This is a genomic window from Streptomyces sp. NPDC001348, from assembly GCF_053597535.1.
In genome coordinates this window covers 165,911-221,254 of the sequence record NZ_JBSFIK010000009.1, presented here as the reverse complement: position 1 = coordinate 221,254, position 55,344 = coordinate 165,911, and the positions used below count along the sequence as shown (strand labels likewise).

At 70.8% G+C, this 55,344-nt stretch carries 52 protein-coding genes and 2 pseudogenes (2 of these 54 only partly in view); 27 read left to right on the top strand and 27 right to left on the bottom strand.

All coding sequences use genetic code 11. The features are described 5' to 3' along the window. On the bottom strand, nt 1-27 hold the 5' end (the start) of the coding sequence (locus tag ACWC21_RS13035) for a hypothetical protein (protein WP_450881086.1). The gene continues 150 nt to the left of window position 1, outside the view; the window shows 27 of its 177 coding nt (coding positions 1-27); its start codon is at nt 25-27; its stop codon lies beyond the left edge, outside the window. Between ACWC21_RS13035 and ACWC21_RS13030 the strand changes: the two genes are divergently transcribed. The 3 genes from ACWC21_RS13030 to ACWC21_RS13020 form a co-directional block, all read left to right on the top strand. Next, nucleotides 1-165: the 3' portion of a helix-turn-helix domain-containing protein gene (locus ACWC21_RS13030; protein ID WP_450881084.1), read on the top strand. Its footprint begins 15 nt before the window's first position; the window shows 165 of its 180 coding nt (coding positions 16-180); its start codon lies off the left edge, out of view; its stop codon occupies nt 163-165. The two genes, ACWC21_RS13035 and ACWC21_RS13030, sit on opposite strands and share 42 nt — an antisense overlap. A 221-nt stretch (nt 166-386) precedes the next feature. Next, a complete protein-coding gene (locus ACWC21_RS13025; protein WP_450881040.1) occupies nt 387-3,353 on the top strand; it encodes a hypothetical protein in 2,967 nt (988 codons plus the stop codon). 190 nt (nt 3,354-3,543) lie between these two features. Next, nucleotides 3,544-4,038, top strand: a complete 495-nt coding sequence (locus ACWC21_RS13020; RefSeq protein ID WP_450881038.1) for a hypothetical protein — start codon at nt 3,544-3,546, stop codon at nt 4,036-4,038. Nucleotides 4,039-4,101: 63 nt separating this feature from the next. Here the strand turns inward: ACWC21_RS13020 and ACWC21_RS13015 are convergent, their stop codons facing one another. Then, a complete protein-coding gene (locus tag ACWC21_RS13015) occupies nt 4,102-4,512 on the bottom strand; it encodes a type II toxin-antitoxin system VapC family toxin (protein WP_450881036.1) in 411 nt (136 codons plus the stop codon). Continuing rightward, nucleotides 4,505-4,765, bottom strand: coding sequence for a FitA-like ribbon-helix-helix domain-containing protein (locus ACWC21_RS13010; protein ID WP_450881034.1), 261 nt, complete (start codon nt 4,763-4,765; stop codon nt 4,505-4,507). Before ACWC21_RS13010 ends, ACWC21_RS13015 begins: the two co-directional genes overlap by 8 nt. Before the next feature lie 201 nt (nt 4,766-4,966). Between ACWC21_RS13010 and hemB the strand changes: the two genes are divergently transcribed. The 3 genes from hemB to ACWC21_RS12995 all read left to right on the top strand — a co-directional run bounded on the left by hemB (nt 4,967) and on the right by ACWC21_RS12995 (nt 8,296). Beyond that, nucleotides 4,967-5,971, top strand: a complete 1,005-nt coding sequence (gene hemB / locus ACWC21_RS13005; protein ID WP_450881032.1) for a porphobilinogen synthase — start codon at nt 4,967-4,969, stop codon at nt 5,969-5,971. Nucleotides 5,972-6,076: 105 nt separating this feature from the next. After that, nucleotides 6,077-6,979: an SAM-dependent methyltransferase gene (locus tag ACWC21_RS13000; protein ID WP_450881030.1), complete on the top strand. Its 903-nt coding sequence runs from the start codon at nt 6,077-6,079 to the stop codon at nt 6,977-6,979. A gap of 111 nt (nt 6,980-7,090) precedes the next feature. Continuing rightward, nucleotides 7,091-8,296, top strand: coding sequence for an aminotransferase-like domain-containing protein (locus ACWC21_RS12995; protein ID WP_450881028.1), 1,206 nt, complete (start codon nt 7,091-7,093; stop codon nt 8,294-8,296). 16 nt (nt 8,297-8,312) lie between these two features. On the opposite strand, the gene ACWC21_RS12990 is transcribed toward ACWC21_RS12995, so the two are convergent. Together ACWC21_RS12990 and ACWC21_RS12985 are read right to left on the bottom strand one after the other, a co-directional pair. Continuing rightward, nucleotides 8,313-9,032, bottom strand: a complete 720-nt coding sequence (locus tag ACWC21_RS12990; protein WP_450881026.1) for a DUF4253 domain-containing protein — start codon at nt 9,030-9,032, stop codon at nt 8,313-8,315. A gap of 148 nt (nt 9,033-9,180) precedes the next feature. Continuing rightward, entirely contained in the window at nt 9,181-9,897 is a 717-nt protein-coding gene (locus ACWC21_RS12985; RefSeq protein ID WP_450881024.1) for an SDR family oxidoreductase, read from the bottom strand. Between the two features lie 72 nt (nt 9,898-9,969). Between ACWC21_RS12985 and ACWC21_RS12980 the strand changes: the two genes are divergently transcribed. Beyond that, nucleotides 9,970-10,785, top strand: coding sequence for a helix-turn-helix transcriptional regulator (locus ACWC21_RS12980; protein WP_450881022.1), 816 nt, complete (start codon nt 9,970-9,972; stop codon nt 10,783-10,785). Nucleotides 10,786-11,066: 281 nt separating this feature from the next. On the opposite strand, the gene argS is transcribed toward ACWC21_RS12980, so the two are convergent. Then, a complete protein-coding gene (argS, locus tag ACWC21_RS12975; RefSeq protein ID WP_450881020.1) occupies nt 11,067-12,836 on the bottom strand; it encodes an arginine--tRNA ligase in 1,770 nt (589 codons plus the stop codon). 164 nt (nt 12,837-13,000) lie between these two features. On the opposite strand from argS, the gene lysS reads away from it, so the two are divergent. Beyond that, on the top strand, nt 13,001-14,746 hold the full coding sequence (gene lysS / locus ACWC21_RS12970; RefSeq protein WP_450881082.1) for a lysine--tRNA ligase: 1,746 nt from the start codon (nt 13,001-13,003) through the stop codon (nt 14,744-14,746). Nucleotides 14,747-14,812: 66 nt separating this feature from the next. Here the strand turns inward: lysS and ACWC21_RS12965 are convergent, their stop codons facing one another. From ACWC21_RS12965 to ACWC21_RS12955, 3 genes are all read right to left on the bottom strand, one after another. Continuing rightward, nucleotides 14,813-16,135 carry a DUF2637 domain-containing protein gene (locus ACWC21_RS12965; RefSeq protein ID WP_450881018.1) on the bottom strand — a complete coding sequence of 441 codons (1,323 nt, stop codon included), beginning with the start codon at nt 16,133-16,135 and terminating at the stop codon, nt 14,813-14,815. 73 nt (nt 16,136-16,208) lie between these two features. Further along, on the bottom strand, nt 16,209-17,120 hold the full coding sequence (locus ACWC21_RS12960) for a DUF3558 domain-containing protein (protein WP_450881016.1): 912 nt from the start codon (nt 17,118-17,120) through the stop codon (nt 16,209-16,211). 133 nt (nt 17,121-17,253) lie between these two features. Continuing rightward, entirely contained in the window at nt 17,254-18,123 is an 870-nt protein-coding gene (locus ACWC21_RS12955; RefSeq protein WP_450881014.1) for a DUF3558 domain-containing protein, read from the bottom strand. A 205-nt stretch (nt 18,124-18,328) separates the two neighbouring features. On the opposite strand from ACWC21_RS12955, the gene ACWC21_RS12950 reads away from it, so the two are divergent. Then, the gene (locus tag ACWC21_RS12950) at nt 18,329-19,522 is read left to right on the top strand and encodes an RtcB family protein (RefSeq protein WP_450881012.1); all 1,194 of its coding nucleotides are present in this window, start codon (nt 18,329-18,331) and stop codon (nt 19,520-19,522) included. 25 nt (nt 19,523-19,547) lie between these two features. On the opposite strand, the gene ACWC21_RS12945 is transcribed toward ACWC21_RS12950, so the two are convergent. From ACWC21_RS12945 to ACWC21_RS12930, 4 genes are all read right to left on the bottom strand, one after another. After that, nucleotides 19,548-20,285, bottom strand: a complete 738-nt coding sequence (locus ACWC21_RS12945; protein WP_450881010.1) for a dienelactone hydrolase family protein — start codon at nt 20,283-20,285, stop codon at nt 19,548-19,550. A gap of 102 nt (nt 20,286-20,387) precedes the next feature. Beyond that, nucleotides 20,388-20,540, bottom strand: a complete 153-nt coding sequence (locus ACWC21_RS12940; protein ID WP_450881008.1) for a hypothetical protein — start codon at nt 20,538-20,540, stop codon at nt 20,388-20,390. After that, complete coding sequence (locus ACWC21_RS12935) at nt 20,537-21,313, bottom strand: SDR family NAD(P)-dependent oxidoreductase (RefSeq protein ID WP_450881006.1); 777 nt, start codon at nt 21,311-21,313, stop codon at nt 20,537-20,539. The genes ACWC21_RS12940 and ACWC21_RS12935 overlap by 4 nt, the downstream gene beginning before the upstream one ends. A gap of 59 nt (nt 21,314-21,372) precedes the next feature. Next, entirely contained in the window at nt 21,373-21,711 is a 339-nt protein-coding gene (locus tag ACWC21_RS12930) for a YnfA family protein (RefSeq protein ID WP_389156665.1), read from the bottom strand. A gap of 101 nt (nt 21,712-21,812) precedes the next feature. On the opposite strand from ACWC21_RS12930, the gene ACWC21_RS12925 reads away from it, so the two are divergent. Both ACWC21_RS12925 and ACWC21_RS12920 read left to right on the top strand, forming a co-directional pair. After that, nucleotides 21,813-22,289 (top strand): hypothetical protein, encoded by a 477-nt coding sequence (locus ACWC21_RS12925; RefSeq protein WP_450881003.1) that lies wholly within the window; start codon nt 21,813-21,815, stop codon nt 22,287-22,289. 72 nt (nt 22,290-22,361) lie between these two features. Beyond that, nucleotides 22,362-22,883, top strand: a complete 522-nt coding sequence (locus ACWC21_RS12920; RefSeq protein WP_450881001.1) for a MarR family winged helix-turn-helix transcriptional regulator — start codon at nt 22,362-22,364, stop codon at nt 22,881-22,883. A gap of 21 nt (nt 22,884-22,904) precedes the next feature. Here the strand turns inward: ACWC21_RS12920 and ACWC21_RS12915 are convergent, their stop codons facing one another. Then, the gene (locus ACWC21_RS12915) at nt 22,905-23,312 is read right to left on the bottom strand and encodes a winged helix-turn-helix transcriptional regulator (RefSeq protein WP_450880999.1); all 408 of its coding nucleotides are present in this window, start codon (nt 23,310-23,312) and stop codon (nt 22,905-22,907) included. Between the two features lie 121 nt (nt 23,313-23,433). Between ACWC21_RS12915 and ACWC21_RS12910 the strand changes: the two genes are divergently transcribed. The 5 genes from ACWC21_RS12910 (at nt 23,434) to ACWC21_RS12890 (ending at nt 28,614) form a co-directional block, all read left to right on the top strand. Then, nucleotides 23,434-24,324 (top strand): NADP-dependent oxidoreductase, encoded by an 891-nt coding sequence (locus tag ACWC21_RS12910; RefSeq protein ID WP_450880997.1) that lies wholly within the window; start codon nt 23,434-23,436, stop codon nt 24,322-24,324. A gap of 145 nt (nt 24,325-24,469) precedes the next feature. Continuing rightward, nucleotides 24,470-25,606 carry an LLM class flavin-dependent oxidoreductase gene (locus ACWC21_RS12905; RefSeq protein WP_450880995.1) on the top strand — a complete coding sequence of 379 codons (1,137 nt, stop codon included), beginning with the start codon at nt 24,470-24,472 and terminating at the stop codon, nt 25,604-25,606. Continuing rightward, on the top strand, nt 25,603-26,193 hold the full coding sequence (locus tag ACWC21_RS12900) for an FMN reductase (protein WP_450880993.1): 591 nt from the start codon (nt 25,603-25,605) through the stop codon (nt 26,191-26,193). The genes ACWC21_RS12905 and ACWC21_RS12900 overlap by 4 nt, the downstream gene beginning before the upstream one ends. Nucleotides 26,194-26,433: 240 nt before the next feature. Next, nucleotides 26,434-27,171 carry a response regulator transcription factor gene (locus tag ACWC21_RS12895; protein ID WP_450881080.1) on the top strand — a complete coding sequence of 246 codons (738 nt, stop codon included), beginning with the start codon at nt 26,434-26,436 and terminating at the stop codon, nt 27,169-27,171. Then, nucleotides 27,172-28,614 (top strand): ATP-binding protein, encoded by a 1,443-nt coding sequence (locus ACWC21_RS12890; RefSeq protein ID WP_450880991.1) that lies wholly within the window; start codon nt 27,172-27,174, stop codon nt 28,612-28,614. Between the two features lie 7 nt (nt 28,615-28,621). Here ACWC21_RS12890 and ACWC21_RS12885 read toward each other — a convergent pair whose 3' ends face one another. Then, nucleotides 28,622-30,424: a phosphatidylglycerol lysyltransferase domain-containing protein gene (locus ACWC21_RS12885; RefSeq protein ID WP_450880989.1), complete on the bottom strand. Its 1,803-nt coding sequence runs from the start codon at nt 30,422-30,424 to the stop codon at nt 28,622-28,624. Between the two features lie 191 nt (nt 30,425-30,615). Beyond that, complete coding sequence (locus ACWC21_RS12880; RefSeq protein ID WP_450880987.1) at nt 30,616-30,867, bottom strand: hypothetical protein; 252 nt, start codon at nt 30,865-30,867, stop codon at nt 30,616-30,618. Nucleotides 30,868-31,074: 207 nt separating this feature from the next. On the opposite strand from ACWC21_RS12880, the pseudogene ACWC21_RS12875 reads away from it, so the two are divergent. Next, nucleotides 31,075-32,078, top strand: a pseudogene (locus ACWC21_RS12875) (M55 family metallopeptidase). 20 nt (nt 32,079-32,098) lie between these two features. Here the strand turns inward: ACWC21_RS12875 and ACWC21_RS12870 are convergent. After that, nucleotides 32,099-33,571 (bottom strand): APC family permease, encoded by a 1,473-nt coding sequence (locus ACWC21_RS12870; protein ID WP_450880985.1) that lies wholly within the window; start codon nt 33,569-33,571, stop codon nt 32,099-32,101. A 44-nt stretch (nt 33,572-33,615) separates the two neighbouring features. Then, complete coding sequence (locus ACWC21_RS12865; protein WP_450880983.1) at nt 33,616-34,314, bottom strand: FadR/GntR family transcriptional regulator; 699 nt, start codon at nt 34,312-34,314, stop codon at nt 33,616-33,618. 153 nt (nt 34,315-34,467) lie between these two features. Between ACWC21_RS12865 and ACWC21_RS12860 the strand changes: the two genes are divergently transcribed. Together ACWC21_RS12860 and ACWC21_RS12855 are read left to right on the top strand one after the other, a co-directional pair. After that, complete coding sequence (locus tag ACWC21_RS12860) at nt 34,468-35,919, top strand: amino acid permease (protein WP_450880981.1); 1,452 nt, start codon at nt 34,468-34,470, stop codon at nt 35,917-35,919. A gap of 227 nt (nt 35,920-36,146) precedes the next feature. Beyond that, nucleotides 36,147-37,816, top strand: a pseudogene (locus tag ACWC21_RS12855) (IS200/IS605 family accessory protein TnpB-related protein). Here ACWC21_RS12855 and ACWC21_RS12850 read toward each other — a convergent pair. The 3 genes from ACWC21_RS12850 to modA are packed head-to-tail and all read right to left on the bottom strand — an operon-like array spanning nt 37,813 to nt 40,681. Beyond that, nucleotides 37,813-39,021 carry an ABC transporter ATP-binding protein gene (locus ACWC21_RS12850; protein ID WP_450880979.1) on the bottom strand — a complete coding sequence of 403 codons (1,209 nt, stop codon included), beginning with the start codon at nt 39,019-39,021 and terminating at the stop codon, nt 37,813-37,815. The pseudogene ACWC21_RS12855 and the gene ACWC21_RS12850 sit on opposite strands and share 4 nt — an antisense overlap. Continuing rightward, nucleotides 39,018-39,872 carry a molybdate ABC transporter permease subunit gene (gene modB, locus ACWC21_RS12845; RefSeq protein ID WP_450880977.1) on the bottom strand — a complete coding sequence of 285 codons (855 nt, stop codon included), beginning with the start codon at nt 39,870-39,872 and terminating at the stop codon, nt 39,018-39,020. The genes ACWC21_RS12850 and modB overlap by 4 nt, the downstream gene beginning before the upstream one ends. Continuing rightward, entirely contained in the window at nt 39,869-40,681 is an 813-nt protein-coding gene (modA, locus tag ACWC21_RS12840) for a molybdate ABC transporter substrate-binding protein (RefSeq protein ID WP_450880975.1), read from the bottom strand. Before modA ends, modB begins: the two co-directional genes overlap by 4 nt. A gap of 298 nt (nt 40,682-40,979) precedes the next feature. Here modA and ACWC21_RS12835 point away from each other — a divergent pair, with 298 nt between their 5' ends. Next, nucleotides 40,980-41,471, top strand: coding sequence for a hypothetical protein (locus tag ACWC21_RS12835; protein WP_450880973.1), 492 nt, complete (start codon nt 40,980-40,982; stop codon nt 41,469-41,471). Nucleotides 41,472-41,497: 26 nt separating this feature from the next. Here the strand turns inward: ACWC21_RS12835 and ACWC21_RS12830 are convergent, their stop codons facing one another. The 4 genes from ACWC21_RS12830 to ACWC21_RS12815 form a co-directional block, all read right to left on the bottom strand. Beyond that, complete coding sequence (locus ACWC21_RS12830; protein ID WP_450880971.1) at nt 41,498-42,076, bottom strand: maltokinase N-terminal cap-like domain-containing protein; 579 nt, start codon at nt 42,074-42,076, stop codon at nt 41,498-41,500. Nucleotides 42,077-42,112: 36 nt separating this feature from the next. Then, entirely contained in the window at nt 42,113-43,294 is a 1,182-nt protein-coding gene (locus ACWC21_RS12825; protein WP_450880969.1) for a mannosyltransferase family protein, read from the bottom strand. Nucleotides 43,295-43,431: 137 nt separating this feature from the next. Continuing rightward, nucleotides 43,432-44,232 carry an SAM-dependent methyltransferase gene (locus ACWC21_RS12820; protein WP_450880967.1) on the bottom strand — a complete coding sequence of 267 codons (801 nt, stop codon included), beginning with the start codon at nt 44,230-44,232 and terminating at the stop codon, nt 43,432-43,434. 245 nt (nt 44,233-44,477) lie between these two features. After that, nucleotides 44,478-45,326, bottom strand: coding sequence for a LysR family transcriptional regulator (locus tag ACWC21_RS12815; RefSeq protein ID WP_450880965.1), 849 nt, complete (start codon nt 45,324-45,326; stop codon nt 44,478-44,480). A gap of 107 nt (nt 45,327-45,433) precedes the next feature. Here ACWC21_RS12815 and ACWC21_RS12810 point away from each other — a divergent pair, with 107 nt between their 5' ends. Then, nucleotides 45,434-46,432 (top strand): 4,5-dihydroxyphthalate decarboxylase, encoded by a 999-nt coding sequence (locus ACWC21_RS12810; RefSeq protein ID WP_450880963.1) that lies wholly within the window; start codon nt 45,434-45,436, stop codon nt 46,430-46,432. Nucleotides 46,433-46,449: 17 nt separating this feature from the next. Here the strand turns inward: ACWC21_RS12810 and ACWC21_RS12805 are convergent, their stop codons facing one another. Then, entirely contained in the window at nt 46,450-47,874 is a 1,425-nt protein-coding gene (locus ACWC21_RS12805) for an aspartate ammonia-lyase (RefSeq protein ID WP_450880961.1), read from the bottom strand. Nucleotides 47,875-48,007: 133 nt separating this feature from the next. Between ACWC21_RS12805 and ACWC21_RS12800 the strand changes: the two genes are divergently transcribed. Genes ACWC21_RS12800 through ACWC21_RS12790 form a run of 3 tightly spaced genes read left to right on the top strand, consistent with a single transcriptional unit; the run spans nt 48,008 to nt 50,806 of the window. Continuing rightward, nucleotides 48,008-49,351 carry a dicarboxylate/amino acid:cation symporter gene (locus ACWC21_RS12800; protein WP_450880959.1) on the top strand — a complete coding sequence of 448 codons (1,344 nt, stop codon included), beginning with the start codon at nt 48,008-48,010 and terminating at the stop codon, nt 49,349-49,351. Then, nucleotides 49,348-50,160 (top strand): aspartate/glutamate racemase family protein, encoded by an 813-nt coding sequence (locus ACWC21_RS12795; RefSeq protein ID WP_450880957.1) that lies wholly within the window; start codon nt 49,348-49,350, stop codon nt 50,158-50,160. The genes ACWC21_RS12800 and ACWC21_RS12795 overlap by 4 nt, the downstream gene beginning before the upstream one ends. Next, complete coding sequence (locus ACWC21_RS12790; protein ID WP_450880955.1) at nt 50,120-50,806, top strand: GntR family transcriptional regulator; 687 nt, start codon at nt 50,120-50,122, stop codon at nt 50,804-50,806. Before ACWC21_RS12795 ends, ACWC21_RS12790 begins: the two co-directional genes overlap by 41 nt. A 69-nt stretch (nt 50,807-50,875) precedes the next feature. On the opposite strand, the gene ACWC21_RS12785 is transcribed toward ACWC21_RS12790, so the two are convergent. After that, entirely contained in the window at nt 50,876-51,523 is a 648-nt protein-coding gene (locus ACWC21_RS12785) for a hypothetical protein (protein WP_450880953.1), read from the bottom strand. Nucleotides 51,524-51,792: 269 nt separating this feature from the next. Here ACWC21_RS12785 and hemL point away from each other — a divergent pair, with 269 nt between their 5' ends. From hemL to ACWC21_RS12770, 3 genes are all read left to right on the top strand, one after another. Then, on the top strand, nt 51,793-53,139 hold the full coding sequence (hemL, locus tag ACWC21_RS12780) for a glutamate-1-semialdehyde 2,1-aminomutase (RefSeq protein WP_450880951.1): 1,347 nt from the start codon (nt 51,793-51,795) through the stop codon (nt 53,137-53,139). Next, nucleotides 53,136-53,834 carry a histidine phosphatase family protein gene (locus tag ACWC21_RS12775; protein WP_450880949.1) on the top strand — a complete coding sequence of 233 codons (699 nt, stop codon included), beginning with the start codon at nt 53,136-53,138 and terminating at the stop codon, nt 53,832-53,834. The genes hemL and ACWC21_RS12775 overlap by 4 nt, the downstream gene beginning before the upstream one ends. Nucleotides 53,835-53,988: 154 nt before the next feature. After that, nucleotides 53,989-55,281, top strand: a complete 1,293-nt coding sequence (locus ACWC21_RS12770; protein ID WP_450880947.1) for a hypothetical protein — start codon at nt 53,989-53,991, stop codon at nt 55,279-55,281. Nucleotides 55,282-55,344 lie beyond the last annotated feature (63 nt).

Genomic DNA, 55,344 nt, shown 5'->3' with positions numbered 1-55,344 from the left:
CGCCAGAACCTCGGCTGGTCGGTACACGAGGTCGAGCAACGTACGTGCGCGAGTCGCTCAACGCTGTCCCGACTTGAGCGCGGCCGGACAGAACCGACGATTTCCGCGGTGGTCCGCCTGCCATGCATACGGCTCCCCGCCCTCACTGCTGCTGGTTGGTGCTGAAGCCAGCGCACGCAGAACCGCAGGCCGCCGATACCGAAAGCGCAGGGTCGTTAGCTCAAGCCGGAGTCTGGGCAAAATCCGACAGGCGGACGCGCGTGATTGCGCTCAGGGGCGTTCGGCGGGAATTTGTCAGGTGGTGTCGCTGCGCTCGTTGCGCAGTGGCTGGAGGCCTGGCCGGGGGGAGATGGTGGGTGCGTAGACGCGGGCTTGTGTTGAGTGTCGTGGTTGTTGTTGTGGTTGCGATCGTGGCGGGGCTCGTTCGGTGGGGGATATTCGGTGATTTCTGGCCGCCGGACGATCGTGAGGCGGCGGTGCCAACCACGCGGGTGCATGTGGGGGTGGATCTGGGGGACGCCACTGGGAAGGTGGCGACGCTGGCGCTAGGCAGCTCGGAATCGGACCTGCGCCGAGGGCCGTCCGGGGTGGCTGGTGAGGTCGACGCAGTGGATGGGGCCCCGGGGATCGTCATGGCGTATGACCGGGCGCGGAAGTTCCTCGGAGCGTCTCCGGTGTGGTCGTGGCCGGGGGTGCTGGAGACGGGAAAAGTGAAGGTGTCGTGCGCGTCGACGGCTTTCTCCCGACTTCTGATGGCGCCTGGGGTGGCGACGTCTGATCCTGCGCAGGTGGCGGTGTTGTACCAGTTGGCGCAGTCGCCTGCGGTGAAGGGTTCGTTGAGGGCGGCTGGTGTGGAGGTGTGCCGGTCGATCCAGTCGCGGTCTTCTGGGGTGCCGAGGCGTGGGGAGGCTGCGGCGATGCTGGCGTTCACGCGGGCGTTGGAGGCGCAGACGACTGCGGTGGCGAAGACGCTTCCATCGGCGGCGGAGAGCGTCGCTGCGATCCGCGCTGCGACGGGGACCAGCGGTGGGCCGTCGAAGGCTCTGGTGGGGTTGCCGAGGGTCGCGGTTGCGGGTAAGGCGGTATCGGCGGGCCTGCTGTCCGCGTCGGCGGCTGAGGCTGCTTCGGCGGAGACTGGGAAGAGCTGCGAGGATGGTGAAGCGCAGGTGGCGGAGGCGCGGGGAAGCAACCCGTCGGTGGTGTGGTGCCGCCAAGGCACTGGTGCAGCGTCCTCGGCCGGTGCAGGTCATGCGGTGGGTGAGGGCGGCTCTGACGTGCGGGCGGTGAATCAAGGGGGTGCATGGCTGCTGGCGTACGCCGCCGATGGCGGGTCGAGCGTCCCTGATCGGCCGCTGGTGGCGGTTCCTCCTCAGACCGCGGAGTTTCCCGGGATGGAGAAGATCACGACCGCGGTGCTGGCGGATGTGGTCACGGCTGTGAAGCGCGGCGGGTGCGCGGTGGCGTCGCTGGCCGGTCTGTGTCACGTGGGGAAAATGCCGAAGAGCAAGGTCGTGGAGGTCACGAAGGTCGTGGAGGACGGCGAAGCCGAAGCGGACCTGCGGGGGGATGCTAAGCGGGCGTTGTACGGAATCGCGCGAGGTAACGGGCGCGGGGACATGTCGTCGTTTCCTGCGCAGGAGCGCACGGCCGGGGTAGGCAGTGCTCTTTCACTCAGCACGTTCTACACAGTCATTTCGCAGCTGGTGGGTCCGGTGGTGTCGCTGGCGGCAGACATGCGTTTCGAGGTGCGTCCGTCTGAGCGGGAGGACGAGGCGAAGGCGCTCCTGAAGGCGTGGACGAGTGAGACGAACCTGATGTCGCGGCTGAACACGTCCCAGGGCTTTGTGGAGAGCGTGAAGCTCGTCGGTGAGGTGCTGAAGGACTTGATGCTGAAGCCGGACCACTTGGCGAAGTTGGTCGTCTGGCTCTATCCGGGACTGATGAAGAACGTGAAGAAGGCCGTAGAGAAGACCGTGAATCGTGTTGTGGCGGAGCTGTCGGCGCCGGCAGCCGGGTGGGTCGTGCTGGCCTACGACACTCTGGACAAAGGCGAGTCGCTGCTGACGGCGCTCGCGTCGGTTCACCAGTTCATCTCCTCAGGAGATCTCCCCAGCTACAGTTCTTGGGAGTCCGCCTCGGGCGGGTATCAGGATCTGCTGGACGTTCCTCCTCTAGCGCCGGACGCACACGGGAAGTTCACGCCGGCCGGTGGCCAGGCGCCCGGGCAACTCGCCGATAGGGATGGCAACTTCCGGTGCCGTGCCTCGCTGCGGCTGGAGACGGCCGGCATTCCGACTGAGGCGAACTGCATCTGGGTGGTGGCGCCCGATCTCGACGGAGACGGACGGCAGGACCGGATCGCGGTGTGGGGCCACCGGGCGTCCTCGGGCTATGTCACCTCCCGGGGCCTGATCGCGCAGATTGCCTCGACCGGACGTTACGAGCATCTGACTTCGGCGGAGGAGACGGTCGGGTTCAACCCGGACCCCGGGGCGAGTCCGGCGGACCGGGAACAGGCATCTATGCCCCTGCCCCTGTGGCTGGCCGACTTCCAGGGCAATGGACGGCAGGGCCTGTTTCTGAGGACGCTGGAGGGGGCGAACACCGACTGGGGACCAATTCTCCTGTACGGACCCAAGCCCGGACATGACGGTGATACCTTGACGGTCGCTCACCGTCCCGACGGGAAGCCAGCACCCCTTGCTTCCGGTGGCGGTTACGGTATGGGCGGTTCATTCGGGTGCGTCACGCTCCCGCAGGGCGGACGCGGAATTGCCGACGCCGGGTACGAGGCCGCAGGCCTCCTCGCACCCGATCAGCGGCAGTGGACGGACACGGTGTACCGCTGGGACGGCACCACGCTCAAGCCCTACGCGCAGTTTGGTGACCAGACCCCCGACGACGTGCGGCCTGCGTGGATGGAGAACTGCGACGAAGCTCCTCGGGTGCGCACCTACCCGCAGGCGAAGTCCCCGGAGTCGGCGGTCCGTGAACTGGTCAAGGCCGCCGCCGCACACTCGCGGACCCGGGGCAGGTTCTACGCCCTGCCCGCAGGCTTCACGACAGAGTACGGAACGCCTTTCGCCTACGACGATCTGGTCTCGGGAGAATCTGCGCAGTGGCTGGTGTCCTGGGGAGCGTCCCTAAACGACTACCTTGACGCTCCGGTCGTCTGCAGGGCAGCGAAGAACGGAGGAGCGCAGGAGCGGCGGTGCACGATGGGTGCGGGGGCTGGGAAGCCTGTGATCGAGTTCGAGGTTGCTCGGGGGGAGACGCAGTACTGGGCGGGGCAGGGTGCGACCTGGTGGTTCGTGACGGAGTCCCTGGTCCCTGAGAGCCCGGGTATTGACTGACCAGCTCCAAAGTGGAGTTCTAGCGAGTTCGGCAAGCCCCGTAGCGACCGCGTTGCCGTGAGTGCGCAGGTGAACGCGCTGCTTGGCACGGTTGGGCGACGGCCGTGAGTCTTCGCGCTATAGGCAGATTTCGCGAGCGGATCCAGCATCCTGCCCATCGCTGCGGGAATCCCGAAATCGCCGCCTGGCGGTGCCGGGCATCGGGAAGAGCGAGTTCCGGGAGGTCGAGCGACGGATCGAGGCCGTCGAGCGCACGGCGAACGCGGCTCTCGTCGGTGACGGTCCCGACCGTGGGGCCGTGGACGACAGTGCGGCCTGGGACGTGGTCCGGGACCTGGTCGCCGAATACGTGACGTGCGTCTGGAGCTGCGCGGCGGCCCGGCGCGGAACCATGGACCAGATCTTCGCCCGCCTGGTGCGCGCGACGCAGCGCGTACGCGACTTCGATGCCGGTGAGTTGCTGCGCTCCCAGGACGCCGGAATGCGCTTGGCGGCCTACGCGCGCCTCTACGGGATGCCCGAGCCGGAGGCGCTGGGCGCGCTGGTCGAGGCGGCGAAAGCCGCGACGGAGGACGTTCCGCTCAGCGTGGTCCGCCGCGTGGAGGAGTTCCGTTCCCGGGCGTCCCGCGCCAATGACCGGAGGGAGATCGTCGACCGTATGCTCGCGGGGATCGGCGGACACTGATGACCGGACGGGATGTCCAGGAACGCGGACAGGGGTTCGGCCGGAAAGCCCTTGAGTGTTCGATCACTCGCTGTCGGGAGAGATGATCTCCAGCTTCGGGAAATAGGAGCGGAAGTCCTTCCGGTTGCGGGTGAGGAGTCTGTAGCCGTTCACAGCCGCATGGGCTCCGATGTAGAAGTCAGGAAGGGGAGCGGTCTTGGCGCCTCCGCTCTGCCGGTACCGGACGAAGGCCTTGCCCGCGAGGAACGCCGCGCTCCACGGCAGCGGCTCGCGGTCCAGGTAGCCATGAAGGACAGCGTCCAGTTCTTCGATGCGTGCGTAGCGGATGGATACTTCGGCGTAGACGAGCGCGTTGATCACGGCGCCGTCGCCATCGATGGCCTCCTGGAGTCTGGCGGCTGACCATGGCTCCCAGACGGGATCCTGCTGGAGGACATCAAGCAGGACGGACGTGTCGACCAATGTCCTACTCACCGCGTAGCAGCTCCATCAGATCGTCGGTGCTCATGGTTGAAGTGGTGGGCTCGGTACCGGAACCCCGCAGGCGGCGCACGAACTGCTGTCCCTTGGTCTCACCCTCCTGCTGGGCGAGCGGTGCGGCCTTCTCGGCGTCGTGGGCGAGCAGGTCGAGGACGTATGTCTGAAGGGACTGGCCGGCCTGGGCGGCGTGCACCTTCACGGAGGTCAGGACGTGGTCCGGGACGTCCCGGATGGTGATGGCAGTCATGAGCCAACGATACCAGCAATGCATGCAATGCTGCTTATGCATGCATTCTGACCGTGTGGTGGGCGAGGTCGGCCCGGACCGTCGCGTACGGCACCGGCGTCCATTGGGCGGGTGACGAACGCTGACCGCACCGCCCACTGCCGGGCCGGGCCGACTGGGCGTCGGTAAAGGCACCGGAGTGGCGGGCGTAGCGTAGAGGGCATGACGAAGTACGGATCCTTCCCCGGTACGCGTCCCCGGCGGCTGCGGACCTCGCCCGTCATGCGGCGGATGGTCGCCGAGACGCGGCTGCACCCCGCCGACTTCATCCTCCCGGCGTTCATCCGGGAGGGCGTGAGCGAGCCGGTGCCGATCGCCGCCATGCCCGGTGTCGTGCAGCACACCCGGGACAGCCTGAAGAAGGCGGCGGCGGAAGCCGTGGCGGCCGGGATCTCGGGGATCATGCTCTTCGGCGTGCCGGAGGAGTCGAAGAAGGACGCGCTGGGCACTCCCGGCACCGACCCGGACGGCATCCTCCAGGTCGCCCTCCGCGACGTCCGCGCCGAGGTCGGCGACGACCTGCTGGTGATGTCCGACCTGTGCCTCGACGAGACCACCGACCACGGCCACTGCGGCGTCCTCGACGAGCAGGGGCGGGTCGACAACGACGCCACCCTCGAGCGGTACGCCGAGATGGCCCAGGTCCAGGCCGACGCGGGCGCCCACGTGGTAGGACCCAGCGGGATGATGGACGGTCAGATCGGCGTCGTCCGCGACGCGCTCGACCAGATCGGCCGCGAGGACGTCGCGATCCTCGCCTACACCGCCAAGTACTCCTCCGCCTTCTACGGCCCCTTCCGCGAGGCCGTCGCCTCCTCCCTCCAGGGCGACCGCAAGACCTACCAGCAGGACCCCGCGAACTGGCGCGAGTCCCTGCGGGAACTGGAGCTGGACCTCCAGGAGGGCGCCGACATGGTGATGGTCAAGCCCGCCGGCCCCTACCTCGACATCCTCGCCCGCGTCGCCGACGCCGTGGACGTGCCCGTCGCCGCCTACCAGATCTCCGGCGAGTACTCGATGGTCGAGGCCGCCGCCGAGAAGGGCTGGGTCGACCGGGACCGGGCGATCATGGAAACACTGACCGGCATCAAGCGGGCCGGTGCCCGGAACATCCTCACCTACTGGGCGACCGAGGCCGCGCAGAAGCTGGGGCAGGGCGACCGGTAGGCGACCCGGCCGCCGGGGGCGCTGTGGGAACCATCAAGTCTCCCCGGTAGTTGGCAGGTTGCTCAGTGGTTGTCCCTGACCGACCGACTCTCCGGGAGACGCCCCATGTCCGCCGACGCCCTCAGCCACGACCCCGCCGAGCTGAGAAGGAGGATCGACACCACCAGGGCCCACCCGGCCCGGGTCTACGACGTCTTCCTCGGCGGCAAGGACAACTACCCCGTCGACCGTGACGCGGCCGCCGCCGCACTCGCCGCCAACCCCCGCGGCTACCTGGACGTACGGCACAACCGCGACTTCATGCGCCGCGCGGTGACCACGCTGACCGAGCGGGACGGCATCCGCCAGTTCCTCGACATCGGCACCGGCCTGCCCACCGCCGAGAACGTCCACCAGATCGCCCAGCGGACCATCCCCGACGCACGGGTCGTCTACGTCGACAACGACCCCGTCGTCCTCACGCACGCCCGCGCCCTGCTCACCAGCGGCCCCGAGGGACGTACCGACTACATCGACGCCGATCTCAAGGACCCCGCGCGCATACTCGAACAGGCCGCGAAGACACTCGACTTCGACCAGCCGATCGCACTGTGCCTGGTGGCCATCCTGCACTTCGTCGAGGACGAGGAGGCCCACCCGATCGTGCGGCAGCTCGTCGACGCGCTGCCCGCCGGCAGCCGACTGGTCCTCAGCCACCTCACCGAGGACCTCAACCCCGACAACATCCGTGCGGTCCAGCGGACCTACACCGAACGCGGCTTCACCTTCGTGCTGCGCTCCAAGGCGGAGGTCGAGCGTTTCTTCGCGGACACCGGCCTGGAGCTCGCCGACCCGGGGGTCGTCCCGGCCCACCACTGGCGCCCGGACGGCGCCGCCCCCGTCCCCGAGCAGCCGGAGGCGAGCTACCTGGCGACCCTCGACGCCATCGACAAGGTCCGGTACGCCGACATCAACGACGTCACGGACGCCGACATCAACGTGTACGCGGCCGTCGGCACCAAGCCCTGAACCGGCTGAACGGCCGCCGTGTCCGCATCCCGGAAACCTGCCTGTAGACAGCACGTACATCCCTAGGCTGCGACCACGAGACGCCGCCGCAGCAGCCGAAGGAGCCGTGCCATGACGGTCACCGAGCCCGCGCCCACCCCCGCCCCCGTGCCGCCGCTCGCGGCCCGGGCCCGCTCGATCGGCGGCTCCCCCGTACGGGACATCCTCGCCGTCACCGCCCGCCCCGAGGTCGTCAACTTCGCGGGCGGGCTGCCGGCACCCGAGCTGTTCGACACGGCAGGGATCGCGCAGGCGTACCACGCGGTGCTCGCCGAGGCGCCCGCACAGGCCCTGCAGTACTCCACGACGGAAGGCGAGCCCGCGCTGCGGGCCGCGCTCGCCGCCCGTACGACCGCGCGCGGCCTGCCCACGGACGCCGACGACGTCCTCGTCACCACCGGCTCCCAGCAGGCCCTCTCCCTGCTCGCCACCGCCCTGCTCGAACCCGGCGACACCGTCCTCGTCGAAAACCCCTGCTACCTGGCCGCACTCCAGGTCTTCGGCTTCGCCGGCGCGAGGATCCTGCCCGTGCCGTCGGACGCCGACGGCGTCGACCCCGAGGCACTTCAGGAGCTGGTGGCACGCGAACGCCCCAAGCTGCTCTACACCGTCCCCACCTTCCAGAACCCCACCGGCCGCACCATGCCCGCCGCACGCCGGGCGGCGGTCGCGGCCGTCGCCGCCCGGCACGGCCTGTGGATCGTCGAGGACGACCCGTACGGCGAACTCCGCTTCGAGGGCCGGCAGGTGCCCTGGATCGCCTCGCTCCCCGGCGGCGAGGACCGTACGGCCCTTCTCGGCAGCTTCTCCAAGGTCATGGCACCCGGCATGCGCCTGGGCTGGCTGCGGGCGCCCGCCGAGCTGCGCCGGGCCTGCGCGGTCGCCAAGCAGGCGGCCGACCTGCACACCCCGACGGTCAACCAGCTCGCCGCGGCACGCTACCTGGCCGACAACGACCTGGACGCCCACGTCGCCCGGGTCGCCGCCGCCTACCGCGACCGCCGCGACGCCATGCTCACCGGCCTGCCCGACGCACTCCCCGAGGGCTCCACCTGGAACCGCCCCGAGGGCGGCATGTTCCTCTGGGCGCGCCTCCCGGACGCGTACGACACCACGGCCCTGCTCCCCCGCGTGGTCGAGCAGGCCGTGGCCTACGTCCCCGGCGCCCCCTTCCACGCCGGCGCCCCGGACCGTTCGACCCTCCGCCTGTGCTTCGTGACGCAGACTCCGGAGGAGATCCGGGAGGGGCTGCGGCGGTTGGGGCGGGGGCTCGCGTAGCGGCCGGGGCCCGGCGTCAGTCCCACCAGAAGGACCAGATCGGGCGGCCGATCAGGCCTTCGGCGTATTCGCGCAGGCCGACCGGGCTGTCCGGGCAGAACGCGAAGTGCTCCACGGCGACCGCCTCCGCCTCCTCCGGGGTGGCGGGCGGTGCCGCGACGGAGAGGAACAGACGGTCGAAGCCGAGCGCGACGACGCGTATGCCGAAGCGGTCCTCCCAGGAGCGGAGCACGGCACAGAGGCGCGCCACGTCGTTCTCGTGATTGGTGGGCCCGGCCCAGCCGATGGCGGCCGGGATGTCGGCGGAACGGCGGGCCGGGACCAGGGCCGGCCGTGGCTCCTTGAGCCGCAGGGCGTCGTCCAGAAGCAAGGTGACGATCTCGGCGGCACGCTCGTCGGGGTCGGCCTCGGGCGTCGGGGCGGGGGCGAGACCGGGCCACTCGTCCCAGGCCTCGGCCAGCACCTCCTCGGCGTCGTGATCCCCGGGGTACGACATCTCCTCCGGTATCAGCTCCCACTTCTCCGGCCCGCCCTCGCTGCCACCGACGTCGAGCAGGACGGGCAGCAGCCCGGCCCTGCGGGCAGACTGCAGCGCGCCCCAGCCGTCGGCGGACGTCGCGTGGTCCGCGCACCACAGAAGCTCGTCGACGAGCCGCCCGGGCGGGAGGTGGAGCCCGAGCGAGCGCCCGCTCGGGTCGGCCGCCAGCTTGGGCAGCGGATTGGGAAGAGTCGCCATGACAGCGACTGTAGGGCCAGGCACCGACAGTGGGCCCGGCCCGCGTTGGAGGTCGCGCGGACAGGCGGGGTGGTGGTTCCCCGGCAGCGAGACAGGCACAGGTCCTGGCGGTCATGGAGTTGCGACGCCGCCCATGACTGGTCACCCATCACCAGGGCACGGGCGTTCCGTCCCAGGAGAAGAAGCCACCGGTCGGACCGTCGTCCGGCAGCAGGGCCAGACGGAGGGCACCGTGGGCGGCCTCGGCCGGGTCGCCGCCGACAGCGGCGGCTCGGGGGTTGAGATCGGTGGCCCGCACGCCGGGGGCGAGCGCGTTGACCTTGAAGCCGTCCTCGGCCAGCGTCTGGGCGTAGAAGACGGTGAGGGCGTTGAGGGCGGCCTTGGACGACCGGTAGGCGGCACCGTTGCCGCTTCCCGGGGTGAATTGGGGGTTGGGGGTTGTGCTCCAGGTCAGCGACGCGGTGCCACTGGAGATGTTGACGATGCGGGGGTGCGGGGACCGGCGCAGGGCGGGCAGGAAGGCATTGGTCACCGCCATCACCCCGAACACGTTGGTCTCGTAGGTGCGCCGGTATTCCTCGACGAGGGTGTCGGCCGGCGAGGCGAGTGACGGTGAGATGCCGGCGTTGTTGACCAGCACGTCCAGGCGTTCCACCTGGGCCGCGGCTTGTGCGATGCCGTCGGGATCCGTCACGTCGAGGACCAGCAGCCGGGCGCCGGCACCGATCTCCCCGACGGCCCGCTGTCCGCGCCCGGGGTCGCGGGAGCCCACGTACACGGTGAGGCCCTCGGCCGCGAGCAGCCGGGCGATGTGCTTGCCGATGCCCTTGTTGGCACCGGTGACCAAAGCTGTGCGATCGTTCATGGGAACAACGGTCCCCTGGCCGTGGGCGCCCTGCCAGGGACAACCTGTACCAGGCAAGCGGCCGGAGGTGGCATGGCGCGGCAGGAGCTGGCCCGCTTTCTACGGGACCGCCGAGCGGGCCTGCGCCCGCACGAGATCGGCCTGTCGACGACGGGCACCGCCCGCCGTACACCGGGCCTGCGCCGCGAAGAGGTCGCGGACCTCGCCCACATGTCGGTCGACTACTACACGCGACTGGAGCAGGCCCGCGGACCGCGGCCGTCGCCCCGGATCCTGGACGCGCTGGCCCAGGCCCTGCGGCTCACGCCGGCCGAGCGCAGCCACCTCTTCCGCCTGGCGGGATCGAACCCGCCGCCCGCCGGCAACGCCGTGCGGCGGGTACGCCCGCACGTGGCCCGGATGCTGGAGCGGCTGCCGGAGACCGCTGCCATCGTCACTGACGCGGCGTACGGCGTCGTCGCCTGGAACCCCCTGGCCCAGGCGTTGCTCGGCGGCGACCTCGCGCGCGGGACGACGAACCTGGCCCGGCGCCGCTTCCTGGGCCAGGGACGGATGTATGAGAGCTCCAGCGCCGAGGAGTTCGGGCACATCGTGGTGGCGCGGCTTCGCCGGGCCGCCGACCGCTACCCGCACGACCCGCAGGTGACCGCCCTGCTGGCCGACTTGCACGTCGGCAGCGAGGAGTTCCGGCACATCTGGCAGACGCGTCCGGTCCACGCTCCCGGGCACCGCACCAAGACCCTGGACCACCCGGAAGTCGGCACGCTGCGGTTGAACTGCGACGTCCTGCTCGTGCCCGAGGACGACCAGGAAGTCGTCCTGATCACGGCCGACCCCGGATCACCTGCCGTGCTGGCCCTGCACAGCCTGGCCAGGCAGGCGACCTGAAACGAAAGACGCGGACAGGTCTCTCTCCAGCGGGCGGCCACGGACCGCCGCCCAGGTGGCGGCGGGTGCCGACGGTGCGGGACCTACATGTTCACCGGGGCCTGTGCCCACCTTGATGCCGAGGCTTTCCACGCCGCCTGTCCGCGCGAGCTCTTGCTTGCCGCCCCGGGCCGGGCCAGGACAAGCAGCCGCCCGCCCGAGGCCGCACAGAAGCAGAGCCCCGGCTCCCGGGCGATCCCGGGAGCCGGGGCTCTGTGCGGCTTGCCGGGCCTTTCCCGAGGTCAGAGCTTCTCGGGTGTCCTGATGCCCAGCAGGGTCATGCCCCGGTGCAGGGTGCGGGCCGTGAGGTCGACCAGGAACAGGCGGTTCTCCACCTGCTCCGGGGTCTCCGCCTTCAGGACCGGGCACTGGTCGTAGAAGGTCGTCAGGTGCGTCGCCAGCTGGTACAGGTACGCCGCCAGCTTGTGCGGCTCGTACGCCGCCGCCACCTCCAGGACCGTCTCCGCGAACCGGTCCAGGTGCAGGCCGAGCGCCCGCTCCGCCGGGGCCAGTGCCAGCTCCGGGTGGGCCGCCGGGCTCGCCTCGCCCGCCTTGCGCAGGATGGACTGGACACGGGCGTACGCGTACTGGAGGTAGACGGACGTGTCGCCGTTCAGGGAGACCATCTGGTCCAGGTCGAACTTGTAGTCCCGGACCGCCGAGGTGGACAGGTCGGCGTACTTCACCGCGCCGATGCCGACGTACCGGCCGTTCTCGGTGATCTCCTCCTCGGTCAGGCCCACCTTCTCGGCCTTCTCGCGGACCACGGCCGTGGCGCGGTCGACCGCCTCGTCGAGGAGGTCCTCGAGCTTGACCGTCTCGCCCTCACGCGTCTTGAACGGCTTGCCGTCCTTGCCGAGGACCGTGCCGAAGGCCAGCTGGTGCGCCTTGACGTCCTCACCCAGCCAGCCCGCCCGGCGCGCGGTCTCGAAGACCATCCGGAAGTGCAGGGACTGCCGGGCGTCCACCACGTACAGGAGCGTGCTCGCCTTCAGGTTGAAGACGCGGTCACGGATCGCGGAGAGGTCGGTGGCCGCGTAGCCGTAGCCGCCGTCGGACTTCTGGACGATCAGCGGGACCGGATTGCCGTCCGGGCCCTTGACGTCCTCGAAGAACACGCACAGGGCGCCCTCCGAGCGGACCGCCACTCCCGACTCCTCCAGGAGGCGGCAGGTCTCCGCCAGCATGTCGTTGTAGCCCGACTCGCCGACGATGTCCGGGTCCCGGATCTCCATGTCCAGCTTCTCGAAGACGGAGAAGAAGTAGATCTTCGACTCGTCCACGAACTTCTGCCACATGGCGAGGGTGTGCGGTTCGCCGGCCTGGAGGTCCACGACCCGGCGGCGGGCCCTGGTCTTGAACTCCTCGTCGGAGTCGAACAGCTTCCGCGCGGCCTTGTAGAGGCGGTCGAGGTTCGACATCGCCTCCTCGCCGGTCACCTGCGTCGCCTTGTGGTCCAGCTCGTGCGGGTGCTCGTCCAGGTACTGGATGAGCATGCCGAACTGGGTGCCCCAGTCGCCGATGTGGTGGCGGCGGACCACGTTCTCGCCGGTGAACTCCAGCAGCTGGACCACCGCGTCGCCGATCACGGCGGAGCGCAGGTGGCCGACGTGCATCTCCTTCGCCACGTTCGGCTGGGCGTAGTCGATGACCGTCGTGCCCGGCTGCTCGGCGTGCGGCACGCCGAGGCGGCCGGTGTCGTCCGCGTAGCGCGCGGCCAGGTTCTCCGTGATCGCCTTGTCGGCGATCGTGATGTTCAGGAAGCCGGGGCCGGAGACCCCGATGTCCTTGATCACGTCACCGGACTCGATCCGCGCGACGACCTGCGTCGCCAGCTCCCGCGGGTTCGCCTTCGCCTTCTTGGCGAGCGCCAGGATCCCGTTGGCCTGGAAGTCGGCCCGGTCGCTTCGTCGCAGCAGCGGGTCCGCTCCGGCGGCCTCCGGCAGAGTGGCCGTGAGGGCGGACGCGAGGTGCTGCTGGACGGAGTCGCTGAGGGACGTGACCGAGGCCATAGGAAGGGGTGCCGTTCTCCTCGTGGGGATGGATAGACCCAGCCAGTATCCCACGGTGGGTAAAGCGGTTTTCGTGGGCGTGAGTCGGTCTGGGAGAATGGTGCGGTCAGCCGTGCGACCGTACCGGCTGCTCCATGGAGAAGTACTCCCAGGAAAAAGAGGACGTGCCGATCGTGGCTCAGAGCACCGAGACCACCGACTGGGTCTCCCGTTTCGCGGATGAGGTCATCGAGGAGTCGGAGCGTCGGGCGCCCGGCAAACCGGTCGTCGTCGCGTCCGGGCTCTCGCCGTCCGGCCCGATCCACCTGGGCAACCTCCGCGAGGTCATGACCCCCCACCTCGTCGCCGACGAGATCCGGCGGCGCGGGTACCAGGTCCGGCACCTGATCTCCTGGGACGACTACGACCGCTACCGGAAGGTCCCCAAGGGCATCGCCGGGGTCGACGAGGAGGCCTGGAAGGAGCACGTCGGCAAGCCGCTGTCCTCCGTGCCCGCCCCCGAGGGGTCCGCACACCCGAACTGGGCCGAGCACTTCAAGGCCGCCATGGTCGAGTCGCTGGCCGAACTGGGCGTCGAGTTCGACGGCATCAGCCAGACCGCGCAGTACACCTCGGGTGTGTACCGCGACCAGGTCCTGCACGCCATGAAGCACCGCGGCGACATCGACGCGATCCTCGCCCAGTACCGCACCAAGCCCAAGGCCGCCGCCAAGCAGCAGCAGAAGCCCGTCGACGAGGCCGAACTGGAGGCCGCCGAGGGCTCCGGCGCGGCCGCCGAGGACGACGGCAGCTCCGGCTCCGCCGGGTACTTCCCGTACAAGCCGTACTGCGGCAACTGCGAGAAGGACCTGACGACGGTCACCTCGTACGACGACGACACCACCGAGCTCGCCTACACCTGCACCGTCTGCGGCTTCTCCGAGACCGTCCGGCTGAGCGAGTTCAACCGCGGCAAGCTGGTCTGGAAGGTGGACTGGCCGATGCGGTGGGCGTACGAGGGGGTCGTCTTCGAGCCCTCCGGTGTCGACCACACCTCGCCGGGGTCGAGCTTCCAGGTCGGCGGGCAGATCGTCGGGATCTTCGGTGGCAAGCAGCCGATCGGGCCGATGTACGCCTTCGTCGGCATCAGCGGCATGGCGAAGATGTCGTCGTCCCGCGGCGGGGTGCCCACCCCGGCCGACGCGCTGCAGATCATGGAGCCGCAGTTGCTGCGCTGGCTGTACGCCCGGCGCAGGCCCAACCAGTCCTTCAAGATCGCCTTCGACCAGGAGATCCAGCGGCTCTACGACGAGTGGGACAAGCTCGCGGGCAAGGTCGCCGACAGCTCCGCCCTTCCGGGGGACGTCGCCGCGTACACCCGGGCCGTGGGCACCGCCACCGGTGAACTGCCGAAGACGCCCCGCCCGCTGCCCTACCGCACCCTCGCCTCCGTCGCCGACATCACCGCCGGCCACCAGGACCAGGCCCTGCGCATCCTGTCCGAGCTCGACCCGGCCAACCCGCTCGGCTCCCTGGACGAGGCCCGGCCCCGGTACGACAAGGCCGAGGCGTGGATCAACACCCACGTCCCGGCCGACCAGCGCACCATCGTCCGCGACGAAGCGGACGCCGAACTGCTGAAGTCCCTCGACGAGCCCTCCCAGCAGTCGATCCGGCTGCTGCTCGACGGGCTCGCCGACAACTGGTCGCTCGACGGACTGACCCACCTCGTCTACGGCGTGCCCAAGGTCCAGGCCGGGTTCCCCGCCGACGCCACGCCCAAGGAGCTGCCGCCGGAGATCAAGACCGCCCAGCGGTCCTTCTTCGCCCTGCTCTACCACCTGCTCGTCGGCCGCGACACCGGCCCGCGCCTGCCCACGCTGCTGCTCGCGGTGGGACAGGAAAGGGTGCGGGCCCTGCTCGGGGAGTAGGCCCTTCCACGACGATGGGGGCGCCCGGTTCTCGCCGGGCGCCCCCATCGTCGTACGCGGTGGTCGTTATGCGATGTGGTCCTCTTCCAGTTCCGCGTTGAAACGGTTGGAGAAGCGATTCACCATGCGCTTGGCCTCCTGGTCCGGCAACGTGATCCCGTACGTGGCCTCGACCCCGTCCTGGAACTGGCGCGGCGTGGGCAGGCTGCCGTTTATCGACTGGCGGAACACCTGGTAGTACGCCTCCTCGTCCGGCTCCACGGGCGGGGTGCCGCCCCCCTCACCGAGCTGGCGAGTACGGCCCGGGCCGGACGGAATGGGGAAACTGCCGGTCTCCTCAGGGCCGGGCGGCTGCTGGAACTGCTCCGGCTCCTGCTCCTCGTACCACTCCTCGTACTGCTCCTCCGGCGCGTACTGGAGGTCGTACGGAGGGCCGAAAGAGGGGTCGGGGGCGGGCTCGTACGTGGGGTCGTAGCCACCCTGGTAGTCGACCTCCTTCGGAGCCTGGAACCACGGGCTCTGCTCGGGGTCCCCCGCGCTCTCCGGCTGCCCGGCGTTCCCGGGCTGCGCGGCGTTCCCCGGCCGAGCGGCGTCCTCCTGCCGCGCGGCGCTCTGCCCGGCCAGTTCGGGGCGCTGCCCCGGGGCGGGCGCAGCCGTCACGGCCGCGGTCGGCTGCGGCGCCGGAGGCAGCAGCACCGGCTCGATGCCCGCCGCCGCCAGCCCCGCCGGAGCCGTCTCCGCCAGCGGTACCCCGTACCGGGCCAGCCGCAACGGCATCAGCGACTCCACCGGAGCCTTCCGCCGCCACGCCCGGCCGAACCGGGAGTGCAGCCGCGCCCGGTAGACGAGACGTTCCTGCTCCAGCTTGATCACCTGCTCGTAGGAGCGCAGCTCCCACAGCTTCATACGGCGCCACAGCAGGAACGTCGGCACCGGCGAGAGCAGCCAGCGGGTGAGGCGCACACCCTCCATGTGCTTGTCGGCCGTGATGTCCGCGATCCGGCCGACCGCGTGCCGGGCCGCCTCGACCGCCACCACGAACAGCACCGGGATCACCGCGTGCATGCCCACGCCCAGCGGATCCGGCCACGCGGCGGCACCGTTGAAGGCGATCGTCGCCGCCGTCAGCAGCCACGCCGTCTGACGCAGCAACGGGAAGGGAATGCGGATCCAGGTCAGCAGCAGGTCCAGGGCCAGCAGGACGCAGATGCCCGCGTCGATGCCGATCGGGAACACATAGGAGAAGTTCCCGAAGCCCTTCTTGATGGCCAGCTCACGGACGGCCGCGTACGAACCGGCGAAGCCGATGCCGGCGATGATCACGGCGCCGGTCACGACCACGCCGATGAGAACGCGGTGCATCCGGGTCAGCTGCAGTGGCGCTGCCACGCGCTACTCCCCTCCCATTGCGTGTTCTTGCGCGCAACAGGGTGGCACACCTGTACGGCGAACGTGGTGCCGGTCAGTCCTTCTTGGCTGCCGACTTCGACGGAGAAGCGCTCGCGGACGCCCCCTTGGAAGCCGAGGGAGACGCCGACCCGGACGCCGACTTCGACGGCGAGGAGCTCGCCCCGCCCGAACCCGAGTCCGAACTGCCGCCCGAACCTTGCCCGTTGGCCGCCGACACCGCGGCCACCGTCTCCTTGGTCGCCTTCTCCGCCGACTTCACCAGGTCGTCCGCGCTCGGAGACTTCTCGCCGGCCAGACCCGCACCGTTGTAGTCCAGGGTGACGACGACGTTCTCCACCCGGGCGACCACCGTCTGCTGCTTGAAGCCGCCTTCCTTCTTCTTCAGGTCGTAGCGCACCACCGTCGCCTCGTTGCCCGTCCCGGCGACCGGCTCCGTCTTGACGTTCTTCGCATCCGAGACCGACTGCGCCGCCTTGACCTGGTCCGCGTAGTACGTCTGCGCCTGCTTCTCGCCCGAACCCCGGTTGGCGTCCGAGTCGAAGCGGAGCAGGGAGACGTTCAGCCAGCGGAACTGCGACCCCTTCACCCCGTTGTTGGCGAGGCTGCTCCAGGAGCAGCTGGACCGGGACGAGGTGTCACTCGAAGTGCCCTCCTTGCCCGACTTCGCACCCTTCGGGACGAGTTCGCCCAGAGTCTTCTTCGACAGCACCTTGCACGGCTCCGGCAGCTTCGCGTACGCGGCCGCATCCACGGTCGGGGAGGCGCTCGGGGAGGCACTGCCCGCGTCCGCGCCGGCCGCGGCGGTCTGCTGCGAACCCTGCGCGGCGCCCGCGGAGTCGGAGTCCGAGCCGGAGCAGCCGGCGGCCACCAGCATCACGGGGACCGCCGCCGCGCAGACAAGGAGGCGGGGAAGAAGCTGGACTCGCTGGGCACGCTGGTCGTCTCGCTGGGCTGCTCGATGCATGGTTCCTTCACTCATGACGCTCGTGGTTCCTGCGGTCGGATCGGGTCCGATGGGCCACGGTACGCGGTGAGCGAGCCGTGCCGCCTCCGTTCGCGGGCTTCGCACCCGCCCCCCGGCGACCGCCGCGGCACCCTCAGCCACCCAGCGCGTCGTCCAGCCGATCCGCCAGAGTACGGGCCCTGTCCTGCATTTCCTTGCTGTCCGGCACCGCGCCGACCGTCATCGGCTGCTCCGCGTACTCGATGGTCACGATCACATTGGACGTGCGGAACACCACAGTCACCGTCCGCTGCTGCGCCGTCGAACCGGAGCCTGTCAGCTGGTCGTCGAGATACGCCTCGTCACCGAGGTCGTCGAGCGTGCGGGGCTGCAGATCCGCCGCGGCGGCACCGGAGGAACCGGAGGAGGAGCCGGACGGCGAGGCGGTGGAAGAAGCCGTGGCGGAGGGCGCCACCGTGACCGCCGACTCCCCGCCGGCGGCCGAGGCGGACGACGAGGCGGAAGGAGCCCCGGAGGCGGACCCGGCCGAGGGCCCCGACGCGGAGGTCTCGGGCGCCGGAAGACCGGCCGAGGTCTGCATGCCCGCGAAGAGCTTCTCCGCCTGGCTGTCGTCGCTGACGGCGTTGTCGTACGACACCACCCGCTCGAAATCGATCAGGAGGTGATCGGTCGCATCAGTGGAATCGGCCTTCCAGCGACAGCCCACCTTGCGGTCCGTGTCGTACGTGAGTGTCGCCTCGCCCTGATAGGCCTTGTCCCGCTGGTCCTCGTCGGTCATCTGCTTGATGCCCGGCAGCAGCGAGTCGAGCGTGCCGTGACCGACCGCCCCGCAAGGCTCGGGAAGCGTGCGGTACTTGCCGGGCTGCGCCACCTCCGTCGCCGTGCCGGCGTCACCGGGGTTCGCGTCGTCCGTCGAGCCCTTGTCGCCCGACCCGCTCGTGCAGCCGGCCAGCAGCGCCGCGAGGAGGGCGGCGGTACCGGTTACGTACGCCTTCCGCTGCACGGTCAGGCTCCTCTCGACGGTCGGGTGCTCCAGTGTCCCCGCTGGTAATTCGCTTGCCGCGGCGGGGCGCCCACTGCAGACAATGTGTATCGCACGCACTGCTGTGGACGCCGGTCCGTTGTCCCTTTTCGTCGACCTTGGCGCCGCTTTTGCTTTCTGTGCATTTCAATACTTTTGCTGCACCTTTCGGGGGAACGAGGAAGACATGTCGTACGTGGAGATGCCCGGCGCGAAGGTTCCGATCCGTATGTGGACCGACCCCGCGACCGTCGAGGACGTGGCACTGCAGCAGCTCCGCAACGTCGCGACCCTGCCGTGGATCAAGGGCCTGGCGGTCATGCCGGACGTCCACTACGGCAAGGGCGCGACGGTCGGTTCCGTCATCGCCATGCAGGGCGCGGTGTGCCCGGCGGCGGTCGGGGTGGACATCGGCTGCGGGATGTCGGCGGTGAAGACGTCGCTGACGGCGAACGACCTGCCGGGGGACCTCTCGCGGCTGCGGTCGAAGATCGAGCAGGCGATTCCGGTGGGGCGGGGGATGCATGCGGATCCCGTCGACCCGGGGCGGCTGCACGGGTTCCCGACCGCGGGGTGGGGCGACTTCTGGGCGCGGTTCGACGGGGTCGCCGAATCGGTCAAATTCCGTCATGATCGGGCTGGAAAGCAGATGGGAACGCTCGGATCCGGAAACCACTTCGTCGAGGTGTGCACGGATTCGACCGGTTCTGTGTGGCTCATGCTCCACTCCGGCTCCCGCAACATCGGCAAGGAACTCGCCGAGCACCACATCGGTGTCGCCCAGAAGTTGCCGCACAACCAGGGCCTCGTCGACCGTGACCTCGCCGTGTTCGTGGCGGACACCCCGCAGATGGCGGAGTACCGGAACGACCTGTTCTGGGCGCAGGAGTACGCGAAGTACAACCGCACGATCATGATGGCGCTCCTGAAGGACGTGATCCGGAAGGAGTTCAAGAAGGCGAAGCCGACTTTCGAGCCGGAGATCTCCTGCCACCACAACTACGTGAGCGAGGAGCGCTACGAGGGAATGGACCTGCTCGTCACCCGCAAGGGCGCGATCCGCGCGGGCTCCGGCGAGTACGGAATCATCCCCGGCTCCATGGGCACGGGTTCGTACATCGTGAAGGGCCTCGGCAACGAGCTGTCCTTCAACTCGGCCTCGCACGGCGCGGGTCGGCGCATGAGCCGTAACGCGGCCAAGCGCCGCTTCTCGACCAAGGACCTCGAGGAGCAGACGCGGGGCGTGGAGTGCCGCAAGGACTCCGGCGTCGTCGACGAGATCCCGGGCGCCTACAAGTCGATCGACCAGGTCATCGACCAGCAGCGGGACTTGGTCGAGGTCGTGGCGAAGCTGAAGCAGGTCGTGTGTGTGAAGGGCTGAAATCCATTGTTCATGGTCGCCCGGGTCATGCCCCCAGGCCCTCCGTCACGGGCAGGCACTCGGCGAGCAGGTCGACGACGTCGCGCCAGGCTCGCTGCGCGTGCTGTGGGTGGTAGCCGACACCGGGGACCGTGGGGTGGTCGACCGGCGGGTGGTGGAAGGCGTGCAAGGCGCCGCCATAGACCGCGAGGCGCCAGTCTACGCCCGCGGCCTGCATCTCAGCGGTGAACGCGTTCCGTTGCGCGGGCGGCATGATCGGGTCTTCCGACCCGACCCCGGCCCACACCGGGCAGCGAATGCGCGCCGCCTCGCCCGGTCGGCCCGTGGTAGTCGCGTTGACCGTCCCGATCGCGCGCAGGCTGACGCCGCCGCGCCCGAGTTCCAGCGCGATGGCGCCCCCGGTGCCGTAGCCGATGGCGGCGATCCGGTCGGGGTCGGTCCGGGGCTCGGTGCGCAACACATCGAGCGCCGCACGGCCGATGCGCCGCATCCGCTCGGGATCGGCGAGCAGTGGCATGCAACGGCCCAGCATCTCCTCGGGGTCACCCAGATAGCGCCCGCCGTGCAGGTCGAAGGCCAGCGCCACGTATCCCAGCCCGGCGAGAGCATCGGCTCTGCGGCGCTCGACGTCGCTGAGCCCCATGCCCTCCGGCCCGAGCAGCACCGCGGGCCGGCGGTCGACACCGGCCGGGAGCGCGAGGTGCCCGATCATCGTCAAACCGTCGGCCGGGTACTCGACCGTACGCGTCGTAACCGTCGTCATGAGACCGGACCGTAGTGACCGTCGAGCCCGGTCCGGCCGGTGTTCTGCCGCCGGCAGAGCAGCGCCGGCGTCGCCGCGCGGGGGCAGCCCCCGTCAGGGGACTCAGTGCGCGTGCCGCACCGCGTAGATCATCACGAACGCCACGAAGTGGATGCCGAAGAGGAAGTAGGCGAGGAAGTACCAGACCTTGCGCTCGTCCTTCGTCTCCTGTGCCAGGCGGCGCTGCTCCAGGGCCTTGTCATCAGGGGGTGTCACTGTTCCCGGTGCACCTTCGTGTTGGAGGCCTGCGCGCGGGGGCGGAGGACCAGGAGGTCGACGTTGACGTGGCTGGGGCGGGTCACCGTCCAGGTGATGGTGTCGGCGACGTCCTCGGCGGTGAGGGGTTCTGCTACGCCCTCGTAGACCTTGGCCGCCTTTTCCCGGTCGCCGCCGAAGCGGGTGAGGGCGAACTCGTCGGTGCGGACCATGCCGGGGGCGATCTCGATGACGCGGACGGGCCGGCCGACGATCTCCAGGCGCAGGGTCTCGGCGAGGACGTGGGTGCCGTGCTTGGCGGCGACGTAGCCCGCGCCGCCCTCGTACGTGCCGTGGCCGGCGGTGGAGGAGACGACCACCACCGTGCCGTCGCCGCTGGCGTCGAGCTTCGGGAGGAGGGCCTGGGTGAGGTTGAGCGTGCCGATGACGTTCGTCTCGTACATCGTGCGCCAGTCCGCCGGGTCGCCGGTGGCGACGGGGTCGGCGCCGAGTGCGCCGCCGGCGTTGTTGACGAGGACGCCGACGGTCTGGAAGGCGGTGGCGAACTCGTCGACCGCCGCGCGGTCCGTCACGTCGAGCTGGTACGCCACGGCCGAGTGGCCGGCTGCCGTGAGTTCCTCCGCGAGGGCCTCGATGCGGTCCTTGCGGCGGGCGGTGAGGACGACGCGGTATCCGGCGGCGGCGAGCTTCCGGGCCGTGGCGGCGCCGATTCCGCTGCTCGCACCGGTGACGACGGCGATGCGGGAGGCGGCGGACGGGGCGGCGGTGGCCATGGGCTGCTCCTCGGGGGCGGGGCTCGGCGCGGGTCGGCTCCGCCCAGCGTAGGCGACCGTCAGCGGCCGTCCCTCGGCACCCACATGATCACGGCCATGCCCGCCAGGCAGATCAGCGCCCCGACGATGTCCCAGCGGTCGGGGCGGTAGCCGTCGGCGACCACGCCCCACAGCAGTGAACCGGCGACGAAGATCCCGCCGTACGCGGCGAGGATGCGGCCGAAGTGGGCGTCGGGCTGGAAGGTGGCGACGAATCCGTAGGCGCCGAGGGCGAGCACGCCGCCGGCCGCCCAGAGCCAGCCGCGGTGCTCGCGTACGCCCTGCCAGACGAGCCAGGCGCCGCCGATCTCGAAGAGGGCGGCGACGACGAACAGTGCGGCGGAGCGGAGGACGAGCATGCGGGCAGCTTCGCACGGCCGTGTCACCTGATGGACGGCGCCTGCCGTCCGCTCCTCGTGGCATACATCCCATACGTGCGTATATATGAGGAGTGGGTGCCATGCGAGGTACGCGAGGTCTGCGGAGTCTTGCGGTGGCCGGGGTCGCCGGGCTGGCCCTGGTCGCGGGCGGAGGGGCCGCCCGGGCGGGTGACGCCGATGCCGACGTGGTCTACCACGGTTCCGCGGTGCTGACCGGCGACCAGGTCGAGGTGCGGCTGACCCCGCGCAACAACGGCCCGTCCGCGGTCGTGGACGCGAGTGTGCGGCTGCGCTGGTCGGCGCCGCTCGCGGAGGAGCAGCGGCTTCCGGCGGGGTGTGTGCGTGAGGAGGAGCGGGCGGTGGTGTGCCGCACGGGTTCGCTGGCCGTGGACGGGGTGGGGGAGCGGATCGTGCTGTCGGTGCGGTTGAAGGAGCGGCCGCCGGAGCTGACGCTGGAGTTCGAGACGGCGTGGGGCGGTGACTCCGGGGACGCCGGGAAGGCGCACGACCGGCAGCGGGTGCTGGTGCTGGCCACGGGGGACACGTACGCGTTCTGACCCGTGGCGGCGGGGTCGGCCCGGTCCTGCGCCGTACGATCCCTGCGCGGTGCAGGCGAAAGGTGGCCGGGCATGTCCGGGAGCGGGACGGGAAGCGGTGCGGGAAGCGGCAGGTCGCGGCTGCTGGCGGAGCTGGCGACCGTCTCCCGCCGGTACATGGCCTCGTACGCCCTGTTCAACCAGGCCGTCGCCGACCACCTCGGTCTGCACCCGACCGATCTGCAGTGCCTGAACCTGCTCACGCTGGAGGCGGCGCCGGTCACCACCGGCCGGATCGGGCAGCTGACGGGGCTGACGACCGGGTCGGCGACACGGCTGGTGGACCGGCTGGAGAAGGCGGGGTACGTCGTCAGGCGGCGGGACGCGGTGGACCGGCGGCGGGTGCTGGTGGCGACCGTGCCGGAGAAGGTGGCGGAGTTCGGCCGTATGTGGGACAGCCTCGGCGGCACCTGGGAGGCGCTCTTCGGCGACCTGGACGACGCCGAACTGGCGGTGATCGTCCGCCATATGCGGCGGACGGTGGAGCTGAGCGGGGAGCGGATCGCCCGGTTGCGGGAGGGGCGGGTGCGGCCACCCACCGATCAGCCGCGTTAACAACGCTTCAGGTCAATACACCTAGCCCGCGGGGCTCTCCGCGTCGTAGCGCTCCCGTGCCGTCCGCACCTCGTCGAAGTGGGTCTCCGCCCAGTCCTTCACCGCGGTCAGCAGCACGGCGAGGCTGCGGCCCAGCGGGGTGAGTTCGTAGTCGACGCGGACCGGTACGGACGGGGTGACCGTGCGGCTGAGGATGCCGTCGCGCTCCAGGGTGCGCAGGGTCTGGGTCAGCATCTTGGGGCTCACGCCGGCGATCTTGCGGCCGAGGTCGCTGTAGCGCATGGGGCCGGTCGAGAGGGCGGCGACGACCAGGCTGACCCACTTGTCGCTGAGGCGGCCCAGGAGCTGGTTGGTGGGGCATTCGCGTATGAAGGCGTCGTACTCCACGCGGGCCTGCTCGCGTCGCTGTGCCGCCGTCATGGTCGCCATGGCTCTCCTCCGCGTCTCCTACGTACCTTCAGGTAACTACTTACCGATGGATAGTAACTCTTCCTAGGGTTGTCGCACGAGGTGGGAGACACCAACAAGCGACCGACCAGGGAGAGTTGACATGCGTGCTGCTGTGGTGAGGACCTTCGGCGGGCCCGAGGCCGTGGAGGTCGTGGAGGCGGAGGTGCCGGAGCCGAGGGCGCGGGAGGTGCGGATCAAGGTCGCGGCGAGTGCGCTGAACCCCGTGGACGCGGGCACGCGGTCCGGTGCCTTCGGCGGGGCGGGCAAGCAGGTCGGACTCGGCTGGGACGTCGCCGGGACGGTGGACGCGGTGGGTGTGGCCACCGCGTGGAACGTCGGCGACGAGGTGGTGGCGCTCGACTACGGCATGACGAAGCCGGTGGGCGCCCACGCCGAATACGTCGTCGTGCCCACGGACGCGGTGGCGCTGGCGCCCACGACGGCCGACGCGGTGCACGCCGCCACCCTGCCGCTGAACGCACTGACCGCCGCCCAGGGCCTCGACCTGCTGGATCTGGCCCCCGGCCGGTCGCTGCTGGTGACGGGCGCGGCGGGCGCGGTCGGCGGGTACGCCGTGCAGCTCGCCGTCCATCAGGGTGTCTCGGTGACCGCGCTGGCCAGGGAGGGTGACGAGGAGTTCGTGCGGTCCCTGGGGGCCGCGCACTTCGCCTCCGGTGGCATCGCGCCGGCGGGTTTCGATGCGGTGTTCGACGCGGCGGTGCTGGGTGAGCCGGCCCTGGAGTGGGTGCGGGACGGGGGTGCGTACGTCGGTGTCATCCCGCAGGCCCAGCCCGCGCCGGTGCGCGGGGTGCGGACGTCGGCCGTCGAGGTGGCCGCCGACGGGGTCCGGCTGGCCGAGCTGGTCCGGTTGGCGGACGCGGGTGTGCTGACGCTGCGGGTGGCCGAGACGTACTCCCTGGAGGAGGCGGTCAAGGCGCACGTCCGGCAGGCGGAGGGCGGGGTGCGGGGGCGGCTGGTGATCGTTCCGTGACGACGTGGGAGGGGCCGTCCGCGACGGGTGCGCCAGGGGGAGAAGTGTGCACTCGTGGATCAGGAAGGCCGGGCGGAATAGGCGGACACTGGAGCCTGTTGCAGAGCTATAGTTGAACGGTCAACAACTTGGAGGTTGAGCGACCATGCAGTTCGGGATCTTCAGCGTCGGCGACGTCACCCCGGACCCCACCACAGGCCGTACGCCGACCGAGCGCGAGCGCATCAAGGCCATGGTCGCCATCGCGCTGAAGGCGGAGGAGGTCGGTCTGGACGTCTTCGCGACCGGCGAGCACCACAACCCGCCGTTCGTGCCCTCGTCCCCGACCACGATGCTCGGCTACATAGCCGCGCGGACCGAGAAGCTCGTCCTCTCCACCTCCACCACCCTGATCACCACCAACGACCCGGTGAAGATCGCCGAGGACTTCGCGATGCTCCAGCACCTGGCCGACGGCCGGGTCGACCTGATGATGGGCCGTGGCAACACCGGCCCGGTCTACCCCTGGTTCGGCCAGGACATCCGCCAGGGCATCAACCTCGCCGTCGAGAACTACGCCCTGGTGCGCCGCCTGTGGCGCGAGGACGTCGTCGACTGGGAGGGCAAGTTCCGCACCCCACTGCAGGGCTTCACCTCCACCCCGCGTCCGATGGACGGCGTCCCGCCCTTCGTCTGGCACGGCTCCATCCGGTCCCCGGAGATCGCCGAGCAGGCCGCGTACTACGGCGACGGCTTCTTCCACAACAACATCTTCTGGCCGGCCGACCACACCAAGCGGATGGTCGAGCTGTACCGCGCCCGGTACGCCCACTACGGCCACGGCACGCCCGAGCAGGCGATCGTCGGGCTCGGCGGGCAGGTGTTCATGCGGAAGAACTCGCAGGACGCGGTGAACGAGTTCCGCCCCTACTTCGACAACGCCCCCGTCTACGGCCACGGCCCGTCCCTGGAGGACTTCACGGACCAGACCCCGCTGACCGTCGGCTCCCCGCAACAGGTGATCGAGAAGACCCTCTCCTTCCGCGAGTACGCCGGTGACTACCAGCGCCAGCTGTTCCTCATGGACCACGCCGGGCTGCCCCTGAAGACCGTGCTGGAGCAGCTCGACATGCTGGGCGAGGAGGTCGTGCCGGTACTGCGCGAGGAGTTCGCCAAGGGCCGTCCGGCCGACGTGCCGGACGCGCCGACCCACCAGTCGCTGCTCGCCGCCGCTTCGAAGGCCTCGGACGCTGCGAAGAACTCGGACGCTTCGAACGACCCGGAAGGGGTGACCGTCGCATGAGGCTCGTCGTCGTCTCGGCGGGACTGAGCGTCCCGTCCTCCACCCGGCTGCTGGCCGACCGGCTGGCGAAGGCGACCGCCGGACGGACCTCGGCCGAGGTCCGGGTGATCGAGCTGCGGGACCTCGCGGTGGAGATCGCGCACAACCTCACCAACGGGTTCCCCGGGCGGGCCCTCGCGGACGCGCTCGACGCGGTCGCGGCGGCCGACGGCCTGATCGTCGTCAGCCCCGTCTTCACCGCCTCCTACAGCGGCCTGTTCAAGTCCTTCTTCGACGTCCTCGACAAGGAGGCGCTGGCGGGCAAGCCGGTGCTGATCGCGGCGACGGGCGGTACGGCGCGGCACTCGCTCGTGCTGGAGCACGCGATGCGGCCGCTGTTCGCCTATCTGCGTGCGGTGGTCGTGCCGACGGCCGTGTACGCGGCTTCGGAGGACTGGGGGGCGCAGGGGCTCGCCGAACGGATCGAGCGGGCGGCGGGGGAGCTGGCCGCGCTGATGACGGGGCTGGCGGGGTCGGCTCCGGCCAAGGCCGAGGACGACCTCGCGGTGGTGCCGTTCGAGGAGCAGCTGGCGGCGCTGCGGGGGTGACCCGGGGTGCGGGCTGGGGCGGCTGCGGGGCTGCTCGGCTCCGGTCCGGATCACTCAGCCCGTCCGGCGATTGAGGACGAGGCCGTTCAGGCCGAAGCGGGGGTCTGGGGGCGGCAGCCCCCAGCAGGGCCCGGGGTTGCCTCCTCCACGGTGAGAGCCAGGTAAAAAGGGTGATCGTAGGCCCATTCGTCCCGGCCGAACCGCCGGAGGCCTTGGCAGACTGGGGACGTGCCCCAGACTGTGCTCCTCGCCGAAGACGACCGCGCCATCCGTCATGCCCTCGAGCGTGCCCTGAGCCTGGAGGGCTACGAGGTCACGGCGGTCGCCGACGGCGTCGAGGCGCTCGCGCAGGCCCACCGGACCCCGCCGGACGTCCTCGTCCTGGACGTCATGATGCCGGGCATCGACGGTCTGCAGGTCTGCCGGGTGCTGCGCGCCGAGGGCGACCGCACCCCCATCCTGATGCTCACCGCTCTGGTGGAGACCGCCGACCGCATCGCGGGCCTGGACGCCGGCGCCGACGACTACGTGGTCAAGCCGTTCGACGTGGAGGAGGTCTTCGCCCGGCTGCGCGCCCTGCTCCGCCGCACCAGCCCGGTCGCCCCGGTCGGCGGCCCCGGCGGCCCCGGCGGTTCGGAGGTGAGCGAGGCGAGCCGGGCGGACGTCCAGGTCTCCGACCGCCAGGTGGAGGCCGCGGGGCTGCGCATGGACCTCCAGGCCCGCCGGGCCTGGCGCGGCAGGCGCGAGCTGGAGCTGACCCGCACCGAGTTCGAACTGCTGGAGCTGCTCGTCCGCAACGCGGGCATCGTCCTCGACCACTCCACCATCTATGACCGGATCTGGGGCTACGACTTCGGCCCCGGCTCCAAGAACCTCGCCGTCTACGTCGGCTACCTGCGCCGCAAGCTCGACGAGCCGGGTGCGCCGCAGCTGATCCACACCGTCCGAGGCGTCGGTTACGTGCTGCGGGAGGACTGAGTGGGCCGCCTCGGGCGGCTGACGGCCAGGCGCCGGCCCAAGCTGGTGTCGTTGCGGACCACCTTCGCCGTGTCGTTCGCGGCCGTCACCGCCGCGGTCACGATCCTCGTCGGCATCCTCTCCTACGGTGCGGCGGCCCGCCTGGTCCGTGTCGACCAGCAGTCGGTGTTCACCGAGGTGGTGCAGGACGTGCGCGACGAGGTCCGGCAGCACGACATGGTGCCGGACGACTTCTCCTCCTCCCGCCCGGGGCACGACGTCGTACGGCCTGCCCGTACCGACGTGCAGGTGCTCGGCGCCGAGGGCGGGATCGTCGACCACGGCAGCCCGGTGCTGCCGGTCACCGCACGCGACCGGAGCACCGCCGGCGCGGTGGCGGCCGGGAGGCTGGTCGAGCACAAGGACGTCCGGGTCGGCGAGGACCTCTTCCGTATCGCGACCGTCTCGCTCGGCGACGGGCGGGGCGCGGTGCAGGTGGCGCAGGAGTTCAGCGACACCGAGGACCTGCTGCGGGCACTGCAGCAGCGGACGCTGGCACTGATGTCGGCGGTGGTGGTCGCCGCCGGGCTGTTCGGCTGGTGGCTGGCCCGCCGCATCACCCGCCGCCTGGTGATCCTGACCTCGGCCGCCGAGGACGTCGCCCGCACCCGGCAGCTGGGGATCCAGGTGCCGGTCGCCGGATACGACGAGGTGGGACGGCTGGGCCGGGCCTTCGACCGCATGCTGGGCCGGCTCGCCCAGTCGGAGGAGGACCAGCGCCGGCTGGTCCAGGACGCCGGCCACGAACTGCGTACGCCGCTGACCTCGCTGCGTACGAACATCTCGCTGCTGAGGCGGATCGACGAGCTGCCGCCCGCGACCCGTGAGGAACTGGTCGCCGACCTCGGCCAGGAGGCGCGTGAGCTGACCGACCTGGTCAACGAGCTCGTCGACCTCGCCGCCGGGCAGTCCGACACCGAGCCCCCGCAGCGGGTGGACCTCGCGGACATCGCGGAGGACGTGGTGGGCCTGGCCCGGCGCCGTACCGGCCGTGACATCGTCCTCCGGGCGAGCGGGGACACGATGACCGACGGCCGGCCCGGCATGCTGCAGCGTGCCGTCTCCAACCTGGTCGAGAACGCCGCCAAGTTCGACCGTGACGGCAAGGCGCCCATCGAGGTCGAGGTCACCGGCCAGGCCCGGCCGGGGCTGGTGCGGGTCGAGGTCCTCGACCGCGGACCCGGTATCGCCGACGGCGACCTCGTCCGTATCTTCGACCGTTTCTACCGTGCAGCCGACGCCCGTTCCCTGCCCGGCTCCGGTCTCGGCCTGTCCATCGTGCGGGAGGTGGCCGCGGCGCACGGGGGAGCGCCGTTCGCCCTGCGGCGTGAGGGCGGCGGCGCGGCGATCGGGTTCACCGTGGGCGGGGGCGGGCTGCCGGGCGGTCTGCGCGGGGGCGGCTGAGACCCCCTCAGGGGCAGGCGGGGGACTTGCGGCGTCCCGGCAGGCCCGGCAGGGCGGGGGCGGTGAGGAAGCCCTCGGCCCGTGCGCTCGCCAGTCCGATGCGGGGGATGTCGCTGCTCTTGGCGAACAGCAGGAAGCGGGGCTCCCAGACGGGCCGGTACTTGGCGTTGGCCCGGTACAGGGACTCGATCTGCCACCAGCGGGAGAAGAACGCGAGGACGGAGCGCCACAGCCGCAGGACCGGGCCGGCGCCCAGCCGGGAGCCGCGTTCGAACACCGACCGGAACATGGCGAAGTTCAGCGACACCCGGCTCACGCCCAGTTCCTCCGCCCGCGTCAGGAGCTCGACGACCATGTACTCCATCAGGCCGTTCTCGCAGTCCCGGTCGCGGCGCATCAGGTCGAGGGAGAGACCGTGCGTGCCCCACGGCACGAAGCTCAGCAGGGCGCGCGGCTCGCCCTCGGCGTCCCGGCACTCGAGCATCACGCAGCGGCCGTCGGCGGGGTCGCCCAGGCGGCCGAGGGCCATGGAGAAGCCGCGTTCGGTGGCGCCGTCGCGCCAGTGGTCGGCACGGTCGACGAGCAGGGCCATCTCGTCGTCCGGGATGTCCTCGTGGCGGCGGACGCGGACCGTGTAGCCGGCGCGGCGGACGCGGTTGTGGGCCTGGCGGACCACGCGCATCGCGCGGCCCTCGAGGGTGAAGTCGGCCAGGTCCACGATGGCCTCGTCGCCCAGTTCCAGGGCGTCCAGTCCGTGCCGGGCGTAGATGGTGCCGGCCTCCTCGCTCGCGCCCATCACCGCCGGCGTCCAGGCGTGCCGGCGGGCCTCGGCGAGCCAGGCGTCGATGGCGCCGGGCCAGGCCTCGGGATCGCCGATGGGATCGCCGGAGGCGAGGCTGACGCCGCCGACGACGCGGTAGGCGATGGCGGCCTTGCCGCTGGCGGAGAAGATGACGGCCTTGTCGCGGCGCAGGGCGAAGTAGCCGAGGGAGTCGCGCTCGCCGTGCCGGTCGAGCAGGTCCCGCAGGCGCCGCTCGTCGTCCTCGCCGAGGAGGGCCTGGCCGCGAGGCGCGCGGAAGCAGGCGTACAGGACGAGCAGGAAGGTCGCGGCGACCAGGGCGTTGATGATCACGTCGACCCAGCGGGGCGCGTCCACGGCGTCGAAGCGGTCGGCGAGCGGGCCGACACTGATGCCGCGCAGCAGTGTGTAGGCGATCTTGTCCTGGAGGGTGGCGCCGGGCACCTTGTTGGTCGCGTCCACGAGGAGCGTGCCGAGGGTGGCGCTGATCAGGGTGCCGCCGGCGCCGACGGCGAGGGCGAGCCGGGGGTTGGAGCGGTCGCCGATGGCGTCGAACTCCCGGCGGCCGATCAGCAGCGCGGCCACGAACAGGGCGGTGAGCAGCGCGGAGAGCCAGTTGAAGAGGTGCTCGCGGTAGGCGTCGCGGGTGAGGGCGACGACGTACAGGCCGAGGAGGGCGCCGGCGCACAGCAGGTTGAACAGCCAGGCGGCCCGCTTGCGGCGCCGCATCACCACGGCGAGGAAGGAGGCCAGGGCGGCCGAGACCAGGCCGGCGGTGGCCAGGTAGGGCGTGAAGTACTCACCGGCGTTGTGTTCGTGGACCTCCTCGCGGAAGGGGAGGGAGACGACCGCGGCGATGTTCAGCGCGGCGAGCAGCCGCAGGTACCAGACGGTGGCGGAGGCCGCGCGCGCCCGCAGCAGCGGGCCGGGCCGGACGGGGAAGCGGCGTGGGGAGTGCGGGGCGGTGCGCGGGGGGTGGGTGGTCGACTGCTGTGCGGGCAGTGGGGACATGGTGACCGGTCACCTTGAGGGGAGGGGTGGGGACGGGGATGGACGGGCGGTCGGCCGCGCGGTCGTCACGCGTCACCGACAGCGTAGACCCTACATTTTGTAGGGTAGTGCGGACAGGGGGTGTCCTTCCGGCATCGTCCCACGGGAGTCGGAGTGCGCGGGGGCGCGCACCGCGAGGAGCACGCCGGTGCTCAGCCGGCCTGGTCCTCCGTACGGCGCCGGTCCGCGGTCAGCAGCCACGCCAGGTTGCCCACCGCGGCACCGGCCGCCACCACGGCGACGATCACCCCGGCCGTGGTCAGCCCGTCGCTGAACAGGTGTGGCCGCCGGTCCAGGCTGTGCAGGCCGAAACCGCACAGCTCGTAGACCCCGGCGGCGGCGATCGTCAGGCTCGCCACCAGCAGGGTGACCGTCGGCGCCAGCGCCCGCACGGCCGGCGGCATGCCCGGCTGTGGTGGGCACGCTTCCTGTGTGTCCCGCATCATCTCCCCCGTCGAACAGGTGCCTGGTCACGGAAATACGTGTGACCGCTGCCTGCTGATCAATGCCCGCCGATCGGTCCCCGGTGATCCGTGTCTGCTGATCCGTCTGCCCGAAGGCGCCTCGAAACCTACAGTACGTAGGGTTCGGTCCGCCCTAGGCTGGCCACCGTGCGGATATACATCACAGCTGACATGGAGGGCGTCACCGGGCTCGTCGACGCCGACGACGTCCAGCCCGGCGGGCGGGACTACGAGCGCGGCCGGGCGATGATGGCCGAGGACGTGAACGCCGCCGTCCGCGGCGCGGTGGCGGCGGGGGCGAGCACCGTACTCGTCAACGACGCCCACGGCCCCATGCGCAACCTCCTCCCCGAAGCCCTGCACCCGGCGGCCCGCCTGGTCCGCGGCAAGCCCAAGCAGATGGGCATGCTCGAGGGGCTCACCGGTGAGTACGACGCCGTGGTCTGCGTCGGCTACCACTCCCGCGCCGGTGTCCACGGCGTACTGAGCCACAGCTTCATGGGGCACGAGATCGAGGACATGTGGCTGGACGGCCGCCCGGTCGGCGAGATCGGCCTGGCCCAGGCCACCGCGGCGGCGCTCGGCGTCCCCGTGGCCGCTCTCACCGGCGACGACACGGCCTGCAAGGAGGCGGCGGACTGGGACGGCGGCATCGTCACGGTCCCCGTGAAGTACGCCCGCGACCGCTTCGCCGCCGAACTGCGCCCCACCACCGAGGCCCGCCGGGAGATCGAGGAAGCGGTCACCCGGGCCCCAGGGCCTGTCTGACAATTCCCGCCTGCCGCGCGACGCCTGGCACGCACGCTCGCGGCGTTGCCGAACCACCCACGTGGCTCCGCCACGAGGGCGCTCCGGCGCCTTGCGATCGCACGCACCAGACGCCGCGCGGCCCGCCCTCCGGGCGGACGACGGGAATTGTCAGACAGGCCCTCGCCGCCGTCCCCGAGCCCCGCACCGTCCCCCGGGAGGCCGCCCTCGCCGTCCGCTGGCAGTCCTCCTCGGTCGCCGAAACCCTTCTGGGCATCCCCGGAGTGACCGCCACCGACACCCGGACCGTGCGGGCGAGCGGCGACCTGCCGGCCCTCTACCGCCAGTTCGGCGTGTGGATGCGCGTGGCGGCCTCGCTGACCAACCAGCCGCCGTACTGCTGACCTTTCCGGAAAGCCCCTGCTCACTCCGCGTCGGCGACGACGGACCCGACGCGCTCGGCCAGGCTCGGGTCGCGCCGGACCAGCAGGGTCGCGTAGCTGACGGCGCCCAGCAGGGTGACGAGGGCCGCGAGGGGGAACCAGCTGTACGGCGCGGGCTGGCCGGGCTTGGCGAGGTAGTAGAGCGGGATAAGGATGGCCAGGGTGCCGATCGCGGGCAGCACCAGGTGCCGTACCGTCCGGAACTCCTGTGGGCGGTACCGGCGGTAGTACAGCGGCAGGGCGATGTTGGACGCGAGGTAGACCAGCAGGATCAGGATGGCGCCCAGACTGGAGGACTCGGCGAAGAAGGTGACGGGGTTCATCGGCCCGCCGTCCGCCCCGAGCAGATGGCCCAGGCCCCAGCCGCCGATGATCAGCAGCGAGATGGCGGCGAAGGTGACGATCGCGTTGTTCGGCGTACGGCGCTTGGGGTGCACGTATCCGAAGAAGGACGGCAGCAGCCCCTCGCGGCCGGCGTTGAACACCAGCCGGGCCTGGGAGTTGATGCCGGCGATCAGCACGCCGAGGGTCGAGGTCAGGCCGCCGAGGTAGGCGACGAACGCCAGCCCGCCGAGGGTGTCCTGGGCGACGTCGACGAAGGGGATGCGGGCGGCGCCGAGCCGGGCGACGTCGTAGTCGAAGCCGGTCACCGTCGCGTAGGAGAACAGGACGTAGCTCACCGTCATGATCGCTACGGAGAGGAACACGGCGCGGCCCACGTTGCGCCGCGGGTTCTCCGTCTCCTCGGCCAGCGCCGCCGAGTTCTCCCAGCCGATGAACAGGTACACCGCCAGCGGGAAGCCCGCCGCCAGACCGTTCAGACCGTGGCTGATGTGGCCGGGCAGGAACGGGGCGGCGGAGAGGTGACCGCGGTGCTCGACGATCGCGGCGACCGAGACCACGACCAGCACCAGCATCTCCACGCCGAAGAAGTAGCCGGCCCACTTGGTGGACACCACCACGCCGCGCAGCATCAGTCCCACGGACAGCCCGGTCAGCAGCAGCGTCCAGATGATCCACGGCAGGTCGACGCCGGTGTAGTGGTGCAGGGTGATCTGGACGAACCCGCCGGAGATCGCGATGACGGAGGCCATCGCGATGATGTAGCCGAGCCCGGCCAGCAGGGCCGTGGTCACCGCGCTGACCGGCCCGAACGTCTTGCCGACGAACGTGGTGAAGCTGCCCGCGGAGGGGTGCGCCCGGGAGAACTCGGCGAGGGTGTTGCCGAGCAGCGCGACCGCCAGCCCCGCGGTGACGATGGTCAGCGGCGACGCGATGCCCGCGGTGGTGGCGAGGAAGGCGAAGCCGAAGTAGAAGCTCATGGCGGGGCCGACGTTGGCCATCGTGGCGGCGGCGATGTCCGCCATGCCGAGAACGCCGCCGCGCAGGCGCTGGGGCGTGCCGCCGGCGGGGCCCGATGTCGACGACGGGCCGACGGCTCCGAGGTCAGGCATGGCGGGGGCTCCTTCTGCGGTGGGGTGGTGCGGTCACTGCGGCGTCAGTCCGGCTGGGCGTGCCGGTGGGCCTTGACGGCGCGTACGGCCGGGCCGAGGGCGCCGCGGCCGAGTTCGGTGAGCAGGTCGGCGTGGCAGCGGTTGCGCTCCCGGACCACGTCGGGTGCCGGGGCGGGCCGCAGCAGGTACTGCCGGCCGAGCAGGTCGGCGGCGAACTCGCGGATCCCGGCGCCGCCGAGCGCTTCCGCGAGGTCGAGGTGGAAGCGGGTCTCCAGTTCGACCAGGTGCGCCGGGTCGGTCACCAGGTCCATCGCATCGACCAACGATCGCAGCCCGTCGAGGTGACCGGCCGGGACCTCGCCGGCCCCGTGGGCCACCAGCCCGCACTCCAGCAGCAGGTGGAAGCCGTCCAGCGCGGCCGCCTCGTCGGCGTCGTGCAGCAGGGCGACGACGGCGTCCCAGTCCGGTGCGACGAAGGTGCCGCCCGCGCGTCCGCGCCGTCGGTCGAGCAGGCCGTCCTGGCACATTCCCTCCAGCGCGCGGCGCACGGTGATCTCACTGATCCCCAGTTCCTCGGCGAGGACGCCGACGTCCGGCAGCCGGTCTCCGGGGGAGACGGCCTTCAGGCGCACCCGCAGGGCGATCCGGGACCGGACGAGTTCCGATCCCGTGGGCCCCCTGCCGGGCAGGAAGCGGGCGTCCGCGCCGCCGTAGGGTCCGAACTTGCCCGCTGCATTCACCACGGCGTCACCCTAACCGTCCTGCTGAGCGGGGATGCGTGAAAAATAGAGCACACTGAACACTTAAACAAGGTGAACAGCTCTTGTTTTTTTAGATCGCACTGAACTAATTTCCGGACGCATGTCCTCGTCCCCACTCCTCCCCTGGATGTCGAGATGACCACGCGTCCCCCGCTCCCCGACACGGACCCGCTCACCACCACCGCCGATAGCACCGGCCCGGACTCCGGTCTGAAGGCCGGACTGAAGAACCGCCACCTGTCGATGATCGCCATCGGCGGTGTCATCGGCGCCGGCCTGTTCGTCGGCTCCGGCTCCGGCATCGCCGCCGCCGGCCCCGGCATCCTCATCTCGTACGCCCTCGTCGGCGCCCTCGTCGTCCTCGTCATGCGGATGCTGGGCGAGATGGCGGCGGCCAACCCGACCTCCGGCTCGTTCTCCGCCTACGCCGACCGTGCGCTCGGCCGCTGGGCCGGATTCACCATCGGCTGGCTGTACTGGTTCTTCTGGGTCGTGGTGCTCGCGGTCGAGGCGACCGCCGGCGCGAAGATCCTGGCCGGCTGGGTACCGGCGGTACCGCAGTGGGGCTGGGCGCTGATCGTCATGCTCGTCCTCACCGCCAGCAACCTGGCCTCGGTCAGCTCCTACGGCGAGTTCGAGTTCTGGTTCGCGGGCATCAAGGTCGTCGCCATCGCCGCGTTCATCGTGCTCGGCGCCCTCGCGATCTTCGGCCTGCTGCCCGGCTCGGACCACCCGGCGTCCGGCTTCTCCAACCTGACCGCACACGGCGGCTTCCTGCCGCACGGACCCGGCGCCATCCTCACCGGCGTCCTGATGGTGGTCTTCTCCTTCATGGGCAGCGAGATCGTCACACTGGCCGCAGGCGAGTCCGCGGACCCGCGCGGTGCGGTCACCAAGGCCACCAACAGCGTGATCTGGCGGATCGCCGTCTTCTACCTGGGCTCGATCCTCATCGTGGTGTCACTGCTGCGCTGGGACGACCCGGCGATCCTCAAGGACGGCTCGTACGTCGCCGCCCTCAGCTCCATCGGCATCCCGCACGCCGCCGAGATCATGAACGCCATCGTGCTGACCTCCGTGCTGTCCTGCCTCAACTCGGGCCTGTACACCGCCTCCCGCATGGCCTTCTCCCTCGGCGGGCGCAGTGACGCCCCCGCCTCCTTCGGCCGCACCACGGACCGCGGCGTCCCCCGCACCGCCATCCTCGCCTCGGTGGTCTTCGGCTTCGTCGCGGTCGCCTTCAACTACCTGTGGCCGGACACCGTCTTCCAGTTCCTGCTCAACTCCTCCGGTGCGATCGCCCTCTTCGTATGGCTGGTCATCTGCTTCTCCCAGCTGCGCATGCGCAAGATCATCGAGCGGGAGGCGCCGGAGAAGCTGATCGTGAAGATGTGGCTCTTCCCCTACCTGACCTGGGCCACCATCGCCCTGATCGTCTTCGTCCTGGGCTACATGCTCACCGACACGGCCGACGGCGGCGGCCGTGACCAGGTGGTCCTGTCCACGCTGGTGGCCGTGGGCGTGGTCGCCGTCGCGCTGGTCCGCGAACGGCTGGGCCGGGCTCGCGCCGCGGTCACCTCGTCGTAGGCACGAGCGCCCGTCCTCGGCCCGCCCTTCGACGAGATCCTCCCCGCCGAAGGACGGGCCGGGCCCATGGCCAGCACTTGGCCGTGTTCTGGTGCGTATGAGTGAGCGTCGGCGCCCGCGTGATGGATCTTGCTGGAACGTCAGTCTCTGTGTCGAATGCGTGACCGTTCCGGTAGGTGGTCGTTAGGCCTGCTGGCGGGGTCTTCGGCACGGGCGGGGGTGGGGTGATGGGCGGGCTGCGCAAGGTTGCGGCGCCATTCGCGGTGCCAAGCCCGTCCGGGGTGGCTATCCGTGACAGCCTCAAGGGGCTGACCGGGCGGGACGGGAAGGTGCTGCGTCTGGTCGGTGACCTGCTCGGCTCTCTGGCCTGCCGGGATCTGAAGGCCCGTTGTGCGGCGGGCCTGGACCATGACAGTGACGGGTGGGCGCGGCGCAAGCGGGCTCTTACCGGTGAGTCCTCCTCACGCTGGGCGGGCAGCATCACCAAGGCCACACACGACCAGTGGGCGCTGGCCCGACGCGGTCAGCTCGCCCACCTCCAGCACCTCCAGGCAGGTGTGGACGCGATCGCGTACCGGCTGTCGTTGCCCATCGGGGCCAAGGGCTCGGGCGGCCGGCCGGGCGGGCGGGCGGTTATCGCTCGAAGAGGGAGTGGTTCGCCAAGTCCCGGCGCCTGCACCTGCTCGAAAACCGGCTGGAACATGAACGCGCGAAGTGGCAGGCCGGGCGTGTGCCAGTGGTGCGCGGCGGTAAGAAGCTGCTGCGCGCCCGGCACAACCTGGACGCCGCCCACCTGGGCGAGGCCGAGTGGCGCAGCCGGTGGGAGGCCGCACGCTGGTTCTGTCAGGCCGATGGCGAGTCGGGCAAGCGGTACGGCAACGAGACGATCCGGGTCAGCCCGGACGGTGAGGTGAGTATCAAACTCCCCGCGCCACTCGCCAGCCTGGCGAACGCTCCGCATGGCCGGTACGTGCTGGCCTGCCGGGTCGGTTTTCGGCACCGGGACGAGCAGTGGGCCGACCGCATCAGCGCGAACCGGGCCGTGGCCTACCGCATCCACTACGACGTGGGCCGTGACCGCTGGTACCTGACCGCCTCCTGGCAAAACCCGCCGGTGCAGACGGTCCCGCTGGAGACCGTCCGCGCCGCTGGGCTGATCGGTGTGGACATGAACGCCGACCATCTGGCCGCCTGGCGCCTGGACACCCACAGCAACCCGGTCGGCGCGCCGCGCAGGTTCGACTACGACCTGACCGGCACCACATCCCACCGGGACGCCCAGGTCCAGCACGCCCTGATCCGACTGCTGCACTGGGCCGAACGCCACCACCTGGCGATCGCCATCGAGGATCTGGACTTCACGGCGAACAAGACCCGGGAGAAGCACGGGCGGCGCAAACGCTTCCGCAAGCTGATCTCCGGCCTTCCCACCGCCAGGCTGCGCGCCAGGCTGGTGTCCATGGCCGCCGAACTCGGCATCCCCCTGGTCGCCGTCGACCCCGCCTACACCAGCCGCTGGGGCGCCCAGCACTGGCAGAAACCCCTGACCAGCACAACCAGGAAGATCACACGCCACGAGGCTGCCGCCGTGGCGATCGGAAGGCGCGCCCTGGGACACCCGATCCGGCTGGGGGTACCTCCCAGGCCCTTAAGGCACTGGGGGAGGACGGCACCGCCCCCACCGCACCAGCGTGATGCGGTGGGGCATCGGACCGTCCAGGCCGCACCGGGCATCCCGGGGCGTGAGGGAACCCGCCCCCGCATCCCCGGACCACGGACACGATCCGTGCGCGCCGGACGCGGAGCGAAAGCGGGCGACCAGCGTGCCCACAACCGTTCGGGACACGCGGCTGAGCACCAGTCCTGGCACCAGGACTCACTCCCGCTCAGTCTTTAGAAACGGTACGCGTGTGTCTGGGTCGCCTTGACCGTCGCCCAGACCGTGGCTCCGGGGCGGAGGTCGAGTTCGGCGGCGGCGACCGTGGTCAGGTCGGCCGCCAGGGGCAGTTCGCCGGTCAGCGCGGCGCGGATCCGGTCGCCGTGGGTCTCCAGGCCGGTGACCTCGCAGCGCCACAGGTTGCGGGCGCTGGAGCCGGTGGGGCGGTCGCGGTGGAGGGTGACCGCGCTGGGCGGGAAGGCGACGAAGACCGGACCGGTGAGGTCCTCCGCCGTCGTGATCGCGGCGCCGCCGTCGACGCGGACCGTGTGCCCTTCGGCCTCGCCCTGGTAGAGGTTGAGGCCGACCAGGTGGGCGATGTAGTCGGTGCGCGGGTGGCGGGCGATGTCGGCGGGGGTGCCCTCCTGCACGACGCGGCCGGCCTCGACCACGACGAGGTGGTCGGCCAGGACCATGGCGTCCAGCGGGTCGTGCGTGACCAGCACGGCGACCGCCTCGAACTCCGCGAGGTGGTGGCGGAGCCGGGCGCGTACGTCGAGGCGGGTGCGGGCGTCGAGCGCGGCGAGCGGCTCGTCCAGGAGCAGCAGGCGCGGGTGGGTGGCCAGGGCGCGGGCGAGGGCGACCCGCTGGGCCTGGCCGCCGGAGAGACGGCGCGGTTTGGCCGAGGCGTGTTCGGCGAGGCCCATGCGTTCCAGCCACTCGGCGGCCCGGGCGCGTGCCTCCGCCTTGCGCGCGCCGTGGCAGCGCGGCCCGAAGGCCACGTTGTCCAGGGCGGACAGATGGGGGAAGAGCAGGTAGTCCTGGAAGACGACGCCGACCGGGCGGGACTCGGGGCGGGTGCGGTCCAGTTCCGCGCCGTCCAGACGCAGATGGCCGCCGGTGAGCGGGACGAGGCCGGCGAGTGCGCGCAGCGCGGTGGTCTTGCCCGCGCCGTTGGGGCCGAGGAGCGCGACGACGTCACCGGGGGCCGCGGTCAGCGCCACGTCGAGGCGGAAGGAGCCGCGCTCGACGAGGAGACGGGCGTCGAGACCCGCGCCGCCCGGACCGGTGGCGGCCCGCCGCACGGCCTTGCCGGTGCGCGCCTTCTCCGTGCCGGTCTTCTCCGTGCCGGTCTTCTCCGCGCCGGTCTTCTCCGTGCCGGTCTTCTCCGTGCCGGTCTTCTCCGTGCCGGTCTTCTCGGCGTCGGTCTTCCCGGTGCCGGTCATGAGGCGGTCATCCAGCGGTCCCGCAGCCCGGCCAGCACCGCGACGGACACGGCCAGCAGGACCAGGCTGAGGGCGATCGCCGTCTCGGGGTCGTTCTGCAGGGCGAGGTAGACGGCCAGCGGCATGGTCTGGGTACGGCCAGGGAAGTTGCCGGCGAAGGTGATCGTCGCGCCGAACTCGCCGAGCGCGCGGGCCCACGCCAGTACCGCGCCGGCCGCGATGCCGGGGGCGATCAGTGGGAGCGTGACCCGGCGGAACGCGGTGAAACGGGAGGCCCCCAGCGTGGTGGCCGCCTCCTCGTAGCGCGGGTCGGCCGCCCGCAGCGTGCCCTCCACACTGATCACGAGGAACGGCATCGCCACGAACGCCTCGGCGACCACGACCCCGGCGGTGGTGAACGGCAGGGTGATCCCGAACCAGGAGTCCAGCAGCTTCCCGACGACCCCGTTGCGGCCCAGGGCCATCAGCAGGGCCACCCCGCCGACCACCGGCGGCAGCACCAGCGGCAGGGTGACCAGCGCCCGGACGAGCCCGCGCCCGGGGAACTCGACCCGGGCCAGCAGCCAGGCCAGCGGCACCCCGAGCACCAGGCTGACCGCGGTCGCCGCCGTCGCGCACACCAGGGACAGCCGCAGCGCCTGCCACACCTCGGCGCTCGCCAGCAGGTCGGGCATGCTCCGCCAGGGCGCCCGCACCAGCAGGGCGACGAGCGGCAGGACCAGGAAGGCCAGGCCGATCAGCGCGGGCAGGAGGAGCGGCAGCGGTGCGCCCCCGCGGACGCGCCGGGGCTGCCGCGGGCCACCGGTGAGGGTGTCCGCGGGGCCGGCGTCGTCCGGGGGAGTGGAGGTCACGGCTTGAGGAACCCCGCTCGGGACAGGACCTTCTGGCCCTCGGCGGACCGCACGAACCCGACGAACGCCTCGGCGGTGGCGGCGTGCTTCGAGTCCTTGAGCGGCGTGATCGGGTAGTCGTTGACGGCCTTGGCCGACTCGGGGAACTCCACGCCCTCCACCTTGTCACCCGCGGCCTTCACATCGGTCTTGTAGACGACCGCGGCGTCGGCCTCCTTCAGTACCACCTTGTTCAGAGCGGCCTTGACGTCCTGCTCGTAGGAGACGGGCGTGAGTTTCAGCCCGCTGGCCTCCAGGGCCTTCTGGGCTGCCGCACCGCACGGCACCGTCCTGTCGCACAGTACGACCTTCAGCCCGGACCTGGTGAGGTCCTTCAGGGAGGTGACCTTGTCGGGGTTGCCCGGCAGGGTGGCGATCTCCAGCTGGTTGCGCACGAAGGTGGCGGGCGGGCCGGCCGCGTCGCCCCTGTCCGTGACGATCTTCATCGTCTTCGGGCTGGCCGCGGCGAACACATCGGCCGGGGCGCCACCGGTGATCTGCGCGGCCAGGGTGTCGCTGCCGCCGAAGCTGAAGGTCACCTTCGTGCCGGGGTGGGCCTTCTCGAACTCCTTGCCCAGTGTCGTGAAGCTCTCCTTCAGGGAGGCCGCGGCGAAGACGGTCACCGTGCCGGAGAGCTTGTCCGAGGCGGAGCCCGACTTCACCGACGCCGGGCCGTCGGACGACGAGCAGGCACTCAGAGCCACCAGGGCAGCGGCGCCTGCGCCGGTCACCTGCAGCGTCCGGCGGGTCCGGCATGCGGAACGGGTCATCACGGGGCCACTCCCTCAAGGTCCTGACGGACTCGTCTACGGCATCGATCATAGTCCCGCAACTGCGGCGCCGATGAGTGGTTTCCCCTCGCATAAGCAGGGACAAGAACCTCCAGTGCTGGCATGTGCGTCTGTACGACGGCAGCGGCCCGCCCCGCGTAGCCGGCCGTCACCCGCTGCCGATAGGTTCGTCGACGCGATGCAGGCCGGTGTCCGGCTCCGAACCCGGCCCGCGGCACGGCCTTCCGTACCGCACCGTCGTCCACGCTCGCCGCCTACCCGAGAAGGCCCGCAGCCCATGACGCCCGACCTGTTACTGATCGTCGGCATCACCGCCGTGGTCGTGGTGAGCCAGTTCTCCGCACGACCGGTCAGGCCGCTGACGTATCTGTGGGTCGCTCTCCTGATCGCGCGCGGCTGTGTGCCCCCGGGGCCGAGCCGTACCACCGCGGCCGGCGTCGCGTTCCTCGTCGCCGGGCTGGTCGTGTCGGCCGTCGCCGGGATCCTGCGCGGCCGTACCATGCCGATGTGGCGGGACGCGGACGGGCGGCTCCACCGCAAGGGCGGTCGCACGACCCTGCTCCTCTGGCTCGCCACGGTCGTCGTCAAACTGGGGCTCGGCGCGGTCGCGGAGGTGGCGTTCGGCGAGCCGTTCAACGGCGACGCCCTGTGGCTCGGCCTCGGCGTCACGCTGGGCGTCCAGCAGCTGGTGATGACACGTCACGGCCGCCGGCTGCCGGTGCCGGAACCCGCTGGGCGGCCGTCGGGCCGTACCACCGCGGAGCGGTGACCGCAGGTCAGTACCCGGGCACCCTCTTACCGCGGCACGACGGCCGCGAACACTCCCCGTGCGGCCGATCCGTCCGGCCAGGTCCACCCGGCGACGAGGCATCCGGCCGGAGCGTGCTCGGTCTCCGATGACCGCAGGACGCGGTCGACCCGGACCTCGAACCCGTCGCCGGGGCCGGCTCCGTGCACGGTGACCGTCGGGTCGGGAGTGTCGCTCTCGTTCTGGTGCTGCGGTGTCGCCTCACCGCGCAGCAGGGCGCGCAACCGCGCCCTCACCACCGGGTCGTGGACGCCGTCGTAGATCCACCTGGTGCCGAGCACCCCGTGCTCCGCCGTGCCGATCAACGACTCGCCGGGGGCGCCCTCCAGCGCGGCACCGCGGTAACCCATCGGCACCAGATACGCCACCCGCTCCCGCGCGGTGGCGTCGGCCACGACCATGAACTCGATCCCGACCTCGCCCTCCGGATCGTCCAGCCGGAACCCACCGGCCTTGACCAGTTCCGGCGTCCGAGCGTCGCCCAGGTACCAGTTCTGCTTCGGCAGCCATCCGGTGAGCAGTTCCAGCTTGGTGGGCGTCATGGTGGTGCGGTGGATGGTGGCCATGCGTTCGAACCTATAGGAATGCGCCGCGCTTCGCGGTCAAAGGGGCTCATGACCGAGGACGGCCAGATAGGCGCCGTAGGCCAGGGACGCGGCGGCCAGGGCGCCACCCACCAGCACGGCCCGGGCCGGGCGTGCGTACCAGGCCCGTACGATCCCCCGCGCCGCGGGGATGAGCAGGGGGAAGGCCGGCACCAGGAAGCGGGGCTTGGACGAGAAGGGGCCGGACATCGCGAGCACCAGCACAAGCAGCACGCCGGCGAAGACCACCAGCGCCGGCGGAGGACGTTCCAGGCACAGCAGGCAGAACAACAGGACGCTCACCGCGACGACGATCACGGCGACCGGGAAGACGACCCTGCCGCCGTGCAGGAGCAGCGCCTTGACGAACCGCAGCGAACCCACGCCGAAATCGAGGCGGGAGTTCCAGGCGCTCTGCACCCGGAAGTAGCCGTGGAACAGGTCACCCGTCCGCCTTCCCACCCACAGCACGTAGCCCGCCCAGCCCAGCGGGGCGAGAGCGGCGCCGATCCAGAGCCGGCCGGGAACCCGTCCACGCCGCCGCACGACCTCGTACGCGGCCGCGGCGACCACGGCCACGGCAGCGGCGATACCGCTCGGCCGGGACAGCCCCGCCAGTGCCGCGAGAGCGCCCGCGGTCAGCCAGCGGCCCCTGAGCACGGCGTACAGCGACCACGCGGCGCATGCGGTGAACAGCGGCTCGGTGTAGGCCAGGCCGAGAACGACCGAGTGCGGCAGTGACGCCCACAGCAGGACCAGAGCGGTGGCGACCGCCCGCCCGTGGAGATGGTGGCCGACCGCGTACACCCCGCACGCGGCGAGCGCCGCCGCGGCCCAGGCGATCAGCAGCCCGGCCTGTCCCGGAGAGAGCGGCAGGACGTCCCGCAGAGCCCGGGTGAGTTCCGGGTACAGGGGGAAGAACGCCCAGTCCGTCTGGACCGCGCCCCGGATGACCCGGAACCGGGTGCCGTAACCGTGCTCGGCGATGTGCAGGTACCAGACCGAGTCCCACGAATGAGCCAGGCTCTGCGTCGCGCTCCGGCCGACGGCGTGGTCGAGCGCGGCCACGGCGGCGACGCCGGCCAGGCGGAGGGCGGAGGCGAGGGCCAGCGCGGGTAGCAGCCCCGGCGGGCCCTGCCAGCGACGCCGCCGGGCCACGTGGGGACTGCTGGATCGCCGAAGCGCCGGGAAAGTGCTCACCCTTCGACCGTGACCGACCGGCATGACGGACGCATCCCGAACAGGCCGTTCGGCGCTGTCGGGGCTTGCGGGCGTCCGTCGGGGTCGGCGGGCGTGCGTCGGGTCGGCGGGCGTGCGTCAGGGGCGGCGGGCGTGCGTCAGGGCTTGCGGGCGACCGCGCAGAACTCGTCGATGTCGCGGGCCCGGCCGGTGTCCGTGGGGTCCGGGCGCCAGCGCGTCAGCGGGACGATGCCGGGTTCGAGCAGTTCCAGGCCCTGCACGTAGCCGCGGATGTGCTCGGGGGTGCGCATGACCATGGGGTGGGGACTGTTGTCGTTCCACTCCTTGGCGGCGTCGTCGGTACGGCCGCCGCCCACCGCGGTGGTGGTGTGCGTGAGCGCGAGACAGCTGCCGGGGGCCATGGCGTCGCGCAGGTGGCGCATGATGCCGGCTGCCTCGTCGTCGTCCGTGATGAACAGCAGGACGCCGAGCAAGGTGATGGCGACCGGTTGGGTGAAGTCGAGCGTGCGGGCGGCCTCCTCGAGGATCCGGCCGGGGTCGCGCAGGTCGGCCTCGATGTAGTCGGTCTTGCCCTCGGGGGTGCTGCGCAGCAGTGCTTCGGCGTGGCGCAGGACGATGGGGTCGTTGTCGACGTAGACGACGCGTGCCTCGGGCGCGAGGCGCTGGGCCACTTCGTGGGTGTTGTCGGCGGTGGGCAGGCCGGTGCCGATGTCGAGGAACTGGCGAATGCCGCAGTCGACGGCGAAGTGGGTGATGACTCGCCGGAGGAAGGCCCGCTGCAGTCGGGCCATGTCCGCGATCTCGGGATAGATGGTGAGGATGGCGTCCCCGGCCTCACGGTCGGCCTCGTAGTTGTCCTTGCCGCCGAGCCAGTAGTTCCAGGTGCGGGCGGGGTGGGCCGTGGTGGGGGCGAAGCCGGCTAAGCGCTCTTCTCGCATGACACACGTCCTGAAGTCGTTGTGGGCGGAGAGGGGGCGTGCGCGCCGTGCTGCGGTGCATCACGCACACTGCGCCGGTTCTAACACAGCCCTGATCGAAGACGGTCACGTTTTCGGCCGAGACCTGGCACAGCGCACCTCGGGCCCCGGAGACCGAGCCCTTCGTCGACGACGGACGACGGACGATGACGGCGGACGGCGGACGGCGGACGGCGAGGGCGGGACCGGGGAGTCCCGCCCGGACATCAAGAGCAGTGCACCGCGACTTGGACGAAGACGCGTACCAGTGGGCTGCGTGCCGTCCTCGGCCAGGCCACGACGAGATCGCTGGGCGGGCGATCGCTCAAGGGGACGACGACCAGGCCGGCGGGCAACGGCTGGTCGACGGGAGCGAGAGCCGATGTGCCGTTCCACAGGACCGCTTGCAGGCACTCCTGGATCGTTCGCATGACCGGCGACGCGTCGTCGCCCTCACCGCCGGTCCAGTACGCCGTCCAGGCCGGATCGGCGCCGTCCGGCAGCCGCACCCACCGGCGGCCGCCGAGGTCGGCCGACGAGACCGAGGCGTGGCCGGCCAGCGGATCGTCGTCACGCACGACCACTCCGACGGGTACCGAGCGCAGGACGCGGGTGCTGATGCCGGTGTCGTCGAAGGGAGTCCGGGTGATCGCCACGTCGACCAGCCCGGCGCGAAGTCCGGCCGTCGGGTCGCCGAGGTCGGTTTCGTGGAGGGTGACGGGGACGTGCGGACAGCGGGCCCGGAAGTGCGCGACCAGTCGGCCGCCGACCTGTTCGGCGGCGTCCGCCAGGGTCCCGACGGCGAGGGTCGCCGTACCCGCGGCGGCGGCCACTTGCCTGCGGATCCGGTCGGCTCGCGTCAGCAACGCCCCCGTCTCGTCGTACAGAACCTTTCCGGCGGGCGTGAGGGTGACGCCTCTGGAGGTGCGTTCGAACAGCAGGACGCCGAGTTCGTCCTCGAGTTGCCGGATCGCGCGGCTCAGCGGCGGCTGCGTCATGTGCAGGCGGTTCGCCGCCCGGCCGATGTGGCGCTCCTCGGCGACGGCGACGAAATACCGGAGCGAGCGAAGGTCCACCTCGAGCACGATACCCGTGCGGTATCGGGCGTTCCCGAAGGGACTTGGACGGCGGACACCACGGCGGCCGACGCTGGAAGCGACAGAGCCGACGACAAGGAGGATCCATGGCCGCCCCCGCCCTCACGGTCGGTTGCTTCCCGTACGACACGACGCGGGCCCTGTTCGACGGGACCGTGAGCACCGACGGTGTCGACTTCACGATGAAGACCGCAGCCACCCTGCCGGAGCTCTTCGACCGGCTGATCCGCGGGGACGAGTTCGACGTCGCAGAGCTCGGACTCACCTTCTACCTGCGGTTGCTGGAGACCGGACTGCCGTTCGTGGCACTGCCCGTCTTCCCGAACCGCGTGTTCCGCCACTCGTGCGTCTACGTCAACGCGCACAGCGGGATCAGGGAACCGAGCGACCTCGCGGGCAGGACCATCGGTGAGTTCGGCGTCTACGGTCAGGACTCCGGTGTGTGGGCCAAGGGGATCCTGATGGACGAGTACGGATTCGCACCCGAGGAGAGCCGCTGGGTGATCGGCGGCCTCGAACACCCCGCGCCCCCCTTCGACTTCATCCCCCATCCGCACCCGGCCGACGTCGACGTGCGCGTCGCGCCCGCGGGAAGGACACTGAGCGCGATGCTCGACGCCGGTGAGATCGACGCGCTGTTCTCGGCGAACGTCCCGCAGTGCGTGCTCGACGGATCCCCGAACGTCACCCGGCTGTTCCCCGACTACGAGCCGCTGGAACGCGACTACTACCGGCGGACCGGCATCTTCCCGATGATGCACACCATCGTCGTCCGGCGGGAACTGCTCCGGGAGCATCCCGGGCTCGCGCACGGCGTCCACCGTGCCTTCTCCCGGGCGAAGGACGCCGCCGCCGAACGCTACCGCCAGAGCCGCAGGCTCTACCAGGTCCAGACCATGATCCCGTGGATGAACGCCCTGGTGGACCGCAACGGTGAGGAGTTCCCCGAGGACTGGTGGCCCTACGGCATCGCGGCCAACCGCGCCGCCCTCGACACCTGCCTGCGCTACCACCACGAGCAGGGACTGACCGGCTGGCAGTGGAGGATCGAGGACGTCTTCGCCGCGGAACTGCTCGACACGTAGCCGCCGTCTCCCGGACGTCACGGAGCGTCTGCCGTCGCGGGCCGGGTGGAGTGTCCGGTGAGGTTCTCGGGCCGCAGGAGCGTGTCCAGTTGGTCGGCGGTGAGCAGGCCGGCCTCGGCGGCGAGGTCCCTGACGGCGCGGCCGGTGGCCAGGGCCTGGCGGGCGAGGGCGGTGCCGGCGGCGTAGCCGATGTGCGGGGCGAGCGCGGTGACCAGTCCGATGGAACGGTGGACGCTGTCGTGAAGGTGTTCGCGGTTGGCGGTGATGCCGGGGACACAGCGCGTGGCGAGGGTGTCGCAGGCGGCGCGCAGATGGGTCAGGGAGCGCAGCAGGCTGTAGGCGATGACGGGTTCGAAGGCGTTGAGCTGGAGCTGACCGGCCTCGGCGGCCATGGTGACGGTCAGATCGTTGCCGATGACCTCGAAGGCGACCTGGTTGACGACTTCGGGGATGACCGGGTTGACCTTGCCGGGCATGATCGACGAACCGGCCTGCACCGGCGGCAGGTTGATCTCGCCGAGTCCGGCTGTCGGGCCGGACGAGGTCAGGCGCAGGTCGTTGCAGGTCTTGGAGAGTTTCACGGCGACGCGCTTGAGGACGCCGGACAGCTGGACGAAGGCGCCGCAGTCCTGCGTGGCCTCGATGCGGTCGCCTGCGGGCCGGACGGGTTCGCCGCTGAGCTCGGCGAGATACGCGCAGGCGAGTTCCGCGTAGCGGGGGTGGCCGTTGATACCCGTGCCGATCGCGGTGCCGCCGAGATTCGACTCCAGCAGCAGTGCGGCAGCCTCGGTGAGGCGTTGCCGGTCCTCCTCGATCATGACGGCGTACGTGGTGAATTCCTGGCCCAGCGTCATGGGCACGGCGTCCTGGAGCTGAGTGCGGCCCATCTTCAGTACGGCGCCGAACTCCGTCGCCTTCTCGGTGAACGCCGCGGCCAGTGCCCCCAGCGAGTCGCCGAGCCGGCGCAGTGAGGTGACCAGGGCCAGGCGTACGGCGGTGGGGTAGACGTCGTTGGTGCTCTGGCCGAGGTTGACGTGGTCGAGGGGGTGGACCACGTCGTAGCGGCCACGCGGGTGGCCGAGGACCTCCAGGGCACGGTTGGCGATGACCTCGTTGGCGTTCATGTTCGTGGAGGTGCCGGCTCCGCCCTGGACCGGGTCGACGACGAACTGCTCGGTGAACCGTCCGGCGCGGATCTCCTCGCACGCTCGGACGATCGCGTCGGCGAGGTCCGGGGGGAGCAGGGCGAGGTCGCGGTTGGCCTGGGCGGCGGCCTGCTTGACCGCGGCCAGTGCGGCGATCAGCTCGGGGAACCGGGCGATGGTCGAACCGGTGATCGTGAAGTTCTCCACGGCCCGCACGGTGTGGACGCCGTAGTAGGCGTCGGCGGGCACCTCCTTGTCTCCGACCAGGTCGTGCTCGATGCGTGTGGGCTGAGCCATCTGCTGCTCCTCGTCACTGCCGCCGGACGTAGGCGGGGTTTCCGGCGGGACCCCTTGACAGGCCACCGCGTCCGGCCTCAGTGTTGCCGACCAACATGCAGAACGCAATATATTGCATAGCCCAGGAGTTCTGATGGACACCGTTCACCCCCTCCCCACCGGCACGGACACCCCACCGCCACGCCCCGCCGGGCTCTGGCGGCGCTGTCTCCGGATGCCCATCGGCGTACAGTCGGTCGTCGCCGTCGGCCTCGGCGCCCTCATCGGATCTCTCGCCCCGTCCGCGGGCGAGCAGCTGAAGATCCTCGGAGACGTGTTCCTGAATCTGGTGCAGGTCGTCGTCCTGCCCCTGGTCTTCCCGCTCATCGTGCTGGGCATCGCCCGCATGGAGTCGGTCAAGAAGGTCGGCCGGACAGCCGGCAAGGCCATCCTGTACTTCGAGATCGTCACCACCGTCGTCCTGCTGATCGCGGTGGGGCTGGCCAAGCTCACGGGGATCGGCAAGGGCGCGCCCGTCCACGGGGCCGACGCCAGGGACCTGGACGGTCTGAACCAGGGCGTCGACTTCCACGAACTGGTCCTGCACGCCGTACCGAAGAACATCTTCGCCGCGTTCGGCGAGGGCAACCTGCTGGGCGCGATCGTCTTCGCCCTCCTCGTGGGCGTGGCGATGGCCGCGATCGGGGAGAAGTCCGAGCCCTTCGCCTCGGTCCTGGAGTCCGTCGCAGCGGTGATGTTCAAGGTCGTCGGATACGTCATCCGGGTCGCGCCGCTGGGTGTGCTCGGCTTCATCTCGTACGACGTCGCCTACTACGGCTTCGGCAACCTGCGCAGCCTGCTGGGCTTCATCGCCGTGGTCTACGCGGGCCTGGCCGTCGTCGTCGGCGTGCTCTTCCCGGTCATCGCCGCGATCTACCGCATCCGCTACGTCGCCCTGCTGAAGTCGATCGCCGGGCTGGCCGGGATCGCCTTCGTCACCCGCAGCTCCGAGTCGGTCCTGGCCCCTCTGATGGGCAAGCTCGAAGCATTCGGCCTCAGCCGCTCCACGACCTCCCTGGTCGTCCCGCTCGGCTACTCCTTCAACACCGACGGCTCGGTCCTCTACCAGGCGACCGCACTGGTCTTCCTCGCCAACGCCTACGGCACGGACACCTCCCTGCCGGCCCTGCTGCTCATGGTCGGCGTGCTGGTGATCCTCTCCAAGGGCATGGCCGGCGTCGCCTCCGCCTCGATCGTCGTCCTCATCGCCGCGGGGAACTCCATCGGCCTGCCCGCCGAAGGCATCGCCCTGCTCCTCGGCGTCGACTTCATCGTCGACATGGCCCGCACCGGCGTGAACGTCATCGGCAACTCGCTCGCCGCCGCGGTCGTCGACAGCTCCGAGAACCGGCGCGAAGCCAGACTCGGCAGGCGCGAACCCTCCCGCACCCGGGCCGAGTCCGAGGGCACGGCTTTCCAGAAGGAACCCGCACGGTGACCACCCCCGCTCCCGCCACCGAGATCATCGGCATCCTCGGCGGCATGGGGCCGGCAGCCACGGCCGACTTCTACACCAAGCTGGTCTCGATGACCCCCGGCTCCAGCGACCAGGACCATCTCCGGACGGTCATCTGGTCCGACCCGACCATCCCCGACCGCACCGAGGCCCTGCTGGGCGACGGCCCCGACCCCACCCCCTGGCTCCTCGACGGCAGCCGCCTCCTGCGCGAAGCCGGCGCCACCGTCATCGCCATCCCCTGCAACACGGCCCACGCGTTCGTCCCGCGCATCGCCGACCACGTCGGCCTGCCCATCGTCCACATGATCGGTGAGGTCGCCCGGCATCTCACCACGCTCACCCCCCGCATCCACACCGCGGGGCTGCTCGCCACGACCGGCACTGTCCGGGCCGGCCTGTACCAGGAGTGGCTGGACCGCTTCGGCGTCCGACTCGCACTCCCCGACGCCACCAGCCAGAACCACGAGGTCATGACCGCCATCCGCATGGTCAAGGCGGGCAGCGGCGGCGACACGGCGACCCGGCTCCTGTGCCGCGCCGCTCAACGCCTGACCGGGCAAGGAGTGCAGGCGGTCATCGCCGGCTGCAGCGAGATTCCGCTCGGCCTGTCCGCCGACGCCGTGGACGTCCCCCTCATCGATCCGGCGCTCGTCCTGGCCGAGGCCCTCGTCCGCCGGGCCGCCACCGAGCGCCCGGCCGGGCGGAGCGAGCAAGGACAGGACCTGACAGCGATGTACTGTACGCAATATGTCACTCGACCGCCCAGTCTCTCGCCGCCTCCTCAGTGACGAGGTCTTCGACCGCCTGCGCGACTCCATCGTGCGTGGGGAACTCGCCCCGGGTGAAAAGGTCAAGGACGGTGAGCTCGCCGAGCGCCTCGGTCTCAGCCGCACCCCGGTGCGCGAGGCGCTCGCCCGGCTCGCCGACATCGGCCTGGTCGAAGCGAAGCCGGGCGTCTACACCCGTATCACCACCCTCAACCGCCGCGACGTCGCCAAGACCCTCGCCGTCCTGCGCTCCCTCGACCAACTCGCCGTGGAGACAGCGGTTCCGGTCATGACCGAGCAGGACCTGCAGCGCATGCGCGAGGCCAACCGCGACTTCGAACAGGCCGTCGCCGCCAACGACACCACAGCCGCCCTCGCCGCCGACGACCGCTTCCACGCCGTCCCCATCACGGCCGCGGACAACCCCGTGCTCAGCCGGATCATCGAGCAACTGCACCCGCAGATCCACCGCATCCTCTACCGCAAGTTCTCCACCCTGCTGGGCGGCCGCAACACCATCGAACACCACGACCAGCTCATAGCCGTCTGCGGCGGCGGCGACGCCCACGCCGCCGCCGAACTCTCCGGACGCCACTGGTCCGAACTCGGCGGACACATCAACGACCTTTTCGACAGCAACCAGTTCGCCGAAGCGGTGACCGGCTGAAACGCCGACGCCTGGGGGCTCACGTGGAGCGGGTCGGAAGGACCCGCCCGCACATCACGAGACCCCGGCTCAGGGCCAGACCAAGCAGTAGGGCTGATGCCCCGCCTCATGCAACCGATGGCTGAAGTCCTGCCACTCGTGCAGCAACTGGTAGACGTTGAACGCGTCCCGGGGCCCGCCCCGGTCCGGCACGGTCGACCAGATGAACGCCGCCGCGCCGACCGCCTCCTCGCCGATTCCCCGGAGGGGGTCGACGACGGTCATCGGGAGTTTCACGACCGCGTAGTCCGGGTGCAGCACGACCAGTTCGAGCGGCGGCACCTTGTGCAGGGGGACGCCCTCGATGCCGGTGAGGACCATCGCGGCCATCGTCTCCGGCTTGATCTTGGTGAACATGCCGTTCATGCCGAGCTCGTCGCCGCCGAGCTCCTCGGGGCGCATCGAGATGGGCACACGGGCCGCGGTCGCGCCGTCGGGCGCGCCGAAGTATTTGTACGTCACCCCCACCCGACCACCATTCCTGCTCCCCGCCCCCAGCCGGTCCACTCGACGATCACGACGATCAATACGTCGGTCGGCCCGCTCCGGCTCATTCGGACCGCCCGGTGCCTGATGTGCTTCGCCGGCTTCCTCCGCCTCGCGTCGGTGCCTTCCCCGCCGGGCACGTCGAGGACCCAGGTCATCGGTCCCCTCGCCCAGTCCGCCACCGCGATGCATATCTCCACCCGACTGCTTTTCTAGGACGCGCGGCCCCCGCCGCGCAACCCGATCATCGTGTCAGTGACCTCCCCCACGGCCGCCCGCCGAAACGTGCGGGGAAACAACAGTCCGCAGGATCATGTCCAGGGTCATGTCCCAGTCTCGCAGATGGCGGAGGGTCGCCCGCGAGTTTGTGGCAGCGGCCCCCCGCTTTGCCGGAGTCACTCCGCCGTCGGCCTACCCTGATGAGGTCACCCTGTCCAAGAAGGTGGGAGAAGCCGCAGGTCATGAGTGAAGCCAACTCCTCGGGAGCGCTGCCGGCAGCGCTCTACCCCTACGAAGCGCCCGTCTCGCAGGCACTGTTCGACCGTGCGACCGCCGTCACGCCGGGCGGCGTGAACTCCCCGGTGCGCGCCTTCCGCGCCGTGGGCGGCACCCCCCGCTTCATGGCCTCCGGCACCGGCCCGTACCTCACCGACGCCGACGGGCGGGAGTACGTGGACCTGGTGTGCTCCTGGGGGCCGATGATCCTCGGGCACTCCCACCCCGAGGTCATCGCCGCCGTGCAGGAGGCCGTCGCACGCGGTACGTCCTTCGGCACGCCCGGTGAGGGTGAGGTCGCCCTCGCGGAGGAGATCGTCGCCCGGGTCGAGCCCGTCGAGCAGGTCCGGCTGGTGTCCAGCGGTACCGAGGCCACCATGTCGGCGATCCGGCTCGCCCGCGGGTTCACCCGGCGGTCCAAGGTGATCAAGTTCGCCGGGTGCTACCACGGGCACGTGGACTCGCTGCTGGCTGCCGCGGGCTCCGGCGTCGCGACCTTCGCGCTGCCGGACACCCCCGGCGTCACCGGCGCCCAGGCCGGCGACACGATCGTGCTGCCGTACAACGACCTGGAGGCGGTGCACGCCGCCTTCCACGCCCACCCCGGCGAGATCGCCTGCGTGATCACGGAGGCGTCGCCCGGCAACATGGGCGTCGTACCGCCGCTGCCCGGGTTCAACCAGGGACTGAAGGACGCCTGCGCGCAGAACGGGGCGCTGTACATCTCGGACGAGGTGATGACCGGCTTCCGTACCAGCCACGCCGGCTGGTACGGCATCGACGGGGTCCGCCCTGACCTGATGACCTTCGGCAAGGTCATGGGCGGGGGATTCCCGGCCGCCGCCTTCGGTGGCCGGGCCGACGTCATGGCGCACCTCGCGCCGGCCGGGCCCGTCTACCAGGCCGGCACCCTCTCCGGGAACCCGGTCGCCACCGCCGCGGGCCTCGCCCAGCTGCGGCTGCTCGACGACGCCGCGTACGACAAGGTGAACGCGGCCTCGGAGCAGATCCAGCGGCTGGTCACCGAGGCGCTCACCAAGGAGGGCGTGGCGCACCGGCTGCAGAGCGCCTCCAACATGTTCTCCGTCTTCTTCACGGACCGCGCCGTGCGGAACTACGAGGACGCCAAGGCGCAGGAGTCCTTCCGCTTCACCGCGTTCTTCCACTCGTTGCTGGCGAACGGCGTCTACCTGCCGCCGTCGTCCTTCGAGTCCTGGTTCGTTTCCACGGCCCACGACGAGCGGGCCGTCCAGAAGATCGCCGACGCCCTCCCGGCGGCGGCCCGAGCGGCGGCGGAGGCCACGGCGGCATGAGCGGCAACGGCAACGGCAACAACGACATCACCGTCGTCCACCTCATGCGGCACGGCGAGGTGGAGAACCCGACCGGGGTCCTCTACGGCCGGCTGGCCGGCTACCACCTCTCCGAGCTGGGCCGGCAGATGGCCGAGCGGGTCGCCGAGCACCTCGCCCCGCGCGATGTGACGTACGTCGCCGCCTCCCCGCTGGAGCGGGCGCAGGAGACCGCCACCCCGATCGCCAAGGCGCACGGCCTGGACCTGGGCACCGACGAGCGGCTCATCGAGGCCGAGAACGTCTTCCAGGGCAAGACCTTCGGTGTCGGGGACGGGGCGCTGCGCCGGCCGGAGAACTGGAAGCACCTGGTCAACCCCTTCAAGCCGTCGTGGGGGGAGCCGTACGTCGACCAGGTCGTGCGGATGATGGGCGCGCTGAACGCGGCCAAGGACCGGGCGCGCGGGCACGAGGCCGTACTGGTCAGCCATCAGCTGCCGATCTGGATCGTGCGGTCCTACGTCGAGCGGCGGCGGCTGTGGCACGATCCGCGCAAGCGGCAGTGCACGCTCGCCTCCCTGACGACTTTCACATACCAGGGTGACAGGATCGTTTCCGTCGGCTATTCCGAGCCCGCCCGCGATCTCGTTCCGGCCCATCTGCGGGCCGGCGCCAAGCCGGTGAAGGGTCAGCAGGGGAAGGCGTACGGGGCCTGACGCAGGCCTGATGCGCGCCTGAGAGATCCGTCACAGGCGCCGGGACAAACCCGTTACATTTGTTGCGGATTATCTGAATAACCGAGGAACCTACCGGTTCGTCACGCCCTCTCAGTTGGTGACCACCAGCAGGACGTGACGAATCGGGGTCCTCATGCGCACCTTCTCCCGCCGGGGAATGCTCGGCCTCGGCGCGGCCACCGCGGCCGCCGCCTCACTCGCCGGCTGCGGAACGTCCGGCGCGTCAGACGACGGAAGCCGCAACTCCGGTTCCCGCGAGGGGCGCTCCCGGGGACACGGCGAAGGCAGCGGCAGCGATGCCCACCCCGCCCGCCCCATCGGCGACGGCTCCACATCCTTCACCGGCAAGCAGCCCCACCAGCCCGCCAGGCCCGAGCCGCTCCAGCCCGGCCAGGAGCCGCCGCAGTTCGTCATCTTCTCCTGGGACGGGGCGGGCGAGGTCGGCAACGGACTCTTCCCCCGCTTCCTGGACCTCGCCAAGGAGCACGGCGCGAGCATGACCTTCTTCCTCTCGGGGCTGTACCTGCTGCCCGAGTCGAAGAAACGGCTGTACAACCCGCCGAACAACCCGCGCGGCGCCTCCGACATCGGCTACCTCACCGACGACCACGTCAAGGCCACACTGACCAACGTCCGGCGCGCCTGGCTCGAGGGCCACGAGATCGGCACCCACTTCAACGGGCACTTCTGCGGCGAGACGCACGGCTCGGTCAAGTGGTGGACCCCGCAGCAGTGGAAGAGCGAGATCGAGCAGGCGAAGTCCTTCGTCAAGCAGTGGCGGACCAACACCGGCTGGAAGGACCTGCCGGCGCTGCCGTTCGACTACGACAAGGAGCTCGTCGGCGGTCGTACGCCCTGTCTGCTCGGCCAGGACCACCTGCTGCCCACCGCCCGCGAGCTCGGCTGGCGCTACGACGCCTCCTCGCCCGGCGGGCGCCAGGTGTGGCCGGACAAGCGCATGGGGATCTGGGACCTGCCGCTGCAGCAGATACCGTTCCCCGGGCACTCCTTCGAGGTCCTCTCGATGGACTACAACATGCTCGCCAACCAGTCCGTCAACTCGACGAAGGCCCCGGCCTACAACTACCCGCACTGGCGGAAGCAGTCCGCACAGTCCTACATATCCGGATTCCAGCGGGCATACGAGACAAACCGGGCACCCTTCTTCATCGGCAACCACTTCGAGCACTGGAACGGCGGCATCTACATGGACGCCGTCGAGGAGGCGTTCAAGCACATCGCGCGCGAGAAGGAGAAGGGTGCCGACGTCCGCCTCGTCTCCTTCCGCCAGTTCGTGGACTGGATGGACGCGCAGAAGCCCGAGGTGCTCGCCAAGCTGCGTACCCTGGAGGTCGGGCAGCGGCCCTCGGGGGGCTGGAAGGGCTTCCTGTCGGACACCGGGAAAGCCGCTTCGAACGCTGCCTGAAATGCGGTTTTCCGCCCGCAAGGGGGGTGCCCGACAGCCCTGGAAAGGGCATGCGAAACTTTT

Coding starts and splice junctions, on each gene's coding strand:
- ACWC21_RS12770 (WP_450880947.1), top strand. CDS start 53,989: ATGCGCACCTTCTCCCGCCGGGGAATGCTCGGCCTCGGCGCGGCCACC.
- ACWC21_RS12870 (WP_450880985.1), bottom strand. CDS start 33,571: ATGCCTGACCTCGGAGCCGTCGGCCCGTCGTCGACATCGGGCCCCGCC.
- ACWC21_RS12980 (WP_450881022.1), top strand. CDS start 9,970: ATGGCGCGGCAGGAGCTGGCCCGCTTTCTACGGGACCGCCGAGCGGGC.
- ACWC21_RS12990 (WP_450881026.1), bottom strand. CDS start 9,032: ATGGCGACTCTTCCCAATCCGCTGCCCAAGCTGGCGGCCGACCCGAGC.
- ACWC21_RS12880 (WP_450880987.1), bottom strand. CDS start 30,867: ATGCCGCCGGCCGTGCGGGCGCTGGCGCCGACGGTCACCCTGCTGGTG.
- ACWC21_RS12915 (WP_450880999.1), bottom strand. CDS start 23,312: ATGGCGACCATGACGGCGGCACAGCGACGCGAGCAGGCCCGCGTGGAG.
- ACWC21_RS12920 (WP_450881001.1), top strand. CDS start 22,362: ATGTCCGGGAGCGGGACGGGAAGCGGTGCGGGAAGCGGCAGGTCGCGG.
- ACWC21_RS12935 (WP_450881006.1), bottom strand. CDS start 21,313: ATGGCCACCGCCGCCCCGTCCGCCGCCTCCCGCATCGCCGTCGTCACC.
- ACWC21_RS12790 (WP_450880955.1), top strand. CDS start 50,120: ATGTCACTCGACCGCCCAGTCTCTCGCCGCCTCCTCAGTGACGAGGTC.
- ACWC21_RS12860 (WP_450880981.1), top strand. CDS start 34,468: ATGACCACGCGTCCCCCGCTCCCCGACACGGACCCGCTCACCACCACC.
- ACWC21_RS12820 (WP_450880967.1), bottom strand. CDS start 44,232: ATGCGAGAAGAGCGCTTAGCCGGCTTCGCCCCCACCACGGCCCACCCC.
- modA (WP_450880975.1), bottom strand. CDS start 40,681: ATGACCCGTTCCGCATGCCGGACCCGCCGGACGCTGCAGGTGACCGGC.
- ACWC21_RS12910 (WP_450880997.1), top strand. CDS start 23,434: ATGCGTGCTGCTGTGGTGAGGACCTTCGGCGGGCCCGAGGCCGTGGAG.
- ACWC21_RS13010 (WP_450881034.1), bottom strand. CDS start 4,765: ATGACTGCCATCACCATCCGGGACGTCCCGGACCACGTCCTGACCTCC.
- ACWC21_RS12900 (WP_450880993.1), top strand. CDS start 25,603: ATGAGGCTCGTCGTCGTCTCGGCGGGACTGAGCGTCCCGTCCTCCACC.
- ACWC21_RS12925 (WP_450881003.1), top strand. CDS start 21,813: ATGCGAGGTACGCGAGGTCTGCGGAGTCTTGCGGTGGCCGGGGTCGCC.
- ACWC21_RS12985 (WP_450881024.1), bottom strand. CDS start 9,897: ATGAACGATCGCACAGCTTTGGTCACCGGTGCCAACAAGGGCATCGGC.
- hemB (WP_450881032.1), top strand. CDS start 4,967: ATGACGAAGTACGGATCCTTCCCCGGTACGCGTCCCCGGCGGCTGCGG.
- ACWC21_RS12885 (WP_450880989.1), bottom strand. CDS start 30,424: ATGTCCCCACTGCCCGCACAGCAGTCGACCACCCACCCCCCGCGCACC.
- ACWC21_RS12945 (WP_450881010.1), bottom strand. CDS start 20,285: ATGACGACGGTTACGACGCGTACGGTCGAGTACCCGGCCGACGGTTTG.
- ACWC21_RS12805 (WP_450880961.1), bottom strand. CDS start 47,874: ATGGCTCAGCCCACACGCATCGAGCACGACCTGGTCGGAGACAAGGAG.
- ACWC21_RS12775 (WP_450880949.1), top strand. CDS start 53,136: ATGAGCGGCAACGGCAACGGCAACAACGACATCACCGTCGTCCACCTC.
- ACWC21_RS12950 (WP_450881012.1), top strand. CDS start 18,329: ATGTCGTACGTGGAGATGCCCGGCGCGAAGGTTCCGATCCGTATGTGG.
- argS (WP_450881020.1), bottom strand. CDS start 12,836: ATGGCCTCGGTCACGTCCCTCAGCGACTCCGTCCAGCAGCACCTCGCG.
- ACWC21_RS12995 (WP_450881028.1), top strand. CDS start 7,091: ATGACGGTCACCGAGCCCGCGCCCACCCCCGCCCCCGTGCCGCCGCTC.
- ACWC21_RS12930 (WP_389156665.1), bottom strand. CDS start 21,711: ATGCTCGTCCTCCGCTCCGCCGCACTGTTCGTCGTCGCCGCCCTCTTC.
- ACWC21_RS12835 (WP_450880973.1), top strand. CDS start 40,980: ATGACGCCCGACCTGTTACTGATCGTCGGCATCACCGCCGTGGTCGTG.
- ACWC21_RS12830 (WP_450880971.1), bottom strand. CDS start 42,076: ATGGCCACCATCCACCGCACCACCATGACGCCCACCAAGCTGGAACTG.
- ACWC21_RS12960 (WP_450881016.1), bottom strand. CDS start 17,120: ATGCATCGAGCAGCCCAGCGAGACGACCAGCGTGCCCAGCGAGTCCAG.
- hemL (WP_450880951.1), top strand. CDS start 51,793: ATGAGTGAAGCCAACTCCTCGGGAGCGCTGCCGGCAGCGCTCTACCCC.
- ACWC21_RS12800 (WP_450880959.1), top strand. CDS start 48,008: ATGGACACCGTTCACCCCCTCCCCACCGGCACGGACACCCCACCGCCA.
- ACWC21_RS13000 (WP_450881030.1), top strand. CDS start 6,077: ATGTCCGCCGACGCCCTCAGCCACGACCCCGCCGAGCTGAGAAGGAGG.
- ACWC21_RS12810 (WP_450880963.1), top strand. CDS start 45,434: ATGGCCGCCCCCGCCCTCACGGTCGGTTGCTTCCCGTACGACACGACG.
- ACWC21_RS12850 (WP_450880979.1), bottom strand. CDS start 39,021: ATGACCGGCACCGGGAAGACCGACGCCGAGAAGACCGGCACGGAGAAG.
- ACWC21_RS12905 (WP_450880995.1), top strand. CDS start 24,470: ATGCAGTTCGGGATCTTCAGCGTCGGCGACGTCACCCCGGACCCCACC.
- ACWC21_RS12785 (WP_450880953.1), bottom strand. CDS start 51,523: ATGCATCGCGGTGGCGGACTGGGCGAGGGGACCGATGACCTGGGTCCT.